43 protein-coding genes, 1 tRNA gene, 1 other RNA gene and 1 pseudogene (1 of these 46 cut by a window edge) are annotated in these 42,891 nt (G+C 68.7%); 28 read left to right on the top strand and 18 right to left on the bottom strand.

Annotated elements, in window-relative coordinates:
• The first annotated feature begins 237 nt into the window (after nucleotides 1–237).
• Complete coding sequence (locus ACFQI8_RS18675; RefSeq protein ID WP_390247489.1) at nucleotides 238–1,377, top strand: site-2 protease family protein; 1,140 nt, start codon at nucleotides 238–240, stop codon at nucleotides 1,375–1,377.
• Nucleotides 1,378–1,417: 40 nt separating this feature from the next.
• On the opposite strand, the gene thiL is transcribed toward ACFQI8_RS18675, so the two are convergent.
• The gene (thiL, locus tag ACFQI8_RS18670; protein WP_390247488.1) at nucleotides 1,418–2,311 is read right to left on the bottom strand and encodes a thiamine-phosphate kinase; all 894 of its coding nucleotides are present in this window, start codon (nucleotides 2,309–2,311) and stop codon (nucleotides 1,418–1,420) included.
• A 153-nt stretch (nucleotides 2,312–2,464) separates the two neighbouring features.
• Here thiL and ACFQI8_RS18665 point away from each other — a divergent pair, with 153 nt between their 5' ends.
• The 10 genes from ACFQI8_RS18665 to ACFQI8_RS18620 all read left to right on the top strand — a co-directional run bounded on the left by ACFQI8_RS18665 (nucleotide 2,465) and on the right by ACFQI8_RS18620 (nucleotide 10,222).
• Nucleotides 2,465–3,493 carry a lysylphosphatidylglycerol synthase transmembrane domain-containing protein gene (locus tag ACFQI8_RS18665; protein ID WP_390247486.1) on the top strand — a complete coding sequence of 343 codons (1,029 nt, stop codon included), beginning with the start codon at nucleotides 2,465–2,467 and terminating at the stop codon, nucleotides 3,491–3,493.
• Between the two features lie 114 nt (nucleotides 3,494–3,607).
• Complete coding sequence (locus ACFQI8_RS18660) at nucleotides 3,608–4,063, top strand: 30S ribosomal protein S19e (RefSeq protein ID WP_390247484.1); 456 nt, start codon at nucleotides 3,608–3,610, stop codon at nucleotides 4,061–4,063.
• A 104-nt stretch (nucleotides 4,064–4,167) separates the two neighbouring features.
• Complete coding sequence (locus tag ACFQI8_RS18655; RefSeq protein ID WP_390247482.1) at nucleotides 4,168–4,530, top strand: DNA-binding protein; 363 nt, start codon at nucleotides 4,168–4,170, stop codon at nucleotides 4,528–4,530.
• A gap of 3 nt (nucleotides 4,531–4,533) precedes the next feature.
• The gene (locus ACFQI8_RS18650; protein ID WP_390247480.1) at nucleotides 4,534–5,124 is read left to right on the top strand and encodes a DUF7411 family protein; all 591 of its coding nucleotides are present in this window, start codon (nucleotides 4,534–4,536) and stop codon (nucleotides 5,122–5,124) included.
• Between the two features lie 90 nt (nucleotides 5,125–5,214).
• Nucleotides 5,215–6,120 (top strand): EamA family transporter, encoded by a 906-nt coding sequence (locus tag ACFQI8_RS18645; protein WP_390247478.1) that lies wholly within the window; start codon nucleotides 5,215–5,217, stop codon nucleotides 6,118–6,120.
• 54 nt (nucleotides 6,121–6,174) lie between these two features.
• The gene (gene hisS / locus ACFQI8_RS18640) at nucleotides 6,175–7,470 is read left to right on the top strand and encodes a histidine--tRNA ligase (protein ID WP_390247476.1); all 1,296 of its coding nucleotides are present in this window, start codon (nucleotides 6,175–6,177) and stop codon (nucleotides 7,468–7,470) included.
• Between the two features lie 140 nt (nucleotides 7,471–7,610).
• Nucleotides 7,611–8,078 carry a universal stress protein gene (locus ACFQI8_RS18635; protein ID WP_390247474.1) on the top strand — a complete coding sequence of 156 codons (468 nt, stop codon included), beginning with the start codon at nucleotides 7,611–7,613 and terminating at the stop codon, nucleotides 8,076–8,078.
• Nucleotides 8,079–8,168: 90 nt separating this feature from the next.
• Complete coding sequence (gene truA, locus ACFQI8_RS18630; RefSeq protein ID WP_390247473.1) at nucleotides 8,169–9,041, top strand: tRNA pseudouridine(38-40) synthase TruA; 873 nt, start codon at nucleotides 8,169–8,171, stop codon at nucleotides 9,039–9,041.
• Between the two features lie 65 nt (nucleotides 9,042–9,106).
• Nucleotides 9,107–9,754 carry an HAD family hydrolase gene (locus tag ACFQI8_RS18625; protein ID WP_390247471.1) on the top strand — a complete coding sequence of 216 codons (648 nt, stop codon included), beginning with the start codon at nucleotides 9,107–9,109 and terminating at the stop codon, nucleotides 9,752–9,754.
• Nucleotides 9,755–9,838: 84 nt separating this feature from the next.
• Nucleotides 9,839–10,222: a hypothetical protein gene (locus ACFQI8_RS18620; RefSeq protein WP_390247469.1), complete on the top strand. Its 384-nt coding sequence runs from the start codon at nucleotides 9,839–9,841 to the stop codon at nucleotides 10,220–10,222.
• Nucleotides 10,223–10,228: 6 nt separating this feature from the next.
• Here the strand turns inward: ACFQI8_RS18620 and ACFQI8_RS18615 are convergent, their stop codons facing one another.
• Entirely contained in the window at nucleotides 10,229–11,566 is a 1,338-nt protein-coding gene (locus tag ACFQI8_RS18615) for a M28 family peptidase (protein ID WP_390247467.1), read from the bottom strand.
• 155 nt (nucleotides 11,567–11,721) lie between these two features.
• Here ACFQI8_RS18615 and ACFQI8_RS18610 point away from each other — a divergent pair, with 155 nt between their 5' ends.
• Together ACFQI8_RS18610 and pepF are read left to right on the top strand one after the other, a co-directional pair.
• Nucleotides 11,722–11,877 carry a DUF7563 family protein gene (locus tag ACFQI8_RS18610; protein ID WP_004967500.1) on the top strand — a complete coding sequence of 52 codons (156 nt, stop codon included), beginning with the start codon at nucleotides 11,722–11,724 and terminating at the stop codon, nucleotides 11,875–11,877.
• 84 nt (nucleotides 11,878–11,961) lie between these two features.
• Nucleotides 11,962–13,761, top strand: a complete 1,800-nt coding sequence (gene pepF / locus ACFQI8_RS18605) for an oligoendopeptidase F (RefSeq protein WP_390247465.1) — start codon at nucleotides 11,962–11,964, stop codon at nucleotides 13,759–13,761.
• Nucleotides 13,762–13,781: 20 nt separating this feature from the next.
• Here pepF and ACFQI8_RS18600 read toward each other — a convergent pair whose 3' ends face one another.
• Both ACFQI8_RS18600 and ACFQI8_RS18595 read right to left on the bottom strand, forming a co-directional pair.
• Nucleotides 13,782–14,393 carry a universal stress protein gene (locus tag ACFQI8_RS18600; protein ID WP_390247463.1) on the bottom strand — a complete coding sequence of 204 codons (612 nt, stop codon included), beginning with the start codon at nucleotides 14,391–14,393 and terminating at the stop codon, nucleotides 13,782–13,784.
• A 377-nt stretch (nucleotides 14,394–14,770) separates the two neighbouring features.
• Nucleotides 14,771–14,878, bottom strand: a tRNA-Lys gene (locus tag ACFQI8_RS18595).
• A gap of 86 nt (nucleotides 14,879–14,964) precedes the next feature.
• On the opposite strand from ACFQI8_RS18595, the gene ACFQI8_RS18590 reads away from it, so the two are divergent.
• Complete coding sequence (locus tag ACFQI8_RS18590; protein WP_390247461.1) at nucleotides 14,965–16,209, top strand: M20/M25/M40 family metallo-hydrolase; 1,245 nt, start codon at nucleotides 14,965–14,967, stop codon at nucleotides 16,207–16,209.
• Here the strand turns inward: ACFQI8_RS18590 and ACFQI8_RS18585 are convergent.
• Together ACFQI8_RS18585 and ACFQI8_RS18580 are read right to left on the bottom strand one after the other, a co-directional pair.
• On the bottom strand, nucleotides 16,197–16,871 hold the full coding sequence (locus tag ACFQI8_RS18585; protein ID WP_390247459.1) for a DUF7119 family protein: 675 nt from the start codon (nucleotides 16,869–16,871) through the stop codon (nucleotides 16,197–16,199). The genes ACFQI8_RS18590 and ACFQI8_RS18585 overlap by 13 nt on opposite strands.
• Nucleotides 16,872–16,999: 128 nt before the next feature.
• On the bottom strand, nucleotides 17,000–17,164 hold the full coding sequence (locus tag ACFQI8_RS18580) for a hypothetical protein (protein ID WP_390247457.1): 165 nt from the start codon (nucleotides 17,162–17,164) through the stop codon (nucleotides 17,000–17,002).
• A gap of 304 nt (nucleotides 17,165–17,468) precedes the next feature.
• Between ACFQI8_RS18580 and ACFQI8_RS18575 the strand changes: the two genes are divergently transcribed.
• The 4 genes from ACFQI8_RS18575 (at nucleotide 17,469) to ACFQI8_RS18560 (ending at nucleotide 21,311) form a co-directional block, all read left to right on the top strand.
• A complete protein-coding gene (locus tag ACFQI8_RS18575) occupies nucleotides 17,469–17,792 on the top strand; it encodes a DUF8134 family protein (protein ID WP_390247455.1) in 324 nt (107 codons plus the stop codon).
• Nucleotides 17,793–17,880: 88 nt separating this feature from the next.
• Nucleotides 17,881–19,659 (top strand): nitrite/sulfite reductase, encoded by a 1,779-nt coding sequence (locus ACFQI8_RS18570; RefSeq protein WP_390247453.1) that lies wholly within the window; start codon nucleotides 17,881–17,883, stop codon nucleotides 19,657–19,659.
• A gap of 128 nt (nucleotides 19,660–19,787) precedes the next feature.
• Nucleotides 19,788–20,072: a DUF6360 family protein gene (locus ACFQI8_RS18565; RefSeq protein WP_390247451.1), complete on the top strand. Its 285-nt coding sequence runs from the start codon at nucleotides 19,788–19,790 to the stop codon at nucleotides 20,070–20,072.
• Nucleotides 20,073–20,390: 318 nt separating this feature from the next.
• Complete coding sequence (locus ACFQI8_RS18560) at nucleotides 20,391–21,311, top strand: DMT family transporter (protein WP_390247449.1); 921 nt, start codon at nucleotides 20,391–20,393, stop codon at nucleotides 21,309–21,311.
• Nucleotides 21,312–21,350: 39 nt separating this feature from the next.
• Here the strand turns inward: ACFQI8_RS18560 and ACFQI8_RS18555 are convergent, their stop codons facing one another.
• Entirely contained in the window at nucleotides 21,351–22,298 is a 948-nt protein-coding gene (locus ACFQI8_RS18555; RefSeq protein WP_390247447.1) for a DMT family transporter, read from the bottom strand.
• Nucleotides 22,299–22,500: 202 nt separating this feature from the next.
• Here ACFQI8_RS18555 and ACFQI8_RS18550 point away from each other — a divergent pair, with 202 nt between their 5' ends.
• Together ACFQI8_RS18550 and ACFQI8_RS18545 are read left to right on the top strand one after the other, a co-directional pair.
• Nucleotides 22,501–22,989, top strand: a complete 489-nt coding sequence (locus ACFQI8_RS18550) for an Lrp/AsnC family transcriptional regulator (protein ID WP_390247445.1) — start codon at nucleotides 22,501–22,503, stop codon at nucleotides 22,987–22,989.
• 44 nt (nucleotides 22,990–23,033) lie between these two features.
• Nucleotides 23,034–23,309, top strand: a complete 276-nt coding sequence (locus tag ACFQI8_RS18545; protein ID WP_390247443.1) for a DUF7967 family protein — start codon at nucleotides 23,034–23,036, stop codon at nucleotides 23,307–23,309.
• A 14-nt stretch (nucleotides 23,310–23,323) separates the two neighbouring features.
• Here the strand turns inward: ACFQI8_RS18545 and ACFQI8_RS18540 are convergent, their stop codons facing one another.
• Nucleotides 23,324–25,432 (bottom strand): PAS domain-containing sensor histidine kinase, encoded by a 2,109-nt coding sequence (locus ACFQI8_RS18540; RefSeq protein WP_390247441.1) that lies wholly within the window; start codon nucleotides 25,430–25,432, stop codon nucleotides 23,324–23,326.
• Between the two features lie 239 nt (nucleotides 25,433–25,671).
• Between ACFQI8_RS18540 and ACFQI8_RS18535 the strand changes: the two genes are divergently transcribed.
• Complete coding sequence (locus tag ACFQI8_RS18535) at nucleotides 25,672–26,055, top strand: SHOCT domain-containing protein (protein WP_390247439.1); 384 nt, start codon at nucleotides 25,672–25,674, stop codon at nucleotides 26,053–26,055.
• Between the two features lie 133 nt (nucleotides 26,056–26,188).
• On the top strand, nucleotides 26,189–26,335 hold the full coding sequence (locus tag ACFQI8_RS18530) for a hypothetical protein (RefSeq protein ID WP_390247437.1): 147 nt from the start codon (nucleotides 26,189–26,191) through the stop codon (nucleotides 26,333–26,335).
• Nucleotides 26,336–26,396: 61 nt separating this feature from the next.
• Here the strand turns inward: ACFQI8_RS18530 and ACFQI8_RS18525 are convergent, their stop codons facing one another.
• Complete coding sequence (locus ACFQI8_RS18525) at nucleotides 26,397–27,629, bottom strand: MBL fold metallo-hydrolase (protein ID WP_390247435.1); 1,233 nt, start codon at nucleotides 27,627–27,629, stop codon at nucleotides 26,397–26,399.
• A gap of 107 nt (nucleotides 27,630–27,736) precedes the next feature.
• On the opposite strand from ACFQI8_RS18525, the gene ACFQI8_RS18520 reads away from it, so the two are divergent.
• The gene (locus tag ACFQI8_RS18520; protein WP_390247433.1) at nucleotides 27,737–28,108 is read left to right on the top strand and encodes a hypothetical protein; all 372 of its coding nucleotides are present in this window, start codon (nucleotides 27,737–27,739) and stop codon (nucleotides 28,106–28,108) included.
• An 82-nt stretch (nucleotides 28,109–28,190) separates the two neighbouring features.
• On the opposite strand, the gene ACFQI8_RS18515 is transcribed toward ACFQI8_RS18520, so the two are convergent.
• From ACFQI8_RS18515 to rnpB, 4 genes are all read right to left on the bottom strand, one after another.
• Entirely contained in the window at nucleotides 28,191–29,423 is a 1,233-nt protein-coding gene (locus ACFQI8_RS18515) for a digeranylgeranylglycerophospholipid reductase (protein ID WP_390247431.1), read from the bottom strand.
• Nucleotides 29,424–29,654: 231 nt separating this feature from the next.
• Nucleotides 29,655–29,966 carry a hypothetical protein gene (locus tag ACFQI8_RS18510; RefSeq protein WP_390247429.1) on the bottom strand — a complete coding sequence of 104 codons (312 nt, stop codon included), beginning with the start codon at nucleotides 29,964–29,966 and terminating at the stop codon, nucleotides 29,655–29,657.
• Nucleotides 29,967–30,071: 105 nt separating this feature from the next.
• Complete coding sequence (locus ACFQI8_RS18505) at nucleotides 30,072–31,235, bottom strand: zinc metalloprotease (RefSeq protein WP_390247427.1); 1,164 nt, start codon at nucleotides 31,233–31,235, stop codon at nucleotides 30,072–30,074.
• A gap of 83 nt (nucleotides 31,236–31,318) precedes the next feature.
• An RNA gene (rnpB, locus tag ACFQI8_RS18500) (RNase P RNA component) lies at nucleotides 31,319–31,749 on the bottom strand.
• A gap of 150 nt (nucleotides 31,750–31,899) precedes the next feature.
• On the opposite strand from rnpB, the gene ACFQI8_RS18495 reads away from it, so the two are divergent.
• Complete coding sequence (locus ACFQI8_RS18495) at nucleotides 31,900–32,502, top strand: TIGR00296 family protein (RefSeq protein ID WP_390247425.1); 603 nt, start codon at nucleotides 31,900–31,902, stop codon at nucleotides 32,500–32,502.
• 138 nt (nucleotides 32,503–32,640) lie between these two features.
• Here the strand turns inward: ACFQI8_RS18495 and ACFQI8_RS18490 are convergent, their stop codons facing one another.
• A complete protein-coding gene (locus ACFQI8_RS18490; protein ID WP_390247423.1) occupies nucleotides 32,641–33,798 on the bottom strand; it encodes a nicotinate phosphoribosyltransferase in 1,158 nt (385 codons plus the stop codon).
• A gap of 149 nt (nucleotides 33,799–33,947) precedes the next feature.
• Nucleotides 33,948–35,381 (bottom strand): Hvo_1808 family surface protein, encoded by a 1,434-nt coding sequence (locus ACFQI8_RS18485; protein ID WP_390247421.1) that lies wholly within the window; start codon nucleotides 35,379–35,381, stop codon nucleotides 33,948–33,950.
• A gap of 181 nt (nucleotides 35,382–35,562) precedes the next feature.
• On the opposite strand from ACFQI8_RS18485, the gene ACFQI8_RS18480 reads away from it, so the two are divergent.
• Nucleotides 35,563–36,135 carry a cysteine hydrolase family protein gene (locus ACFQI8_RS18480; protein ID WP_390247419.1) on the top strand — a complete coding sequence of 191 codons (573 nt, stop codon included), beginning with the start codon at nucleotides 35,563–35,565 and terminating at the stop codon, nucleotides 36,133–36,135.
• Nucleotides 36,136–36,195: 60 nt separating this feature from the next.
• Here the strand turns inward: ACFQI8_RS18480 and ACFQI8_RS18475 are convergent, their stop codons facing one another.
• A complete protein-coding gene (locus tag ACFQI8_RS18475; RefSeq protein WP_007275440.1) occupies nucleotides 36,196–36,681 on the bottom strand; it encodes a PaaI family thioesterase in 486 nt (161 codons plus the stop codon).
• Nucleotides 36,682–36,808: 127 nt separating this feature from the next.
• Between ACFQI8_RS18475 and ACFQI8_RS18470 the strand changes: the two genes are divergently transcribed.
• Together ACFQI8_RS18470 and ACFQI8_RS18465 are read left to right on the top strand one after the other, a co-directional pair.
• Nucleotides 36,809–39,388: a PAS domain S-box protein gene (locus ACFQI8_RS18470; protein WP_390247417.1), complete on the top strand. Its 2,580-nt coding sequence runs from the start codon at nucleotides 36,809–36,811 to the stop codon at nucleotides 39,386–39,388.
• A gap of 58 nt (nucleotides 39,389–39,446) precedes the next feature.
• Nucleotides 39,447–40,574, top strand: a pseudogene (locus tag ACFQI8_RS18465) (hypothetical protein).
• Between the two features lie 201 nt (nucleotides 40,575–40,775).
• Here ACFQI8_RS18465 and ACFQI8_RS18460 read toward each other — a convergent pair.
• Both ACFQI8_RS18460 and ACFQI8_RS18455 read right to left on the bottom strand, forming a co-directional pair.
• The gene (locus ACFQI8_RS18460) at nucleotides 40,776–41,459 is read right to left on the bottom strand and encodes a helix-turn-helix domain-containing protein (protein WP_390247415.1); all 684 of its coding nucleotides are present in this window, start codon (nucleotides 41,457–41,459) and stop codon (nucleotides 40,776–40,778) included.
• A 218-nt stretch (nucleotides 41,460–41,677) separates the two neighbouring features.
• Nucleotides 41,678–42,589: a DUF8155 domain-containing protein gene (locus ACFQI8_RS18455; protein ID WP_390247413.1), complete on the bottom strand. Its 912-nt coding sequence runs from the start codon at nucleotides 42,587–42,589 to the stop codon at nucleotides 41,678–41,680.
• 54 nt (nucleotides 42,590–42,643) lie between these two features.
• On the opposite strand from ACFQI8_RS18455, the gene ACFQI8_RS18450 reads away from it, so the two are divergent.
• Nucleotides 42,644–42,891, top strand: partial view of a lipoate--protein ligase family protein gene (locus ACFQI8_RS18450; RefSeq protein ID WP_390247411.1) — the beginning only. 439 nt of this gene lie beyond the right edge of the window; only the first 248 of its 687 coding nucleotides appear in the window; the start codon lies at nucleotides 42,644–42,646; its stop codon lies off the right edge, out of view.

Raw genomic sequence — 42,891 nt, 5'->3', positions numbered from 1 at the left:
TGGGCCTGCAACAGAACAGTGTACGAACAGATGATGACGGCGCTGTATCCCCGCCCTACTGCGCTACTCGGGCTACGCCCTGCGTTGCTCGTTGAGGACGGGGGCTTAGCGCCTGCATTCAGCTAAACGGCACGTGTGGTGACCTGACGCTGAGAGCTTGGAAGACTCACAGACGTCGAGAGTTGGATTTAAATCCCGTCACGGGATTTATGCACGTCGCCCGCCTACTCCACGGCGATGGAACAGTCCGAATCGGCGGACGGACCGCCGGTGGAGGCGCTTCGCGCCGTCTTCGACGTTCACGAGGTGCGGTCAGACGGTCGCCGTCGAATCTACTACGGCGAGTCGCTCGTCCCCGAGCAGATGCTCGTCCGCGAGGTCTGGTCGGCGTTCCGACAGGCCGGCTACGACGTGGAAGCACAGGTTTCTGGGCTCGGAGAGACCGACGTGGTCATCGTCGAACCGGCCTCGCAGGGCAGCGAGGGAATCCCCTGGAAGAACATCACGCTGTTCGCGCTGACGGTCTTCTCGACGCTCTTCGTCGGGGCGTACGCGTGGTACTACATCCCCTTGTCCGACATCGCCGCGAACCCGCTCGTGTTGCTTCGGGCGTGGCCCTTCACCGCCGCGGTCCTCGGCGTCCTCTCGGTCCACGAACTCGGGCACTACGCGGTCGGGCGATACCACGGCGTCAACGTCTCGCTTCCCTACCTCATCCCGTTTATTTTCCCGTTCGGCACGCTCGGTGCCATCATCCGCATGCGCGGCCAGATGCCCGACCGAAAGACGCTGTTCGACATCGGCGTCGCCGGCCCACTGGCCGGCCTCTTGGCGACGGTCGTCGTCACGGTCATCGGCCTCTCAATCGAACCGATGACCGTCCCGAGCGAAGTCCTCGCCCGGTCCGGGGACATGATCGTGTTCAACAACCCGCCGCTCCTCGACGCCATCGCGGCCGTGCTCGGCCGGCCGACGGAGTACGCCGACCCCCGGACCGTCGTCCACCCCGTCGTCATCGGCGGCTGGGTCGGGATGTTCTTCACCGTCCTCAACCTGCTTCCCGTCGGCCAACTCGACGGCGGTCACATGGTCCGGGCGATGCTCGGCGAGCGACAGGAGTCGCTCGCGGCGGCCGTCCCGCTCGTCCTGTTCGGCATCGCCGGCTACCTCCACTACGTCCGCGGCCTCGGCCTCAACCAGTCCGTCGGCCTGTGGTTCTTCTGGGGCCTGATGTCGACGTTCATCGCCTACAACGGCCCGGCCAAACCGATAGACGAGACGCCGCTCGGCTCGACGCGGATGGCCGTCGGCCTCGTCACGTTCGCCCTCGGCGCGGCGTGTTTCCTCCTCGTGCCGATTCAGGTCATTCCGGGGTAAGGCGGCAACTCGCGCACGACGACGCCGAAAAACAGGGACGCTACTCGTTGCGGCCGTGGGTGTAGCCGCGGTCGGGCACGGCCTCGCCGTCGGCGACGACGGCGGCTTCCGTGGCTTCCTCGACGGCTTTTCCGACCACCGTGAGCGGCACGTCGGTCGCGTCGCGGGCGGCGTCGAGCGCCGACTCGGGGAGCGCGAACACGAGTTCGAAGTCCTCGCCGAAGAACGCCGCGAGGTCGCGTCTGTCGTCGGAATCGGTCGCCACCTCGGCGACGGCGTCGTGGACCGGGAGCGCGTCGAAGTCGAGTTCGAAGCCGCAGTCGCTGGCCGCCGCGAGCTGGTGGACCGAGCGGGCGAGGCCGTCGCTGGAGTCCATCATCGCCGTGGCCGACCCGCGGAGGGCGACGCCGGCGGCGACGCGGGGCGTGAACCGAAACAGCTCGTTCGCACGGTCGGTCTCGCCCGCCTCGAACAGGCGGACGGCGGCGGCAGAGCGGCCGAGCTCGCCCGTGACGCAGAGCAGGTCGCCCGGGGCCGCGCCCGAGCGGCGAACCGGGTCGTCGGTGCGGCCGATGGCCGTCGTCGCCGTCGTGAACTCCCGGTGAGTGTCGAGGTCGCCGCCGACGTACGACGCGCCGACCGCCTCGCAGACGTCCCGCGCGCCCCGGACGAAGTCGCCGAGTTCCGTCTCGTCGAGTTCGACGGCGGCGTAGGCGGCGACGGCGCAGGTGGCGCTCGCGCCCATCGCGGCCACGTCCGACAGCGACGCGCCGACGGCCCGCCAACCGGCGGTGTAGCGGGTCGTCCCCGCGGGGAAGTCCGTCGTCTCGTGGAGCATGTCGGTCGTGACGACGAGGTCGTCGACCACGGCGGCGTCGTCGCCGGCACCGGGGAGGTCCGCGGCGAGCAGTCTGAGGGCGGCGCGCTCGTCCATGTCTCGGACGTGTCGGGCGACGCGGAAATGTCCACCTATCCGCCGTTGAGTGGCGTCACGGGTTCGGACGACGAGGTATGGGACGGTGACGGACCTGCTTCTCGGCCGTCGAATCCGGTGACTTAATGCCCGTCGTAGACGCATCCCCAGCAAATGGCCCGCGAGAACCTCCGCGCGACGGTGCTCGGTTTCGCAGCGGCGGTCGTCGTCTTCGCCGTCCTGTTCTACTTCGCGGGCGTGGACGAGCTCATCAACCGGGTGACGATGGCCGAGCCGACCTATCTGGTCGCCATCCTCGCCATCACGCTCGTCTGGCTCGTCGCGTGGGGGGCGTCGCTGAAGACCGTCCTCGGGGTGCTCGGCGTGGACGTCTCGCTCGTCCGCTCGTTTCTCATCTTCACGGGCGCGACGTTCTCGAACAACATCACCCCGTTCGGGCAGGCGGGCGGCGAGCCCGTGACCGCGCTTCTCATCTCGCGGAGCGCCGACACCGAGTACGAGACCGGGCTGGCCGCCATCGCCAGCGTCGACACCGTCAATTTCGTCCCCTCCATCACCATCGCGCTCATCGGCGCGGGCTACTACGCCACGGAGGTGACGCTCGGCCGCAACCTCGAAATCGCGCTCGTCGCCGTGGTCGGCCTCGCCGTCGGCGTGCCGGCGGCCGTCTACGTCGCGTGGAAGCGTCGCTACGACCTCGAACGCCGTCTCATCGGCGCTCTGACGCCGGTCATTCGAACCATCTCGCGGTACGTTCCGCGGGTGTCGGTGCCGTCGAACGACGGCGTCGAGCGCCGCATCAACGGGTTCTTCCGCTCTATCGAGCGCGTCGGGCGAAACCCGCGGGGACTGGCGGTCGCCCTCGGCCTGTCGGGGGCCGGGTGGTTCTGTCAGATGGTCGCACTCTGGGTGGCGTTCCACGCCATCGGCGCGCCCATCGCCTTCTCCATCGCGCTGTTCGTCGTCCCCATCGGGGCCATCGCCGGCGTGACGCCGCTTCCCGGCGGTGCGGGCGGCATCGAGTGGACGCTCGCCATCCTCGTCGCCACCGCGAGCTCCGCCGTCTCGTTCGACGTGGCGACCGCGGGCGTCGTCGTCTTCCGCGGGTTCATCTACTGGGTGCCCGTCGTCCTCGGCGGCCTCGTGATGGGCACAGAGAGCGCGCGCGGGTGGCGGTCCTGACGGCGCGATACGGGCTGTCACCCCGGCACACCCCGGGCGGGGCGCAGGAGCCTCCAACCGCCCGTATCGGGCGAATACGATGCCTTTAAACGCCGCGATTATGAACCAATAGCCATGGTAACCATCTATGACGTCCCGGCGGACGCCCTCATCGAGGAGGTCGCCGGACGACTCGAGGACCGTATCGAGCAACCCGACTGGATGGCCTTCGCGAAGAGCGGCCAGACCCGCGAGCTCCCGCCCCAGCAGGACGACTTCTGGTACGTCCGCGGCGCGAGCCTGCTCCGCAAGGTCGCCATGAACGGCCCCGTCGGCGTCGACCGCCTGTCGACCGAGTACGGCGGCCTCAAGCGCGGTTCCAACCGCTACAGCGTCTCCGGTGCGCACAGCGACGCCGGCAGTAAGAACATCATCCGCACGCTCCTCCAACAGCTCGAAGAGGAAGGCCTCGTCGAGACCGCAAAAGGCGAGGGTCGCCGCATCACCGCCGAGGGGACGAGCTTCCTCGACAACGCCGCGTCCGACGTGCTCGCCGACCTCGACCGCCCGGAACTCGAACGCTACGCGTAGAGCCGCCGATACACCGAGAGTTCTTCTTCGACGGACGATTCTCCCGAGAGCCGTCCGTTCACGGGTCCGTAATGGTTTTCAGACATCGGGCCGTGCGCTAGGGTATGAGTGGCAATCCCGACGATGAGCGACTGGAGGAGCTTCGAAAGAAGAAGATGCAGGAACTCCAGGAACAGCAGGGCGGTAGACAGGGCTCCGCGGAGCAACAGCAGGCCGAGGAGGCCGCCCAACAGCGCGCCGAACAGCAGAAACAGGCGCTTCTCAAACAGCACCTGACCGACGAGGCCCGCCAGCGCCTCAACGCGGTGCAGATGTCCAAGCCGGAGTTCGCAGAGCAGGCCGAGCGGCAAATCGTCGCCCTCGCCCAGAGCGGGCGCATTCAGGGCCGCATCGACGACGACAAGATGAAGGCGCTCCTGAAAGAGCTGCAGCCCGAGTCGAAGAGCTTCAACATCCGCCGCCGGTAACACGTGGAACTCGCGCTCCTCTACAGCGGCGGCAAGGACTCCTCGCTGGCCGCACTGCTTCTCGACGCCTTCTACGACGTAACGCTCGTGACCGTCCACTTCGGAGTCACGGAAGACTGGACGCACGCCCGCGACGCGGCGGCCGAACTCGGCTACCCCTTCGAGACGCTGGAACTCGACCGCGAGGTCGCGGCGGCGGCGACCGCCCGCATGGTCGAAGACGGCTACCCCCGCGGCGGCATCCAGCACGTCCACGAACACGCGCTCGAAGCGGTCTGCGGCCTCGACTTCGACGCCGTCGCCGACGGCACCCGCCGCGACGACCGCGTCCCCTCCATCTCGCGGGCGCAGGCCCAGAGCCTCGAAGACCGCCACGGCGTCGACTACCTCTCGCCGCTTTCGGGGTTCGGCCGCGGCGCGGTCGACCGCCTCGTGGCGTCGCATCTCGACGTGGAGACCGGCCCCTCCGAGGAAATTCCGAAGGCCGACTACGAGGGCGAACTCCGCCAACTCATCGCCGCCGAACACGGGCGGGCGGCGGTCGACGAGGTGTTCCCGGACCACGTCCAGAGCTACGTCCACGGCCGGCGCTGAGGCGGCCCCCGCTTGGACGTCGCCTGCCGGCCACTCGCCGCCGCGGCTCGTACCGCGTCGTTTTTCACGCCGCCGCGCGCCGAGTGAGTCATGGACCCCGGTATCGCCTACTCCGTTCTCGCCGCGTTCGTCTGGGGCGTCTACATCTTCGCCCTGAAGCGGTACTTCCCGGGCTACTCCGGAGCGGTTCTCACGGTCGTCGTCAACGCCTTCGCCGTCGTCCTGTACCTCCCGGTGACGGCGATAACCTACGACCCGAAGACCGTCCCCTCGCTCGCCGAGCTCGGCGCGACGGGCGTGGGAATCGTCGCCGGCACGGCCGCCCTCGTCGGCGTCGCGCTCATCCTGTTCGTCGACGCCCTCGACGCCGGCGACGTCTCCTACGTCGCGCCCATCAACAAGCTCGTCCCGGTGTTCGTCCTCCCCATCGAAATCCTGTTTCTGAACCAGTTCCTGACGGGGATTCAGGTCCTCGGCGTCGCGGTCGCCACCGTCGCCGTCTACGTCGCGAACTACGAGGGCGGGGCGTTCCTCGACCCGCTTCGGCGCGCGGTCCGGTCGCGGCCCGCCCAACTCGCGCTCGCCAGCGCGGCCTGTTACGCCGTCAGCGACGTGGGCAAACGCGTCGCACTGCAGGAACTCGGCATCCCGACGAGCGTGTTCGTCCCGGTGCTGTTCGTCGGCGCGGCGCTCGCCGTCCTCCCCGTCGCGGTCCGCGACTGGCCGGGCGTCCGCGGCGACCTCCCGAAGTTCGCCGCGGCGGGCGCGCTCGTCGCGCTCGGCGAACACGTCACGTCGACCGCCTTCGGACTGGTGCCGGCGAGCGTCGCCTCGCCCATCGTCAACACGCAGGCCATCGTCGCCGTCGTCCTCGGCGGGGTCGTCCTCCGCGAGGCCCGGTTCGGCACGCGCCTCGTCGCCGCCGTCCTCGCGGTCGTCGGCGTCTCGCTCATCGCGCTCGGCGACGCGGCGGCGCTCCGCGCCCTCGTCGGGTAGTCGCCCTCGCCCCGAACAACAGGTTTCAAGCGCGGCCTTCGCCAACCAACGCGCATGTACGACCGACTCAAGGGATTTCGTGACTTCTACCCCGGCGAGATGTCGGCCCGGCGCGAGGTCGTCGACGCCGTCGAGACCGCCGCCGCCCGCTACGGCTTCCGCGAAATCGGGACGCCCCACCTCGAACGGACCCAGATGTACGTCGACAAGTCCGGCGAGGAAATCGTCGAGGAGCTGTACGCCTTCGAGGACAAAGGCGGCCGGGAGGTCACCCTCGCGCCCGAACTGACGCCGACGGTCGCCCGGATGGTCGTCGCCAAGCAACAGGCGCTGTCGAAGCCGATTAAGTGGGTCTCGACCCGCCCGTTCTGGCGCTACGAGCAGGTCCAGCAGGGTCGCTTCCGCGAGTTCTACCAGACCAACGCCGACATCTTCGGCTCCTCGGAACCGGAGGCCGACGCCGAGATTCTGGCCTTTTGCGCCGACGCGCTGACCGACCTCGGTCTCACGGCCGACGACTTCGAGTTCCGCGTCTCCCACCGCGACATCCTCGGCGGCCTGCTCCGGTCGTTCGACGCCGACGTGGACGTTGCCGACGCGGTCCGCGCCGTCGACAAGTCCGAGAAGGTCGAGCGCGCGGAGTACCTCGGCCTGCTTTCGGACGCCGGTCTCTCGTACGACCAAGCCGGCGAGTTCGCCGACCTCATCGAGCGCGGCGACCTCGACGAAATCGCCGAGTTCGGCGGCGACGACGTCGCGGCCGCGGTCGAGAACCTCCGGAGCGTCCTCGCCGCCGCCGACGACTTCGGCGCGGGCGAGTTCTGCGAGGTGTCGCTTTCGACCGCCCGCGGGCTGGACTACTACACCGGCGTCGTCTTCGAGTGCTTCGACTCCACGGGCGACGTGTCGCGGGCGACGTTCGGCGGCGGCCGCTACGACGACCTCATCGAGTCGTTCGGCGGCCAGCCCACCCCCGCCGTCGGCGTCGGCATCGGCAACGCGACGCTCCAACTGCTCTGTCAGCGCGCCGGCGTCTGGCCCGAAGAAGAGCTGGCGACCGACTACTACCTCCTCACCGTCGGCGACACCCGCGCCGTCGCCTCAGATATCGCCCGCGACCTCCGCGCGGCGGGCAACGTCGTCGAGGTCGACGTGTCCGACCGGAGCTTCGGCGCGCAGATGTCCTACGCCGACTCGGTCAACGCCGACACGGTCGTCATCGTCGGCGAGCGTGACCTCGAAAACGACGAGGTGACCGTTAAGGACATGGCGAGCGGCGACCAGACCACCGTCCCCGTCGACGAGTTCCCCGGCGACCGCGACGCGCCGACCTACGAGGACTACGAGTAGGCCGCCCCGCGGGTCGCGGGGGCGAACCCGACCCCCGCGCCGGCCGACTCACTCTCGCGCCGGCCGACCCGCCCCGCGATTCCCGCGCCCCGATACCGGCGCGCGCCCTTTTGTTCCCGGCCGCCGTACAGACGAGTGACATGTACGACAGGATTCTCGTCCCGCTGGACGGCAGTGCCCCCGCCGACGAGGCGCTCGGCCGCGCCATCGACCTCGCCGCGACGACGGACGCGACGCTCTACGCCCTCTACGTCGTCGACGAGCGCGCCCTCCACGCGACCCAACTCGACGCCGGCGGCCTCGTCCGCGCCTACGAGGCGGAAGGCGAGCGCATCGTCTCCGAGGCCGTCGAGGCGGCCGAGGCGGACGGCGTCGAGGTCGTCACGGCCGTCGAACACGGCTCGCCTCACCGGGTGATTCCCCGGTACGCCGCGGAAGTCGACGCCGACCTCATCGTGATGGGCACCCACGGCCGCCGCGGCATCGAGCGCTACCTGCTCGGGAGCGTCACCGAGCGCGTGCTCCGACTGGCCGACGTGCCGGTGCTCTCGGTCCGAAGCGAGGACTCGCCGGTCGAAGACGAGCAGTCGCTGGACGCGGACGTGTAGTCGCGGGTCGACGGCGCGTGGTCGACAGGCCGACCGGCGCGGTCGGGCCGGGTGGCGTCGGTTAAGTAGTCCGCCGGTGAACCGCACGACATGCGCGCCTTCCGCGTCGCCTACGACGGACGCCCGTACCACGGGTTCCAGCGACAGCCGGACGTGCCGACCGTCGAGGACGCCCTCTTCGACGCCTGCCGCGCGCTCGGCGTCTGCGACGACGACGAGGAACCGACCGACTACGCCGCCGCCGGGCGGACCGACGCGGGCGTCTCCGCGCTCGCCCAGACCGTCGCTTTCGACTGTCCCGACTGGTGTACGCCGCGGGCGCTGAACTCGGAGCTTCCGGGCGCGGTGCGGGCGTGGGCCGCCGCCGACGCGCCCGACGACTTCCACGCCCGGCACCGGCCGACCCGCCGCGAGTACGTCTACGACCTCCACGCGCCGAGCGACGGCTTCGACGACGACCGGGCGAGACCCGCCTTCGACGCCTGCCGCGGCGAACACGACTTCCACAACCTCACGCCCGACGAGCGCGGGACCGTCCGAACCATCGACGGCGACCTGACCCGCGACGGCGACTTCCTCCTCGTCCGCGTCGCGGCCGGCGGCTTCGCCCGCGAACTCGTCCGCCGACTCGTCTCGCTCGTCCGCGCCGTCGGGTCGGGCGCGGCCCCGCCGTCGAAGGTCGACGACGTGCTCGGACCCGACCGCCTCGACGGTCCCGCGGGCGTCCCGCCCGCGCCGCCGACGCCCCTGCTCCTCACGGCGGTCGACTACCCGGGAGTCGAGTTCGCCGTGGACTCGATGGCCGCCGAGAGCGCCGCGACCGCCTTCGGCGAACGGGCGCTGGCGGACCGCATCGGCTGGCGCGTCGGCTCGCGCATCCGCGACGGCGTCCGGCGAGAAGCGGGCGACCCCACCGTCGGCGACGGCGAAGACCGCAGTGACGGACGGACGAGGAGTCAATAGCTCTCCGGAGCGGTCGGGGTCGCACATAGCAACGTTATCGTGACTCGGGCGCTGACCCCTCAACCATGTGCTACGACGCTGTCATCTTCGACAACGACGGCGTGCTGACGAAGCCGACGCTCCTCGAAGTCCAGCGGGAGGCGGTCAGACGGGCGTTCGCCGAGTTCGACGTGGAACCAACGACCGAGGCGGTCGACGGCGTCATCAACGGCGGCCTCACGCGCCTGCGCCGCATCTGTGCGGTCCACGACGTGCCGGTGGACGACTTCTGGTCGCGCCACGAGACCCACGCCGCGGCGACCCAGCGGGCGTGTCTCGAAGACGGGACGAAACCGCTGTACGACGACGTGGTCGCCCTCGACGACATCGACCACCCGCTGGCGGTCGTGAGCAACAACCAACACGCGACCATCGAGCACATCCTCGACGTGTTCGACATCGGCGACCGCTTCGAGGTGGCCTACGGCCGCGACCCCACGGTCGAGGGCGCGCGGGTGAAGAAGCCGGACCCCCACTACATCGAGCGGGCGATGGGCGAACTCGGCGTCGACTCGGCGCTCTACGTCGGCGACAGCAACGTCGACGTGGTCGCGGCCGACCGCGCCGGCCTCGACTCGGCGTTCATCCGCCGGCCCCACCGCGAGGGCTACCAGTTGGCCGCCGAACCGACCTACGAACTCGACTCGCTCGACGAACTGCTCGCGGTGTGCTGACGCGCGGGTGACTGGCTTCCCGCCGCGGCCCCGCGCCGCGTATCGACCAGTAGACACATCACGCGGCTCGCCGTCGGCTCACGCATGGACCGGTCCGCCGCGTGGGACGCCACCCTCCGCATCGTCTTCGGCCTGTTTATCATCGGCGTCGGCAACGCCGTCGGCGGCTTCCTCGCCAGCCTGACGGGTATCGCCGGCCTCGCGCTCTATCTCCTCGTCGCCGTGCCGACGTTCGTCTACGGGATGTTCTACGTCGTCATCGGGGCCGGGATGGTCGTCGAGGCCGCGACCGAACGCGCGCTCTCGAAGGCGGATCTGACGGTCGAAGTCGCCGAGGCTGACGGCGGCGACGAAGACGGCAACGAACACGGCGAGCACGGCGACGAGCACGGCGAACGCGACGAAAACGAAAACGAGTGCCGCGACTCGGACCGCGGCGACGGCTCCGAGCAGACCGAAGACGACTGACCGGCGCTACTCCCAACCGTCGGGCCAGATGCCCGCCGCCTTCATCCCCGTCTCGAAGTCGGCGTCGCGGAACGCCGCCGCGAGTTCGTTGTCGTCGAGCCGCGGAATCTCTCCGTCGGCGGCGGCCGCCGCGAGTTCGCGGACGATAAGTGCGGTCAACATCCCGTGTTCGCGGACGTTTCTGTCGTCGACCTTATCGCGGGTGTCGGCGTGGGTGTGGGTCCAGCCGCGGCCGCGCTCGCCGCTTTCGCTCCTGAGCTGGAGCGCCGGGACGCCGCCGCGGACGAACGGCCACTGGTCGCTGAACGGGTGCGGCTCGGGTTCGATGTCGACCGGGTGGCGCGTCTCGTCGCCGACTCGGGTCGCCACCGCGGCGGTCGCCTCCGAGGTGTGGCTGTGGGCGACGAGGTCGCGGAATCGCCCCGCGCCGTCGACGTTGACGACGGCGGCGACGCGGTCGAGGTCGAGGCGGCCGGCGAGGTGTTCGGAGCCGGTCAGACCCAGTTCCTCCGCGCCGACGCCGACGACGCGCACGCGGAGGTCGAGGTCCATCTCGGCGAGCAGTCGCGCCGCGGTGACGACGACCGCGATGCCACAGCCGTTGTCGAGCGCGCCTTCGGCGATGTCGTGGGCGTCGAAGTGGGCGCACAGGAGGAGTTCGCGGTCGGTGTCGGGGCCGACGCGACCCTCGACGTTCCGGCTCTCGCCGGGCGTCGTCTCGGCGTCGACCGCGAGGGTCGCCTCGCCGCCGCGGGCCGCGTAGTCGGTCAGCCACGACCCGGTTTCGGCGCTCACGCCGACCGCGGGGGCGGCGGCCTCCTCGTCGTAGCGGAGCGCCCCGGTCGGCGGGAGTTGGCCGGGGACGTGGTTGACGAAGACGAAGCCGACCGCGCCGGACTCGATAGCGTAGTTGAACTTCTCCATTCGGTGGACGAACCGGCCGCCGGTGGGGGTCGTCGCGCTGGCGACGGCCAGCGCGCCCTCCACGTCGGCCGCGTCGGTTTCGCTCGGCGTGCCGTAGCCGACGTCGACGAGCGGGCCGGAGACGGTCGCCCGCGGAGCGTACGGGAGCGCGACGGCTTCGAAGCGCCGCTGGTCGGGCGCGGTGAGGTCGAGCGACGTCTCGCCGCGACGCCAGCGGGCCATCTCGAAGGGGTCGAACTCGACGCGTCCGACGCCCGCGTCGGCGAGGGCGTCGGCGACGAGCGCGCTCGCGCGGCGGTCGCCCGACCCGCCGGCCATCCGGTCGCCGACGGCGGTCAAGTCGGTGAGGAACGCCCACGGGCGGTCGTCGACCCACGTCCGGGCGAACGCCTCGCGGACCGCGGGAGAGAGGTCGTCCATGGGGAATCCACACGCGCACCAGTCAAAGTGGTTTGCGCCGCCACGCGTCGCCGGCCGCGCCACGCGGCCGGAGTCAGGGGCGGGGTCGGGTCGGTGTCGGATGCCGAAAATCGCCCACAACATCTAACTCAGTTGACGTGGTACGAACGACCGCCATGCCGACATGTCAGAACTGTAATTCTTTCGTCACCGAAGGCTACGTCAGGGTGTTCGCCCCGGAGGGCATGGACGACCCCCGCGTCTGTCCGCACTGCGAGGACTTAGTCCGGGACGGCTCGCAGGTCCGAGAGGCGAGGGCGACCCGACACTAACCGCGTCGCGGCCGCCCGCTTCGACCCCGCACCGCCCCTCGATTGATAAGGCTTACCAGCCGCGCGCGCGTCGAAGTACCCGACATGAGTTCGGTTCCCGAGCGGAGCGACATCGACGAGGAGTACAAGTGGGACCTCGACAGCATCTACGCGTCTGACGACGAGTGGGAGGCGGCGTACGAGGACGTCGCAGAGCGCGTCCCCGAGCTGGCGAGCTACGAGGGTCACGCCACCGAGGACCCCGAGACGCTCCTCGAACTCTTCGAGACGATGGAGTCCGTGCTCCGCGAGGTGTCGATGGTCGTCTCCTACGCGAACCTCCGTAGCAGTCAGGACACCCGGAACCAGGAGTACCAAGCGCAGGCCGGCCGCGCGGAGGCGCTGGCGTCGAGGGCCCGGAGCGCGGTCAGCTATCTGGACCCCGAGCTACAGGACCTCGGCCGCGACGGCGTCGACGAGTTCGTCGAGGAAGAACCCGAACTCGACGCCTACGAGCACTACTTCGACGACGTGCTCCGAACGAAGGACCACACCCGCTCCGCGGAGGTCGAGGAAGTCCTCGCCGACCTCTCGGACGTGACCGGCGCGTCCAGCGACATCTACTCGATGCTCGCCAACGCCGACTTGGAGTTCCCGACCGTCGAAAAGCCCGACGGGACCGCGGTCGAAATCACGCAGGGCAACTTCACGAAGCTCCAGAAACACCCCGACCGGGAGTTCCGCCGGACCGTCCACGAGGAGTTCTACGACCGCTGGGCCGACGTGCGAAACGCCGTCGGCACCTCGCTGAAAAACAGTGTCAAGAAGGACGTGAAGACCGCGCGCATCCGCGACTACGACTCCGCTCGCGAGGCCGCCCTCGACGGCCCCAACGTCCCCGTCGAAGTGTACGACAACTTACTCGACACCGTCCGCGACAACCTCGGCCACCTCCACCGCCACGCCGAGTTGAAGCGGGAGGCCATCGCCGCGGACGAACTCCGGATGTGGGACCTGTACGTCTCTCTCACCGGCGGCCACGGCCCCGAGATTCCGTACGAACAGGCGAAGGAGTACATCGTCGAGGCCGTCGAACCGCTCGGCGAGGCCTATCAGGAGCGGATGGCCGAAGGGCTCGACGACCGCTGGGTCGACGTGTACGAGAACCGCGGCAAGCGCTCCGGAGCGTACTCCGCGGGCACCTACGACACCCAGCCGTTCATCATGATGAACTACCAGGACGACCCCGCGTCGATGTTCACGCTCGCCCACGAACTGGGTCACTCGATGCACTCCGAACTCGCCAACGACGCCCAGCCGTGGCACGACGCGAGCTACGACATCTTCACCGCCGAGGTCGCCTCCACGGTCAACGAGACGCTCCTGACGGAGTACCTCTTGGAGAACGTCGACGACGACGAACTCCGGATGCACGTCCTCGACGAGTACCTCGAACGGTTCCGCTCGACGCTGTTCCGCCAGACGATGTTCGCCGACTTCGAACTCCAGATTCACGAGGTCGTCGAGAACGACGGCGCGCTCACGCCCGACCGCTTCGACGAGCTGTACGGCGACCTGAAGGCGGCGTACTACGAGCCCGCGGCGACCGACGACCGCATCGCCCGCGAGTGGATGCGCATTCCGCACTTCTACTACAACTACTACGTCTACCAGTACGCGACGGGTATCTCCGCGGCGGCGGCCATCGTCGAGCGCATCCGCGAGGAGGGCGAGTCGGCCGCGGCGGACTACCGCGAGGCGCTGGCGCTCGGCGGCAGTGAGTACCCCCTCGACGTGCTCCGAACCGCCGGCGTCGACATGACCGAGCCCGAACCCATCGACGACGCGATGTCGGTGTACGCCGAGTTCCTCGACGAGGCCGCGACGCTTCTGGACCTCGAATAAGCGAAAAACGCGGTGCGGGCTCAGCCGACCTGCACGAGTTTGGCCTCCCCGGACGCGCTGTTGATGTGGACGTTGTACTCGCCGCGGTCGTCGGCGGCGTGGACGACCCACGCGGACCGCTGTTGAGACGGCGCTTCGATGACGGCGTCCTCGTGGCCGGCGTGGGCGAGTTTTTCGCGCGCGATGCGCCGGGCTTCGAGCGGCGACCGGACCGACCGCTCGCCGTCGCGGAGCCGAATCGTCGTCACCGGGACGCGGGCGAGTCGGCCGACCTGCTCGGCGACGCTCCCGTTCACCAGCCGGTCGACGCCCTCGCGGCCGTGGGTGCCCATCACGATGAGGTCGGCGCGGTGCCTGTTGGCGAAGTCGGCGATGGACTCCGCGGGGTCGCCGACGAGGATGCTCGTCTCGACGTCGATGCCGCGTTCTTCGGCGCGTTCGACCACGTCCGCGAAGGCGCGTTCGTTCCGCGACTTCGAGCGCTCGCCGTCGTCGTCGGTGTCCACGGGCGGTCGAGTGGCGTACAGCGCGTGAACGGACGCGCCGACCGCGTCCGCGAGGCGAATCGCGTGACTCGCCGCGTTCATTGACTCCGGACTGGTGTCGACTGGAACGACGATGTTGGTGTACATTTGTTGGCCCTTCTGAGTCAGAATACGGCGCGCCCGGGGTAATATCGGGTATTCGGTTCTTATTTTTCGAGAACGACCGGGTCGGTATGTCGCGCAGAGCGTGCTATCGAAGCCGAACTGCGGCGTCCGTTGAACGAACTCGGACAGAGCGACGATTGACCGCTCGTGTTCGCGAGAACGACGGCGTACGCTGTCGCTCACGCCGTTCGCTTCCGATGTAGCTCCTGTGGGGCCGTTTCACTCCGCACGGACTTCGTCGCAGAAACGGGCTGGGAGGGACTTGAACCGAGCCCAGACGTGCTCGCTTCGCTGTGCGCGACTGGTCGGGTTTAATCTCTCGAAGCCGTTTCACTCCTCACAGTTGTTCGGAGTAGAAACGGGCTGGGAGGGACTTGAACCCCCGACCGTCTGGTATCTTCCGAAACCACGCGACTCGCGTAGTCCCGCTAAAAGCCAGACGCTCTGCCTAACTGAGCTACCAGCCCTCAGCGATTTCTTAAGTGGGGATACTGATAAGCGTTTATTTTCGCCGTCCCCGCCTGCTTTGTACCCCGTTGCCGTCCACCACAACATGGACGTTCGCGACTTCGTGGACGCGCTCCTCCGGTTCGAGAGCGTCGCCCGCGCCGAGGCCCCGGCCCAACAGTGGGTTAAAAACCGACTGCACGACTTCGGGTTCGAAACCTACGAGTGGACCGCCGACCCGGAACGACTGGCCGAGCACTCGTCGTTCCCCGACGACCCCGACGACATCGACATCGCGAACCGCCCGAGCGTCGCCGGCGTGGTCGAGTTCGGCGACCCCGATGCGGGACAGACGCTCGTCCTCAACGGTCACGTGGACGTGGTGCCAGCCGACAGAGAGCTGTGGTCTCACGACCCGTTTTTACCCGACTGGGACGACGACGCGGGCACCGTCAGCGCCCGCGGCGCGGCCGATATGAAAGCGGGGCTCGCGGCGTGCGTCTTCGCCGCGCTCGACCTCCGCGACGCCGTCGAGGCGGGCGGTGTTGCGCTCGACGGGCGGGTCGTCGTCGAGAGCGTCGCGGGCGAGGAAGACGGCGGTGTCGGGGCCGCGGCGGCCGCGCTCGACAATACCTATCCGTTCGAGCGGGACGCCGCGCTCGTCGCCGAGCCAACGCGGCTCAAGCCGGTCGTCGCCACCGAGGGGTCGGTGATGAAGCGACTCCGACTGACCGGGCGCACGGCGCACGCGGCCTCGCGGTGGCGCGGCGTGGACGTCATCGAGATGTTCGAGGCGATTCGGGAGGCGTTTTTCGACCTCGAAGCGGAGCGGACCGACGCGGTCGCGCATCCGCTTTTCGACTACCCGATTCCGTGGCCCGTCTGTGTCGGCCGCGTCGAGGCGGGGTCGTGGGCGTCGAGCGTCGCGGGGACGCTCACCGCGGAGTGGCGACTCGGCGTCGCGCCGGGCGAGACGGTCGAGGAGGTCGAAGCCGCGTTCGACGAGCGACTGGCGCGCGTCGTCGCCGACGACGAGTGGCTCTCGGCGCACCCGCCGGTGTTCGAGCGGTTTTCGGTGCAGTTCGAACCGGCAGAAATCGACGCCGACGAGCCGGTCGTGGAGTCGTTGCGCGCGGCGCTCCGGGCCGACGGCCGCGACGACGAACCGGTCGGCGCGACCTACGGGGCCGACTCGCGGCACTACGTGGAGGCGGGCGTTCCGACGGTGCTGTTCGGCCCGGGCGACATCGACCAGGCGCACTTCCCGGACGAAACCGTCGAGTGGGCGGAAGTCGAGGTCGCGCGGGACGTGATTCGCGAGACGGCGGCGCGGTTCCTTCAGTCGAGGTAGTCCTCGAGGGCGTCTGCGACCACGTCGCCGGGGGGCGTGTCTTCGAGCGAGGCGCGGCGGCGGAGTTCGAGGTACACGTCGGCCGGGAGCGTCACGTCGAGCGTGCCGATGTCGACGCCGTGGTCGGCGAGTGCGTCCACGGCCGGCGTGCCGTCGTTGACCTCGCTGGCGAGTCGGCGGACCTCGCGGACGGTCAGTCCGGCGTCGAGCGTCGCCCACGCGAGGTGGAGTCTGGCGTCGCCGGAGACGCGGGCGATGTGCTTGGCGGCCGTGGGCGCGATGCGGCCGCGGGCGACGTGCCGGCGGACCGACTGCGGGAGGTCGTGGACGCGGGCCCACTTGCGGATGAAGGAGACGGACACGTCGCCGCCGGCGCGCTCGGCGGCGCGCTTGTAGGAGCCGACGCCGCGGACGAGCGCGGCGCAGGCGGCCGCGCCGCGGAGCATGAACACGTGGTCGTCGTCGCCGGCGGTGGACTCGGCGAACGAGCGAACCGTTCTGGCGGCCTCGGCGAGGCTGTCGGGGTCAGTGGGGTCGAAGCCGACGGCCTCGCGGGCGCGGTCGCCCGTGACGGCGGGGTCGCCGCGGACGACGGGTTCACCGACCGGTTCGCGTCGGTCGGCCGGAACCTCGGTCGTTCGTCGGCGTTCGTCGTTCGTCATCTACGAATCGATAGCGCGTTCGGGTTTAAAAACGTCCCCCCGAGAGGCGAGATTCGCGCGCGAGCGGCCGGCCGCCCGGGAACCGACCGCCGCGGACGGGCAGAGACTGCCGGCGGTCCACGGTCGGGTTACTCCTCGCGGGACTCAGAGAGGTGCGACCAGATTTCGGTACAGCCCGCGCCGTCTTCGAGGTCCTTGAGGTGGGCCGCGGGGTCTTCGCCTTCCGCCTCGGCGGACGGGTCGGCCTCGGCGTCGCGGTCGCGGTCGGGTTCGAGTTCTGCCTCGCCGGTCATGCGTCACCCTCCGTGGACTGCTCGAACAGCTCTGGGGCGACGTCGGCGGAGGCGTGTTGTCGGACGGCGGTGCGGTGGTCACTCATCACCACCACGTACCGGCCGGACCCGCATAAGGGAATCCGCACCTGTAATGTGTACCCCCACTCCCGGCTACCGGAACGGGTTGCCCCTACCTCTGACGGCCGGTTTCGGACACAATCGCACGACTACGGCCGAACTACCTCCGAAGCGAGCGTCGTGCTCCCCCGCGGGGATTGCGGGCGCCGTCCCGCATAGGTAGCCGGAGCCCGGAGGGTGAGGTATGAGCGTCTCCCTGCGCGTCCTCGACGACGGGGCGTGGGTCTCCGTGAACGACACCAGAGAAGTGAGCGTGAGCGAGCTCTGGCGGCTCGACGACCCGTCATTCTGTGGGTGCGAGCTTCCCGACTTCGTCGTCGAGAACGTCCTCGACGTCGGCGCGGACGGCAGAACCGTCTCCGCGAAAGTGTACGGCCAGTGCATCGCCTGCGGCCAGACGGGCGTGCCCGGTTGGGTTCCGGTCGGGAGGCTCCGCGAGGGCGAATTCGTCGATATCGACCGCGAGCGGGTCGTCCTCCCGGTTCGACGCGGCGACGACGATGAATAAGCAACATTCTCCGCTTTTGGGCAGCACCGGGAAGGGTTGACGGTACGCTCGGGGCCTTACGTGGGCACGTATATGGATATTCATACGAATGCCCACGGACGTCGAACGCTGGAAGTCGGAGGTCTACGGTAACGAGATACGAGAGCACTTGCTCGAATTCGCCGAGCAGGGCTGGGATTCCATCCCGGAAGACGAGCGAGACGCCTGGTTCGAGCGCTTCAAATGGTGGGGGCTGTACCACCAGCGCAACGGACAGGAGTCGTACTTCATGATGCGCATCGGGACGCCGAACGGCGTGCTGACGCCCGGCCAGACCGAAGTCGTCGCCGAGGTCGCCGACGAGTACGCCCGCGGCCCGGCCGAGAACCCAATCTTCGGCAACGGCTACGTCGACTGGACGACCCGCCAGTCGATTCAGCTCCACTGGATCAAACTGGAAGACATCCCGGAAATCTTCGATAAGCTCGAATCGGTCGGTCTGTCGACCCAGCAGGCCTGCGGTGACTCGTGGCGCAACATCGTCGGCTGTCCCGTCGCCGGCAAGGACAAACACGAGCACGTCGACGCGCTCCCCGTCGCGATGGAGCTCAACGAGACGTTCAAGGGCAACGACGACCACTCGAACCTCCCGCGCAAGTGGAAGGTCTCTATCACCGGGTGCCGCGAGGGCTGTGGGCAGGGCGACATCAACGACCTCGCGCTCGAACCCGCGACCAAGGAAATCGACGGCGAGGAGACGAGAGGCTTCAACATCCGCATCGGCGGCGGCCTCTCGCGGAACGAGCCGCGGTTCGCCCGCGACATCGACGTGTTCGTGACGCCCGAGCAGGCCGCCGAGGTGTCGGGAGCCATCTCCGCGCTGTTCCGCGACAACGGCGACCGCGACAACCGCTACAACGCCCGCATCAAGTTCCTGATGGACGAGTGGGGCGCAGAGAAGTTCCGCGACGTCCTCCAGGAGGAGTACGTCGACTTCGAACTGGAGACCGCCGGCGACGACCTGCGCTCGGAGTACTCCTACAACTCCGGCTACGCCGACGGCGGCCACTCCGACCACGTCGGCATTCACGAGCAGGCCGACGGCAACTACTACGTCGGACTCGACGTCCTCGTCGGTCGCATGGGCGTCGACGACACGAAGGAACTCGCCCGCGTCGCCGACGAATACGGCTCCGGCGAGATTCGCATCACCCAGCGTCAGAACGTCATCATCACCGACGTGCCCGAGGAGAAGCTCGACGCGTTGCAGGACGAGGAGCTCCTCGACCACTACTCGCCCGACCCCCACCCGTTCATGCGCGGCTCCATCGCCTGTACGGGCACCGAGTTCTGTTCGCTCTCCATCGTGGAGACGAAAAACCGGCAGGTCCGCTACGCCCGCTGGCTCAAGGAGAACGTCGAACTCCCCGCGGGCGTCGAGGACTTCCACATCCACCTCTCGGGCTGTACGGCCTCCTGCGCCCAGCCGCAGATTGCGGACATCAGCCTCCGCGGCATGAAGACCCGCAAGGACGGCGAGCCGGTCGAGGCGCTCGACATCGGCCTCGGCGGCGGCCTCGGCGAGAACCCGAACTTCGCCGAGTGGGTCACCCAGCGCGTCCCCGTCGACGAGGTTCCGGGTGCTATCAAGAACCTGCTCGCCAACTTCGAGGAGCGCCGCGAGGGCGACGAGACGTTCCGCGAGTTCGTCGCCCGGACGGACGAGGAGGACCTCGCCGAACTGGTCGAACCCGAAGAGACCAGCTACGAGGACCCGATGATGCACAACACGAAGCGCACGTGGTACCCGTACGCCGACGACGACAGCCTCGACGCGAGCCCCGCGCCGACCCGCGCCGACGGCACGCCCATCACGAGCGACGACTGAGCCGACCGTTCCCGGCCGGCGACCGACCAGAACCGCCGCGTTCGTCGCCGGGTTCCGACGCCGGTCCGCGTCGGTGACGGCTCACCGCCGCGCCACCTATGTACGACGACACCGATACCCACTCACAGATGCCAGACCGAATCCTGAAGGTCAACGCCTACACGACGCTGGACCTCGTCGACGCGTCGGCGACGGGCCAAGAGTTCGAGGAGTCGGCGTTCGCCGTGTGCAACGTCACCTCGCCGCGGAAGCACCCCGACGAGATTACCCTCGAACTCGAACTCGACTGGACGCAACTCGACGCGCTCGCGCCGCACGCGGACACGCTAACGCTGTCGCCCGAGGAGGCCCGAAAGCTCGCGGCCGACCTCGAAAAGCACGCCGACCGCGTCGAAGCCGAACAGCGCGACTGACCGCGGTCTCCTGATTTTCGACGACGGTTCGACGGCTCCGAGCGACGCGGCCGCCGGCTCGAACCCACCGAGAGCGACAACACCACCCATGGCAACGTCTGACCAAATTTAGTCAACGAATCGTGGTAAACCGTGACTCGAACTGCGTATTCGTACTACAACAAGACTAATCGTTAGACATATGGCTTCGGAAGTCGCAGAACGTGTTGTGATACAGACGACGCCTCTACGCCGTCCACGCACCGAGCGTCGACCGCACTCCACCTCCCGCGCTCGCCCGGCGAATCGAACGCCGGCCACAGCGCGGGGGGTGGTGGCGTGAGCCGTCACCGGAGCCTCGTCCTCTTCGTCGCGGCCGCGGTGCTGTTCGGCACCTCCTTCGTCGGCATCAAGGCCGCCATCGGCTCGGTCCCGCCGGTGCTGTTCGCCGCCTTCCGCGTCGACGTCGCCGCCGTCGTCCTCCTGACGCTCGTCGCCGTCCGCGGCGGCTACTGGCTCCCGCGGACCCGCGCCGACGCCCTCGGCATTCTGGCCAGCGCCGCGTTCGTCCTCGGGGCGAACAACGTGTTTCTCTTCGTCGGCCAACAGCACGCGACGACCGGCGCGGCCGCCGTGATGTACAGCATCATGCCCGTCGCCTCCCCGGTGTTCGCCGTGTTGCTCCTCGACGACGCGCGCATCTCGGCGGTCGACGCCGCCGGCATCCTGCTCGGACTCGTCGGCGTCGTCGTCATCGTCGGCCCCCAGAGCGTCCTCGGCGGCGGGAGCGTCGGACAGGCGCTCATCGCCTGTTCGGCGCTGTCGGTCGCGTTCGGAACCGTCCTGCTCAAGCGCGTCGGGCCCGCTATCGGGACGCTCCCGCAGACCGCGTGGGCGATGGCGGCCGCCGCCGTCGGCATCCACGCCGCGAGCCTCGGCCTCGGCGAGTCGGTCGCGCAGGTCGCGTGGTCGCCGGAACTCGTCGCCGCGATTCTCTACGTCGGCATGCCCGCGACCGCCGCGGCCTACCCGGTCTACTTCGCGCTCCTCGCGGAGGCCGGCCCCGTCCGTGGCAACCTCGTCGCCTACGCGATGCCGGTCGTCGCCACCGTCACCGGGTGGGCGTTCCTCGGCGAGACCGTCTCGCCGGCGACCGTCCTCGGCTTCGGGGTCATCCTCTCGGGGTTCGTCTTGGTCCAGCGCGAGAGCGTGGCCCGGGTGGTCGGCCTGCGGGGAAGCGTCCCCGCGGAAGCTGAGTGAGAAAACAGAGAAAACAGACCTCGAAACGCGGACCCGAACTCAGACCGCGACCCGCCGCCGGAGCGCGACGGCGACGGATACCAGCGTCTCCTTTTTCATCGCCGCGAAGCCGAAGAAGATGGCTCCGAAGCCGACGAGCGCCGTCGCGTCGATGACGTGTCCGAGAAGCGCCCAGCTCATGAGCGCCGCGACCACGGGCTCGACGTAGCCGATGAGGTTGAGTTCGGTCGGCCCGAGGCGGTCCAGAAGTTCGAAGTAGAGGAGGAACGCCACCGCGCCGGAGACGAGCGTCAGATAGAGGAACGACGCGAGGCCGGCGGGGGCGAGTTCGATGGCCGAAAGCGACTCGCCGTTGGCGAGCGCCCACGCGTGGAGCAGGACGCCGCCGCCGAGCATCGCCCACGCCTGCATCGACTGGACCGGGAGGTCGGTCCGGAGCGGGCGGGTGAGAACCGTACCGAGCGCGAACGACACCGCGGCGAGGAAGATGAGGACGATACCGAGCCCCTGCGTCGAACCGGCCGAACCGGAGAACGCAGAGACGGGGTCGGCGACGAGGACGACGCCGGCGAAGCCGGCGAGGAGTCCGACCGTGCCGGTCCTCCCCAGCGACCCCTCGGGGAGGACGAACGAGGCGAACACGGCGGTCAGGATGGGTGAGAGGCTGATGATGATAGAGGCCACCGCGCCGGGGACGTGTTCCTGTCCGAGGTAGAGCAGGCCGTGGTACGCGGCGATGATGAACACCGCGCCGATAGCGGTTGCGAGCAGTTCGTCTCTCGTCTCCGGCCGCCAGCGGTCGGTCGAGTAGCAGGCGTACGCCAGCATCACGAGGCCCGCGAGTTCGTAGCGGAGCGCGGCGAAAGAGAGCGTCGGGAAGAACTCCAAGCCGACCTCGATGGCGACGAACGAGGTGCCCCACATCGCCGCGAGCGCGACGAAAAGCAGGGGCGTCGTCGGAACGTTTCTCCAAGTGGTTCGCGTCATAGTCGAATCTGTTTCATCTCTCAGAGCCAGACAATGTTAAAGCCTTCTACAAGAGATTCAATTTGAGTTGGAGTTTAGAATATATTTTCTGTGTTTTCCTGTATCAAACGCTGTATAATTCGTTATAGTTCGATTGGGCTCGAGAGGTGGCGAAAACGGCGGACAGAACAAGGACTTACGTCACCGACCGCAACGGGGAGGTATGGACGAACGCGACGTGCGCCTGTTGAAGGCCATCGCGGACCTCGGGACGGGCAGTCCCGAGAAGCTACACGAAGCGACGGACATCCCCGTGTCGACCATCCACTACCGCCTGAACAACCTGAAAGACGACGGCGTCATCGAAAACGACCTCTACGACATCGATTTAGAGGCGTTCGGACTCGGCGTCACCGTGGTCGTGGAAGTGTTGGCGGACTACAGCGGGTCGTACGAGGGCGTCGGAAACAAACTGCTGGAGATAGAGGGCGTCACACAGCTCTACTTCACGATGGGTGAGACGGACTTCATCGTCGTCGCCCACCTCGCGGACTCCGACCGCGTGGAGCGACTCATCAGCGACTTCGAGGCGACGCCGGAGGTCGAGCGAACGAACTCGACGTTCGTCATCTCCTCGATGCGCGACAGCCACCGGGCGCTCCAGAGCTACACGCTGGAGACGCTCCTCGACGAGTTGGGTATCGAGGACTGAGAAGCGGCCGAGGGAGTATCACGGTTCGGGCCGTACCGTCGACCATGGCGAACGACGTGCGGACGTGGCTTGTCGAACGGACCTACTCGGACGACGAACAGAACATCATCATCCTCGTGTACGCGACAACCGACGGAACGCGCTACCACCGGAAGGAGCGCTCGCTGACGAGCTTCGAGTCCGACGTGCGCGACACCTACGCCGCCGTCGACGTGCCCGAGGACGAACTGGGGCGCGTTGCCGACGAGGAAACGAGAGAGTCGTACGCGGCCGCCGCGACCGAGATGGCCGAGTCCCACGAGCCGACCGACACGGTCTGAAACGGCCGGTCGACTCAGCCGACCGACGCCAGCGGGAAGGTGACGACGGCCACCGTCCCCGTCGGGTCGTTGTCCTCGAAGTGGACCTCGCCGCCGAACGAGTCGACCAGCTGGTGAACGAGGTAGAGCCCGAGGCCGGTGCCGGTGCTTTCGAGTCCCTTTTCGCCCTTACCGAAGACGACCGACTTCCGCGCGTCGGGGATGCCCGAACCGTCGTCGGCGATGCGGATGCGCGCCGTCTGGGCGTCGTCGTTCACGGTCGCCGAGACGGTGACGACGGTGTCGTCGGCGTTGTGCTGGACGGCGTTGTTGAGGAGGTTGCCGAGCACCGACGCGATGAGCGGGTTCGCGCGCACCGCCACGTCCGGAATCTCGCCGTCCACCTCGAACGTCGCGTGGGGGAACGCCTCGCGGCGGACCGCGAGTTCGCGCTCGACGGCGTTCGCGAGCGACATCGGGCGGGTCTCGACGCCGCCGCCGCTCATCGTCTCCATGAGGTCGCGGGCGACCTCGGTTATTTCGATGGTGTGGCGGCCCGTCGAGAGGATGCGCGAGAGGATGTCCGCGCCCTCCTCGTCGACGTGTTCTCGGAGGAGCTCCGCCCAGCCGACGACGACGGCCATGTCGTTTCGAATGTCGTGGCGGACGATTCGGTTCAGCGCCTCCAGTTCGGCGTTCATCCGTTCGAGTTCGTCCTCGCGGGTGCGGCGGGCGGTCACGTCCTGAATCGTCCCCCTGAGCGCCGCCACTCGGCCGTCGCGGATGACCGGCTCGCCGCGGGTGCGGACCCACAGCTCCGCTCCCTCGGCGGTGACCAGTCGGAACTCGTCTTCCCACGGCACGCCCTCGGACCGACAGCGGTCCAACAGCTCGCGGACCCGGTCTCGCTCCTCTGCGGCGTAGAACTCGACGGCGTCGTCGACCGTCGGCTCGTAGTCGAGCGGCACCGCGTGGATGCGCTTGGTCTGGTCGGTCCACGCCAGCGCGTCGGTCGTGAGGTCGACTTCCCAGCCGCCCACCTTCGAGATGCGCTGGGTGCGTTCGAGGAAGTCGCGGCTCCGTTCGAGCTCGTCCTCGCGGGCCTTCTGCTCGGAGAGGCTCTGGAAGACGACGACGTCCCGGTCGCCTTCGAGGGACGTGATGGAGAACCGAGCCGAGACGAGTTCGCCGTCGGGCCGGCGAATCGCCACCTCGCCTTGCCACTTCCCGTCGGCTTCGAGCGCCGGCGGCACCGTCTCCCGCAGGCGTTCGAGCTCCGCCTCGTCGTGGAGGTGGCTCCAGCCGGTCCCGAGCATCGACTCGGCGTCCGGGTAGCCGCAGATGTCGGCCGCGGCCTCGTTGACGTACACGTGCCGGTCGTTCTCCGTGATGGTGACCCCGGCGTCGACGGCGTCGACCGCCTCCTTGAACGCCGCGAGGTCGCGCTCGCGTTGGCACTCTCTCGTCACGTCTTCGACCGTCGAAATGAGTCGGTCCCGCCCCGAAATCTCGGCGACGGTGAGGCTCACGCGAATCCAGACGGTGTCGCCGGCGGCGTTCTCGATAGGCCACGTGAAGGTGTTATCGCCCTCCTCGCGGGCGGTCTCGACCTCGTCGAAGGCGTGCTCGGAATCGTAGCCGGAGATGTCCGGGGTCACGTCCGTCGGACTCGTGTCGAGGACTGACGCGCGGTCGATACCGAGGATGTCCAGATAGTGTTGGTTGATGTCGACGAGTTCGAGTGTTTCGAGGTTTCGAACCGCGAGTCCGACGTTGACGGCCTCGAAGAGTGCGCGGTGGTCGAGCGAGCCGACGGCGGTGCGACCGGCGTCGTAGACGGCGCGGCCGAGCGCGTCGAGGTCGCGGTCTGCGACGGTCGACCCCTCGTACGAGACGCGCGGAACGCCGTCGGTGCGGCGCTTCGAGACGGGCGATTGCCCCTCCGAGTCCGCGACCTCCGTCGAGACGACGAGACAGTCGATGCGGGCACGTTCGAGTTCCGCGTGGACCGCGTCGGGGCTGTCGGCGGTCGAGACGCGGACATCGGTCGTCGAGTCGCCGACGAAATCGGGAAGCTCGGTGGCGAGACGCTCGCGAACGGCGGGGTCCTCGTGGACGACGAGGACGTGCAACCGACCGGGCATACCGACGAGAGGAAAGCGAGGTTCAAGTATGAACCGACAGCTGTCGGCGAGAAATCACGACCGGCGCCCGAGCGAACGCCGTGCCCGACCGCGCCGAAGATTCTAACCTCCGGGCGGCGCAAAGCGGGGAAATCCAATCTCTGCCGGCGTCGGAGCCGTAGGTCCGAAGCGACAACCGACCTAAACGTGGAGCGCGTACTGTCTCCTGTGAGGCGGCACCCGCCGCCTCGGTGAACACCATGACGACGACAAACGACTCGACGCGACTCGCGGGCATCGTCCTGCTCGCGCTGGCCGCGCTGTTCGCGCTCCCCGCCCTCTTCGGGATGGCAGGTCTCGGCGGCGGCATGCCGATGGGATGGGGCGGCGGCTGGATGCACGACACGTGGATGCACGGCGGAACTCGCGGGACCGTCCCGTGGTGGATGTGGGGGATGGGAATCTTCGGCCAACTGCTCGTCCTCGCGGTCGTCGTCGCCGGCGGCGTCCTCCTGTTCCGCGCCCTGCGCGACGTGGGCGACGGAGGCGACGACGCGCTCGACGAACTCCGCCGGGCCTACGCCCGCGGCGACATCGACGACGAGGAGTTCGACCGCCGCCGCGAGCGACTCGAACGCGACTGACGCGTCGGAAATCGAGACAGTCGGGGGGGACAGGCGAAACCGGGGGGTTTCGACCGGGTGGCTCGCGGAAGTCCCCCGAGACCGGACACGCGCCGACCGCAACGACTATATTTATTTAGGCCAACCTAAAAATATGAGTTCAGATACGTCCGGTGGGAAGCTCCGCTCGTTCGTCGGCCGGTTCCGGTCACAGCGGACTCGGCTCCGCGTGTCCGCGTGCGTCGCCGCGAGTCGGTCGATAGCGGTGCCCGACGACGCCGACGCCGACGACCGCGTCTGAGCGCCGACGACCGGAGCGCCGTCAGCCGCCGGCTGGCGATTCGCCCCGACAGCCGCGCGGCTTAGACCTCGACCGTCGTCCCGATTTCGGGAGCCGCCGCCTCGTAGCCGTCGGCACGTAGCTCCTCGGCGAACGCCCCACAGCGGTCGCCGTGGTTGACGAACACCGGCGCGTCGCGGTAGTCGCCGAGGAACGACAGGAGCCCCCGTCGGTCGGCGTGGGCCGAGAAGTCGTACATCTCGGCGCGGGCGGCCACCGGGACGACGCCGCCGTTGAGTTCGCACCGGCCGCGTTCGACCAGTTCCCTGCCCGGCGTCCCCTCGACCTGATAGCCGGTGAGACAGATTTTGTTCGTCGGGTCGCCTCGAATCTCGGGGATGTACGTCATCGCGGGACCACCCGAGAGCATTCCGCTCGTCGTCACGATGACCGAGTTCTGTCGGGCGATGCGCTTTCGCTGGCCGTCCCGGCCCGAGACGATTCGGGCGTTCGACTTCGCCCGCTTGAGCGCCGCCGCGTCGCGGACGTAGTCGGGGTGGTTTCCGAGCATCTTCAGCACGCGCGTCCCCATGCCGTCGACGTAGCAGTCGATGTCGTGGGCGTCGAGCACCATGAGGAGTTCCTGCGTCCGGCCGATGGCGAACGCGGGCACGACGACGGTGCCACCCTCCCAGACGGTCGTCCGCACCGACTCGACGAAGCGCTCTTCGACGGTCGCGCGGTCGTCGTGTTCCACGTCGGAGTAGGTGGACTCACAGATGACCACGTCGGCGTCCGGGCGGTCGGTCGTCCCTGAGACCAACCGCTGGTCGTCGGTGTGGAAGTCGGCGGTGTACAGCAGGCGCGTCTCGCCGTCGTCGACGAGGACGTGGGCGCTCCCGGGGATGTGGCCCGCGTTGTAGAACGTGACCCCGTGGCCGGCGGCCTCGAACGGTTCGCCGTAGTCGTGGTGTGCCGACTGCTGGGTCATCCGCCGGACGTGCGTCTCGGTGAACGGGCAGTTGTAGCTCCCGCCGTGGAGTTTGAGCGTGTCGCGCGCGAGAGTTCGCGCGAGTTCGTCGGTCGGCGGCGTCCAGTGGACCGCCGGCCAGTCGTCGCCCGACAGGAGCGCGGGGACCGTCCCGACGTGGTCGAGGTGGCCGTGCGAGACGACGACGGCGTCGGGTTCGACGGAGCCGACGGGGAACTGCGGGGGATTCCCGGTCAGCATCCCGTAGTCGAGCAACAGCGAGTCGTTGACGAGAATCGCACTGCGCCCGACCTCCTCGGCCCCGCCGAGGAACTGGAGTTTCATTGCCGGCAGTACCGACCGGAGGGGCTTTTGCTCGTCGGTCCGGCGGACCGGCGGCCGACGGACTCGCGGGCTCGACGCTTTTCAGGCCGGCCGCCGTCTCCCGAGGCGTGACCGGCTCCGACCCTCCCTCCGACGGCGACCGCGACGCACTCGCCGAGTCCGACCGCGCCAACCTCGACCGACTGGTGACGACGCTTCACGACCGGCTCGCCGCGACGGCGACCCGGCCCGTCCGCGAGGACGCGAGCCGATGGCTCGGCGAGGCGGAGGCCGTCGCGGGCGACCTCGCGGTCGGTCCGCTCCCGGACGACGAGGTGGTTCGGACGCGACTCGGCCACGTCGAACGCCTGCTGTCGAGCGTCGGCGAAACCGAAGACGAGGCGGCCGACGAACACGTCGCGTCGGCGCGGGCGGCGCTGACCGACGCGTTGGCGACGCTCGGTGGCGGCGGAAGCGACGAGGGCGACGACACCGAGTGAGCGGCGCGGAAAGAGAGACCGAATCGCGAGCGAGAGACGAGAGTCGCGGGGACCGAAAGAGACGCCCGTTCCGGCCGGCGGCTCAGTTCGAGAACCAGTCCCGCGCGGTGGACGCGAGGATAGAGAGGTCTTCGAACTTGAGCATGCGGAACATGGCGAGCGGACTGCCGCCGTTGGCGGCGTCCAACTGCTCGTCGGGGAGGCGATGGAGGTCTTCGAGCAGTTTGTCGTAGCGCTCGTTGGAGGCGCGGTAGAGCATCTCCGTCATGAACAGCCGGTTTTTGACCTTCGGCGCGACGCGCTCGTTCCACAGCTGGTCGTAGACGGCGAGCTCGGAGGCCGAGGTGTCGCGGTCGGAGTTGATGAGCGCGCGGTCGGCGGTCGCGGCCGCGACCCGGCCCGAGCGCATGCACTTGTCGATGCCCTCGCCCCACAGCGGGTCGACGGTCGGGACCGTGTCGCCGATGGCCATGAAGCTGTCCGTGCTCATGCGGCCCGGCAGTTGGATGTGCGCGGAGCCGCGGTGCTGTTTGCCCGCGATGCGCTCCGCGTTCGCGAAGCGCGGGTCGGACTCGGTCCAGTACTGGAGGTAGTCGTCGATGGTGTAGCCCGACTTGGCGTTGTGGCGGTGGCCCTCGTTTTGGATGTAGCAGACGCCGACCTTCGCGGTGTCACCGCCGGTGTGGAATATCCACGAGTAGCCGCCGGGCGCGATGTCGTGGTCGAGACGGAGCATCATCGCGTCGGTGAGGTCGCCGTAGCCGTCGGGCGCGAGGTCCATGCCCTCGAACTCGTACTCGATGCCGATGGCCTGCTTCTCGCGGCGGAGGTCGCACACGTCGAGGGCCTTGGCGAGCGGCGCGCTCGGTCCGGTCGCGTCGATGACGATGTCGGCGTACACCTCCTCGTCGCCGTTGTATCGGACGCCGACGATTTCGCCGCCCTCCATGACGGGCTTGGAGACGCGCGCGTCGAATCGGTACTCCGCGCCGTCGGCTTCCGCCTCGTCGACGAGCCAGTTCTTGAAGTCGGCGAATTCGAGGACTGCACCGGGCTGGTGCCGGTGGTAGTGGTTGTTCGGAGACTCCAAGACGACGTCGTCGGTGAACTTCATCACGACCTCGTCGGGGATGTTGAACGAGGCCATCGTCGACGGGAACGTCCCGGCGGTCGATTTGTTACTCCTGGAGGGGAACTCGTCTTCGGACTCGGTTTCGAGGACGCACACGTCGTAGCCGCGGGCGGCGAGGTCTCGTGCCGCCTGTCCACCTGCGGGGCCCGCGCCCGCGATAATCACGTCGTAGTTGTCAGTCATTGTAGAGTAGGCATCACCGGTAGGGTTGGTCGTCCGCGTTACACACCTGTTCTGTAACAAGCGTGTAATCTGCTTTGGTTTTGACCGGGGGAAACGCGGGGGCGTTCGGCGGATTCCGTCCGCTCCGAAGCGACAGAAATCCGCGGGAGATGGCGGGCGAGCGGGGAGCGCGCCGCTGGAACGCGGCGAAGCGGCGACCGACAGGACCGCAAAACGGGCGAGAGGCGACGCTCAGGCCTTCGGGATGCGGCGGACTTGGAACTCGCGGTAGCCGCCGTAGGCGGCTTCGAGCGCCCCGAGCCACCAGTTCCAGCGCGTCGCGGGGCCGCCCTCGGACGCGTCGCGCATGTTCCGCACGATTTCGTCGCCCGTGAGCGGCGCGCCGCGGTCGGCCTCGGCCCGGCCCGAGTCGGCGAGGTCGCGGGCCTGTCGCGCGACGACCCGGCGCTCGGCGTCGGTGCCGCCGAACTCGGCGAGCGCGTCGCGGAACGACTCCTCGTCGAACGCGGGATGGGCGTCGCCGTGCCTGTCGGTGGGAATCACGACACCGTCTACGCGGGCCGTACCAAAGAAGGACTCGGCCGATTCGGGTGGGTCAACACCGGCGGTTTCGGAAGCGCGCGCCCGACGCGCGGCGCGGTGACCCCGCTACGTCCACCACTCGCTCCGGCGCTCTCCGTACGTCGCGTTCCGGAACGGTTCGGGTTTGTCGTCGTCGGCCTCCGCGCCGAGGTAGTAGGCGGTCCAGTAGCCGACGTGCCAGCCGACGGCCTCGGTGTCGAGGTCGACGAGGACGACCCGATACTCGCTGTACGTCTCTAGCGCGTCGTCGCCGTCCGGGTCGTAGCCGCCGCCGATGGCGCAGGAGGCCGCGCCCGCGGCGCACGGCGAGGTGTCCGCAAAGGAGATTCGCACCTCGGCGTCCGCCGGGTCGTCGACGTAGGTGTAGGTGAGGTTGTCGGGCATCCCCGGCGCGCCGTCTTCGAAGTAGTCGAGGGCGTGGCGAATCTGCTCGCGGGCGGCGTCGGGGTCCGAGGCGTTCGCGTCGTCCACGTAGACCGTGAAGTTCGGGTCGTCCCACGGGAACGCCTTGTCGGTCGCGTTCGTCCGCGGGAGCGTGTAGAGGATGCCAGTGGCGTTCATCAGCTCCGCGGGCTCGTCGCCGTGGGCGAGTCCGAGGGTGTGGCCGAGTTCGTGTTCGACGATGTCGACCGTCGAGTCGTCGCCGAAGCCGGTGCGGATGTAGACGGTTTCGGGGCGGTCTATCTGTCGCGCGTCGGTGAGATAGGGCGCACAGCCGACCGCGTCGTCCTGCCCGCCGCACTCGGGGACGGTGTCGATAAAGCGGACCACGATGTCCGGGTCGCGGGCGTCGGCGTCGACCTCGTAGTCGACTTCGTATCCGAGATAGCGCGAGTCGTTCGTCTCCCAGAACGCCGTCGCTTCGCTCACGAACGCGGCGTAGTCGCGGTCGTCATCGGGCGCTTCGACGGCGACGACGACTGGCTCAGAACCCCACGGGCCGTATCCGGATGCGGGGGTGAACGTCTCCGTCGGTTCGGGCGTCGGCGACGCGGTGGGCGTGGCAGTCGGTGTCGCGGTCGTCGCCGGTGTCGCGGTCGTCGTGGTCGCTGAGTCGGCGGTTGCCGTGGTCGTCGGTGTCGCGGACGCCGTAGTCGCTGAGTCGGCGGTCGGTGGCGAAGCCGCAGACGTGGCAGTTGTCGCCGTCGTCGCGTCGGTTCCCGGCGACATCGGCGCGGCACAGCCGGCGAGGACGACGAGCGCCGCGACGAGGAGAGTCGAACCGCGCATACCGAGACTGCGGCGGCGAACGGGCAAGAGCGTTTCCCGGCGCAGTCACCGACCGGCAAAGCGGTCGCTCGGGGTTCGAAAGCGGCTGAGAGGAGTAAGCCCCCTTCTGTTCGTCCCAGCATTCGGCTCAGCGTCCGCGTCCTTCTCGGGGCGAGCCCCGAGGGCGCGACGGGCGAACCCGACGCGCCGTCCGAACTACCTTCGCGGCGCGGACTTGCACCGGTGAGGATTCGCCGTTCCACCCGTTCTCGACCGTCGGAGATGGCGACGCCATCTCGCTCCCTCTGCGGGTTAACTCCCTTCCCTTACGGGTCGGTTCGCTCGCGGACGGAGAGCCGTCCGCGCCGGCGACGGCGTGGCCGTCGCGCGCGCATCATCGGTCGGGTCGAGCGGTCTCGTTTCTGTTCCAGCGCCAGCCGTCTCCGACTCCGGGCTTGCGCCCGGTCACCTGTTCAGACGGTGGGGGGACTTTCCTCATGCCCGTCTCGGGCACGGGAACTGGGCTCTCTCTGCCGACCTACCCTAGTCCAGTCGGTCGGATAAGCGGTTCGATTAACGGGGTCCTACCTGGGTTTAGCCACACGTTATATCGCAACGAAACTACATAACAACTGGATAACATCCGAGGGAAGCGTTGAAGTCACCACAGAACTTGAATGGTAATATGTCCGAGGCGCAGACCGTACACCTCACCTACGATGATGGGGCGCGGGCGGTCGAACTAGCGCGGGAATCGGTCGAATCGTACGTTCTTCACGGACAGAGAGAACAACCGGGTAGCATGCGCGACGCGTTTTACGCCCGAACCGGGGCGTTCGTCCGCATCAAGTCGACACGCGGGCGCGGTCGACTGCGGGGCTGTGCGGGCGCGTATCGGGGGAAAGACCAGCTCGGTCACGCCATCGTCGACGCGGCAATCAAGGCCGCCTCGGGCGACTCGTGTCAGACCGAAATCGAAGCACCCGAACTCCCGAACCTGAACATCTCTGTTTGCATCGTCAACAACTACACGCTGACTAACGACCCAGTCGCAGATATCGAACTCGGCACTCACGGAGTCGCCATCGATGCCGGCGGCACCCACGGCTGGATGTATCCGACGCTCCCCATCGAACTCGGCTGGTCGAAAGAGGAGTTCCTCACGAACGCCTGTCGCAAAGCCGGCCTGTCGCCGCTGGCGTGGCAGGACGAGGACACGATGATTACCCTGTTCGAAGGGCAGGTCTTCCGCGAGCGCGACGACGGCGGGAGCGTCGAAGCGCTGTAAGCCGTCGCGGCGACGACTCGACTCCTTAGGAGAGAGACACAACCCGGCGAGCGACCGTTCCGAGCGTCGCCTATCGTCCGCCGTCTGTCGTCTGTCGCCTGTCGTCCGTCGTCGCAGACCGAAACCGGGGTCGGTCGCCTACTCGTCACCGAAGCCGACGCGCTCGGCGTCTTCGCTGGCCCGCGTCGCGGCCGCGTCGATGTCGAAGCCGAACTCCGAGACGACCTCGCCGTCGCGGATGAGGGGTTCGAGGAGCGACTCGCCGTCGGTCGGGCCGGGCCGCCCGCGGAGGCCGACGTGGTGGCCGCCGTCGGCCGTGCGGTAGACCTCTTTGACGCCGGAGAGCTTGCCCCGCTTAGCCGCGGGTTCGCCGTCGACTTCGACGATGTCGAGCGCGAAGTCCACGGGGTCGGCGTTCGAGATGTAGCCGCCGACGCCGAAGCCCTCGACCACGTCGCGGAGGTGGCGGAGTTCGACCGGGCCGAGACCGCCGCTCACGAAGATGCCGACGTCCTCGTGGCCGCGGGCGTCGAGCTCCCAGCGGACCTCGCGGACGATGTGGCGGAAGTCGCCGCGGCGCGAGGAGGTGGTGTCGAGGCGGACGCTGTCGAGGTCGTCACCGAGCGTCTCGACGGCCTGCAGGACCTCCTCGACCTCGTCGCCGTAGGTGTCACAGAGGGCGACCCGCGGCACGTCCTCGGGGACGGCCTCGTCGAAGGCGCGGAACGCCTCGGCCTGATGGCCGCGCCCGAAGGCGATAAGCAGTGCGTGGGGCATCGTCCCCGACGCCTCCTTCCCGAGAATCTCGCCGGCGGCGACGTGCGAAAAGCCGTCGAGGCCGGCGACGAGGGCGCTCCGCTCGACCATCGCGGCGATGGCGGGGTGGACGTGTCGTGCGCCGAACGACAGCACCGTCGAGTCGGGGGCCGCCGCGCGGGCTTCGAGGGCGGCCGTCGCACAGCCCGACGCGTGCGAGAGGAAGCCCAGAAGCGAGGTTTCGAGCCGAGCGAACTCCAGGTAGTCGCCCTCGATTCGCATCACTGGGCCGCCGTCGAACAGCGTGCCCTCGGGCACGGCGTCGACGTCGATATCGCGGCCGGAGAGCAGTTCCGCGGCGTCTGTCACGCCGGCGAACAGCTCGAAATCGCCGTCGGGGAACTGGTCGGCCGTCACCTCGGCGACGACGCGGGGGTTCTTCCCCGCGTGTCGGAGGGTCGCCTCGGTCCGCTCGAAGTAGGCGTCGGTCGCGACGCCGTCGCGGATTGCCTCGGGACCGACGATATCGAAGTCACTCATTGCCGCGGATTCCACCCGGCCGATGAAAAAGGTGTATAATCGGTCACGTACGTCGAAGATGAACTCGCTTCACCGGGTCAGCAGACGGCGACGGCCGCAAAAGAGCGAGTCCGCGGGCGGGGAGAGGAAAAAGCGTCCCGGCGCGGGGGTTACGACGCGAGCCCCGGCCGAATCTCGTCCACGTCGGCGGGCGTCGGTCCGTTGACGATGACGACGCGGTCGCCCGTGCGGACGACCCGGAAGGCGTCGTTGAACGGGCCGTCCTCGACGACGTAGATGCCGTCGTCGCGCTGGGCGGCGTCGTGGGCGCTGAGGACGTTCAGGTAGGCGTCGCGGAACTCCCGCGCGTCGCCGTCGGTGTCCCACTCGGTCACCCAGACGTAGCCGTAGTCGGCCTCCGCGCCGGCCGCGTTGCGGTAGGGGAACAGGCGGTCGTTCGCCCAGCCGTTCGACGGCTCGGCGTCGTAGTTGTACGTGTCGTACCGCGAGTTCGTGTCAGCGATGGACTGGACGCGAACCGTCTCCGCGCCTGACGTGCGGGCCTGATACCAGAACATCGCGAACATCGACGCCTCGCCGACCGTGTCGGAGCCCTCGACGCCCTGGTCGGGGAAGGTGGTCCAGCCGTTCGTCCCCTCGTCGGCGAAGGAGATGGGACGGGGCGACTCGTCGGTCACGTGGATGGTCTGTTCGGTGGACGCCGGCGGGTTGCGAAGCGCGTCGTTGACGGCCTCCCAGCCGCCGCGCTCGTAGAGGTCGTGGACGTAGACCGGGCCGTCGGAGTACGGCTGGTAGATGGTAATCAGGACGCCGAGGTTCGGGTTGCCGCCGCGGCTGTTTTCGGTGTCGGGCGTGGCGACGCAGTCCCACGTCCCGGCCGCGCACCGCTCGCTGTACTGTCGTTCGACGTAGCTGGCGTCGCCCTCGATGACGCCGTCGGTGGCGAGGTCGCCGTCCTGCGTCTCGCTTCGGAAGCGGGCGTCGGTCAGGTCGAACCGCTGGTCCTGAACGGCGTGGACCAGTTCGTGAATGAGCGTGGCATTGTCGATGGTCGGCTCGCCCGGGGAGTCGGTGACGATTTTGATCTCGCCGTCGGACGGCGAATAGAAACCGAGGACCGAACTCCCGGTCGTCGCCGAGATGGCGCTCGCGCTCCCGGTCGACTCACCGGCGATGAAAAGCGCCTCCCACACTTGGTCGTTCCAGCGGTTGAACTCGGAGTCGGACGAGCCGGAGCCGCCGGCGTTGGCGCTCCGGTAGTCGTCGCGGGAGATGACGCTGACGGGGACGCGCTCGTCGAACTCCAGCTCTCGGATGTGCTCGACGCGGGCCATCCCGCGGGCGACGAACGCCTCCATCTCGGAGTCGTTCAGCCCGTCGGACTGGTCGACCGCGATGGGCTCGTCGTACCAGTAGCCGTTCTCCCAGCCGAGCACGTCCTGGGCGGGGTCGTCGAAGCCGTTTCTGTCCGGGTCGGGGGTCGCGGGCGACACGTCGCCGCCGGGCGCGGCCGTGGGGGCGGCACAGCCGGCGAGAACCAAGAGTACGGCGGCGAAAACGGCGCGGAGACCGGTGGTTCGCATATCGTACCCTTAGACTCCGGAGTGAAGTACCTTGTCGGGTTCGGGCGTCGAAACGGCGGGCCGCGAGTTGGTTCTGGTCGGGTCAGTCGGGTCGAATCGGCTGAGTCGGGTTGGGGCGGGTCGGTCGAGTCGAAAACCGGACCGGCGTACTGTTTTGGTCGTTCCGGCTCAACCAACCCGCATGGCACTCGACCCGAACCGGACCGCGGTGGTCGTCGTCGATATGCAGAACGGCTTTTGTCACCCCGACGGGAGCCTGTTCGCGCCGGGGAGCGAATCCGCAATCGAGCCGGTTACGAAGCTCGTCGCCGCCGCCCGCGACGCCGGCGCGCGCGTCGTCTACACCCGCGACGTCCACCCGCCGGAGCAGTTCGACGACAACCACTACTACGACGAGTTCGAGCGCTGGGGCGAACACGTCGTCGAGGGGACGTGGGACGCCGCCCTCCACGGCGACCTCGACGTGCGCGACGACGACCTCGTCGTCGAGAAGCACACCTACGACGCGTTCTACCGGACGCAACTCGAGGGCTGGCTCGACAGCCACGGCGTGGACGACCTGCTCGTCTGCGGGACGCTGGCGAACGTCTGCGTCCTCCACACCGCCGGGAGCGCCGGCCTGCGCGACTACCGACCGATTCTCGTCACCGACGCGCTCGGCTACATCGAAGAAGGGCACAAGGCGTACGCCGTCGACCACGCCGACTGGCTGTTCGGCGAGACGAGGACGCTCGCGGACGTGGCGTTCGAGTAGCCGGTCGGTCCCGCCGGACGCGGCCGGTGTCCCGGGGACGGCGTCGGTCACGACCGCAGTTCAGTCCCGGAAGAGCCGATACGCGCCCTGTCCGGTGGCGACGGCGTCGTCCCAGTCGCTCGACGGCGACTGTCGGGCGGCCACGTCGGCGTCTCCCTCGGGGTCGGTGCTGACGACGGTGATGGTGCTCACGCCGACCGACCCGCCCGCGCGGACCACCTCCGCGACCGCCGTCAGGTCGCCCGACGCTCGCCGCAGGTAGTTCACGTTGAGGTTGATGGTGGCGACGCCGCCGGCGACCGGGTCGTCGAGCATCGTCCGGAGGGCGATGCCGCCCGCGGTGTCGATGAGCGTCGCCGCGATGCCGCCGTGGATGGTGGGCGGCGACACGGTGTTGGTGAGCTTCTCGTCGTACGGAATCGACATCACGATGCGGCCGCGCTCGATGGCGTCGACGCTGGTGTCGAGCCACGACAGGTAGCCGTGTTCGTCCTCGATGTGTCGCTGGACGATGGCCGCGGCCTCGGCGGGAAAGTCGTCGGTCATATCACGAACGAGTATGTCAAATAGTATGTAACCGACGGTCGGGGCCGGCGGGGCGAACGGAGTCGATCGGAACGTCGTTAGGTCGGAATCACGTGAAATATATACACGTTCACGGAGTGGTACGGGTATGAGCGACTCCCGCGTCGTGCTGGTCGACGAGTGCCCCGAGGGGCTCGTCGAGGCCATCGAGCGACGCGGCTTTACGACCGAGACGTACGCGGACCGCGACGCCGTGTTCGGCGCGCTCGACGACGGGATGGGCGTCGTCATCGTCCGCGGCGCTGTCGACACCGAGTTCGTCTCCCGCGTCCGCGCCCGAATCGGCGTGGTTCCGATGTTTTTTCTGACCGCGAGCGCCGGTGAATCGGCCTCCGGCGGCGGTGCCATCGCCGTCGACAACCCGGAGACGCCGGCGGCGACCGAGGCGGTCGCCGCGCGGGTCGAACGGACCATCGAGTTCTCACGGTGGGCGTCGGCGGGGCGGAACTCGGACTCGCTGTATCGCACCGTCGTCGAACAGAGCCACGACGCCATCTTCGTCACGCAGGACGGCGAGTTCCGCTTTTGGAACCGCCGGCTGACCGAGCTCACCGGCCTGAGCGACGGCGAACTCGCCGAGACGACGGTGTTGAGCGTCGTCCACCCCGACGACCGCGAGCGGGCCGCCGACATCGCCGCGACCCGGCGGCGGGGCGACGACGCACCCGTGAACTACGAGGTGCGCATCGTCGACGCCGACGGCGATACCCGCGAGTGTTCGGTGAACCTCGAGGAAATCGAGTATCACGGCTCGTACGGCGTTCTCGTCTCGGTGCACGACGTGACCGAACAGCGCGCCACGGAGGCGCAGTTCCGCGGGCTCGTGGAGCTGGCGCGCGACCTCGTGACTCTCGTCGGGACCGACGAGCGAATCAGGTACCAGAGCCCCTCGGTCACCGACGTGCTCGGCTTCGACCCCGGCGAACTGGTCGGGAGGTCCGCCTCCGACCTGATTCACCCCGACGACTGGGAGCGCGTCGCCGCCGTCTTCGACCACGCGCTCGAGACGGACGCCGACGGAACCGACCCCGTCCGGTACCGCCACCGGAACGCCGAGGGGTCGTGGACGTGGCTCGAATCCGTGGGGAGCAATCAGGCCGACACCTCGGTCGACGGCTTCGTCGTCACCTCGCGGAACGTGACCGAACAGCGGAGCTACGAACAGCGACTCAAGCGCTACGAGACCATCGTCGAGAGCATCGGGCAGGGCGCGTACGTGGTCGACGAGGCGGGGGTCGTCCAGTTCATCAACGAGACCGCGCTGTCGCGGACGAGCATCCCGATGTCGACGTTCGTCGGCCGGCACGTCTCGGCGCTCCGCGACGCCGGCTATCTCGCCGCCGACCAGTACGAACGCGTCCGGTCCGCGCTCGACGCCGCCCTCGGTGGCGAGAGCGAACGCGAGCGGTTCGAAATCGAACTGTCGCTTCCCGAAAAGGAGTACGTGGTCGAGTTCACGGTCTCGCCCATCGTCGGCGACGACGGCGAGGCCGTGGGCGCGGTCGGCGTCTCGACGGACGTCACGGACCGGAAGCGGTACGAACAGCGGCTCAACGCGCTCCACGCGTCGACCCGGCGACTGACGGGAGCGACCAGCCGCGATGAGGTCGCCGACATCGCCCGCGAGGCCGCCACCGAGGTCCTCGACTACGCGATTAGCGGCGTCCTCCTGTACGACGAATCGCTGGACGCGCTCGTCCCGGCGGCGCTCACCGACGAGGCGCGGGCGGTGTTCGGCGACGTGCCGCCGATTCCCCGGGGGTCCGGCCTGACGTGGGAGGTGTTCGAGCGCGGCGAGCACAACCTCTATCGGGACGTGGACTCGAACCCGCGTCGGTTCGTCCTCGACGCCGGGGTCAAAGAGGAGCTCATCGTCCCGATTCCCGACCACGGCGTGTTCTTCGTCGCCTCGCTCGACGAGGGGGCGCTGGCCGACCAGCGCGTCGCGTTGGCGAAGGTGCTGGCCGCGAACACCCGTGCCGTCTTGGACCGGGTCGAACGCGAGCGGCTCCTGCGGAGGCGCGAGCGCGAACTCGCCAGCCAGAACGAACAGCTCGAATCGTTCGCGTCGGTCGTCTCCCACGACCTCAAGAACCCGCTCAACGCGGCGATGGGCTACCTCGACCTCGCCCGCGAGCAGTACGACGGCGACGAGTTGGACCGCGTGGCCGACGCCCACGAGCGGATGGCCGGCATCGTCGAGGACGTGCTCGCGCTCGCGCGAAACGGGCAGACGGTCGAAGAGGCCGAGCGGCTGTCGCTCCGTTCCGTCGCCAAGGCGGCGTGGACGACCGCCGCGAGCGGCGCGCCGAACGCGACGCTCGCTATCGACGGCGACGTCGCGGTCGACGCCCACCGCGGGCGGCTCAGACAGCTCCTCGAAAACCTCTTTTCGAACGCGATTCGACACGGCGGCGACGACGTGACCGTCCGTGTCGGCCCCCTCGGCGACCGAGCCGGGTTCTACGTCGAAGACGACGGCCCGGGGATTCCGCCGGACGAGCGCCCCCGCATCTTCGAGGCGGGCTACACCACGAGCACCGAGGGGACCGGCTTCGGCCTCAGCGTCGTCATGAGCGTCGTGAACGCCCACGGCTGGAGCGTCTGGTTCGTCGAGAGCGACGAGGGCGGCGCGCGGTTCGAAATCACGACGGAGAGCGGCCGCTGACGGCTCGGAGCGCGCCACCGGCGGCAACACTAACTGCCGGTCGTCCGAACCGAACGCCATGGAGACGCCAGACGAGGCGACGGTCCGCGCGGTCGAGTCGTGCCGGGAGTCGCTCCCGACGACCGCCGACGGCGGACGGGTGCTGTTCGGGTTCGACGGCTAGGTCGACCGCGTTCGGGAGTTGGTCTCCGAGCGGCAGTCGGCCGACGCCTACGAGCGGGTGCCGACCCTCGAAGCGTTCGCCGACCGCGTGAACGACTCGGTCGACGCCGAGAGTTCGCTCACCTTCGAGTGGATTCAAGCCGGCGTCCGCACCGGCGGCCACGTGAGCCACCTCGCGCGCGCCTTCGACCGACTGGGGTTCGAACCCGGGGTCGTCGGCTGTCTCGGCGACCCGGTCGAAGACCCGTTCGCCGAGGAGTTCGGCCACCTCCCACTGGAGACGCTCGGGTCGCCGGGGTACACCGACGCCGTCGAGTTCGGCGACGGGAAGCTGATGCTCACCGAAATCGGGGGGCTGATGACGCTCGACTGGGCCGGTATCGAGTCGCGGGTCGGCCTCGACCGACTGGCCGAGCTGGTCGACGGGACCGAACTGGTCGGGATGGGCTACTGGTCGGAGATGCCCGAGCTCCCGGACGTGGCCCGCGGCCTCCGCGAGGAGTTGTGGCCGACGCTCTCGGAGCCGCCGGAGACGCTCTTGTTGGACCTCGGCGACCTCAGAAAACGGGAGCCCGAGGTGGTCGCCGCGGGCGTCGAGCAGGTGTCGGCGCTGGACGACGCGGTGCGCGTCGTCGTCTCGGCGAACCGCTACGAGACGCGTTACCTCGCGCGGCTGGCGGGCGTCGAGAGCGACGACTTCGGCCGCGAGTCGCAGGCGGCGTTCGACCACCTCGGCGTCACCCGGTTCGCGGGCCACGGCGTCGAGGCGGCACACCTCGTCGACGACGGGGGGACCGCGACCGTCGGCGTCCCCCGGACGGACGACCCGGTGTTGACGACGAGTTCGGGCGACCACTTCAACGCGGGACTGGCGCTCGCGCATATCCTCGGCCTCGGTCGCGCGGAGTCGCTCGTCGTCGGCAACGCCGTCGCGGGCCACTTCGTCAGAAACGGGTCGCCGCCGACGTACGACGAAGTCCGGGCGTTCGCCTCGGCGTATCTCGATTACTTCGACGCAGGATAAATACCGATTGTCCACACAAGAGTTAGATATATTACTAGAATCGGCGTACCGATATGCGTCGGTGGTACCCCCCACGCGGGCGCACCGCCGGAGGAGCCGTGAGTCGCTCCGTTCCGGTGGCGAAATCGACTCCCATCGTGGCATCTCGCGCCCGGTTGCCACGTCCCCACCACGGTCCCGTTCTGACGCGTCGTCGGCTCTTCACTCGGACCGTGAGTCGCGTTCGAGGTCGTCTATCGCCGACCCGACGAGGTGTCTGAGCGCTCGCCGGAGCCGCTGTGAGAGCGCCTGTTCGGTGATGTCCAACTGGCTCGCGATGTTGTCGAGGCCGGTCTCTTTCGGCGTCTCGAAGTAGCCCCGTTCGAAGGCGAGCCGAAGCGCCGTCAGCTGTTTCTCCGAGAGGGCGATGTCCGGTGGGTGGCGGTCGTCGAGACGGGCCGGTTCGACGCGGCGCACGTCGATGTCGATATCGCGGGAGAGACACGCGTCGTGGAACCGGGTGGTCAGCTCGTTCGACGGGAAGTACACCGACAGCGACCAGCCGTATCTCGTGCCGACCATCCGCCGGACGATGCCGTCGCACTCGCGAATCGCCGAGATGATATCGCCGTCGCGGGTCGCCCACTCGCAACGGTAGAGCCGTCCCTCGGGGCCGTCGGAGACCGGCTCGAAGCGCTCGATGTTCGCGTGGTCGTCGAGGAAGTCGTCGAGCCGCTCGCGGTCTCTCCCGCGGGCAACGAAGTAGGGAACGGGCTCGCCGGAGACGGGAACACCGCCGACGAACGTGAGTTCGAACTGGGGGTCTTCGAGCGTCGCGTCGGGGGACACGCCGACCAGCGGGTGGCCGAGTTCGACCTCGTACCCGGTGTCGTGGTCGTCGGTCATCGCGGCGCGGGGACGGCGGCGTCGAAGACCGAAACGACGGCACGCGTTCGTCTGTCGAGTCTCACAAACGGAGAAAAATACGGGTGAACGAAAGATATTTTTTGCGGAGCCTCGGCCTTTCATAGTAAAGGTACTTAAAAAGGACCCTCAAAATGGAGAATCCGTTCAGTCGCCTCCCACCGGCACATTCGTATCAATTGTAAATTGTTTCTGCGGAGTCAGTCGAGTCTAATCGGGTCGGAGCCGGGGCGAATCGCGACCGACACCTCGTCGCCGACGGCGAAGTCGTGGCCGGGGCAGACGATTTTGGTCCCGAAGCCGACGCGGGACGCGAACAGCGACAATCCGGTGACTCGAGCGCCGTCGACGAGTACGTCGAAGTCGGCCCACGGAACGTCGCGGCCGGCGGTCCGACCGACCCGCTCGCCGAGGAGCGACAGCGATTGTCCGTCTTCGACGGGCGAGAGCGTGCCCCCGAACCCGTAGTGAGCGAGACCGCCGTCGAGGACGACGCCCTCGTCGCTGGCGAGGCCGACGAACTCGCCGGGTCCGACCCCCGCGTCGGCGCGGGCCGGGGCGTCGAGGACGACGAACGTCCCGGCCGTCTCGACGACGGTCCCCGTCCCGTCCCAGTCGAGCGGCGAGACCGTCACGTCGGGCGAGACCGGGAGCGACCCGCGGGCGCGGTGCTGATTCGCGTCCGCGGACCGGAAGCCGAGGTGGACGTGGTTCGAGACCCACGGGGCGAAGAAGCCGGAGCGGACGAGTCGCCCGAGCGAGTCGCCGACGGCGAGTTCGTCGCCCGCGTCGACGCCGGGGTCGACGTGGAGGATTCGCGCGACCAGTCCGTCGCGGGGGTCGTCGCCGGGGTCGCCGAGCCAGTCCAGCCCAGTGGCGTCGGCGTCGACGTCGACGAGCACGAGGAACTCGTCGTCGTGGGCGTAGGGCTTGTCGGGCGCGCGAACGGTCCGCGTCTCGCGGACGACTCCCGCGACGGGCGAGCGGGCCACCGGGTCGTCGGCGGCGACGTAGAGGTCGATTGCACAGCCGCTGTCGTGGGCGGGGTACGGCGAGTTGTACAGCGAAAAGCGCTCGAAGCGCGAGAGCACCGACCGCGGCAGTCGCAACATGGTCGTCGGGACGGGACGGGTGCGCTTAGGTACGTCGGGGTGTTTCTCTCGGGCATGCGCGTCATCCGCGGCCGCGGGCCCGACCGGGACGCAGACCGGGCGGTCACCGCGGCCATGCTCCGCGAGGCGGGCGAGACGGGCGAATCCGCCGTCCGCGCGTGGACGCCGCACCGACAGCTCGCGTTCGGCAGGCGCGACACCCGCGCCCCGCGGTACGACGAGGCCGTCGCCGCCGCCGAGGAACGCGGGTTTCCCGCCGTCGAGCGCTCGGTCGGCGGTCGGGCCGTGGCCTACACGGGAAC

The sequence above is a fragment of the Haloferax chudinovii genome (assembly GCF_042663345.1).
Taxonomy (GTDB): Archaea; Halobacteriota; Halobacteria; order Halobacteriales; family Haloferacaceae; genus Haloferax; species Haloferax chudinovii.
Note: the sequence above shows the minus strand (reverse complement) of the source record. Positions and strands in the feature narration are given on the sequence as shown.

What these genes read in the sequence shown, in the direction of transcription:
- ACFQI8_RS18675 (WP_390247489.1), top strand. Translation starts at nt 238, where the DNA reads ATGGAACAGTCCGAATCGGCGGACGGACCGCCGGTGGAGGCGCTTCGC.
- thiL (WP_390247488.1), bottom strand. Translation starts at nt 2,311, where the DNA reads ATGGACGAGCGCGCCGCCCTCAGACTGCTCGCCGCGGACCTCCCCGGT.
- ACFQI8_RS18665 (WP_390247486.1), top strand. Translation starts at nt 2,465, where the DNA reads ATGGCCCGCGAGAACCTCCGCGCGACGGTGCTCGGTTTCGCAGCGGCG.
- ACFQI8_RS18660 (WP_390247484.1), top strand. Translation starts at nt 3,608, where the DNA reads ATGGTAACCATCTATGACGTCCCGGCGGACGCCCTCATCGAGGAGGTC.
- ACFQI8_RS18655 (WP_390247482.1), top strand. Translation starts at nt 4,168, where the DNA reads ATGAGTGGCAATCCCGACGATGAGCGACTGGAGGAGCTTCGAAAGAAG.
- ACFQI8_RS18645 (WP_390247478.1), top strand. Translation starts at nt 5,215, where the DNA reads ATGGACCCCGGTATCGCCTACTCCGTTCTCGCCGCGTTCGTCTGGGGC.
- hisS (WP_390247476.1), top strand. Translation starts at nt 6,175, where the DNA reads ATGTACGACCGACTCAAGGGATTTCGTGACTTCTACCCCGGCGAGATG.
- ACFQI8_RS18635 (WP_390247474.1), top strand. Translation starts at nt 7,611, where the DNA reads ATGTACGACAGGATTCTCGTCCCGCTGGACGGCAGTGCCCCCGCCGAC.
- truA (WP_390247473.1), top strand. Translation starts at nt 8,169, where the DNA reads ATGCGCGCCTTCCGCGTCGCCTACGACGGACGCCCGTACCACGGGTTC.
- ACFQI8_RS18625 (WP_390247471.1), top strand. Translation starts at nt 9,107, where the DNA reads ATGTGCTACGACGCTGTCATCTTCGACAACGACGGCGTGCTGACGAAG.
- ACFQI8_RS18620 (WP_390247469.1), top strand. Translation starts at nt 9,839, where the DNA reads ATGGACCGGTCCGCCGCGTGGGACGCCACCCTCCGCATCGTCTTCGGC.
- ACFQI8_RS18615 (WP_390247467.1), bottom strand. Translation starts at nt 11,566, where the DNA reads ATGGACGACCTCTCTCCCGCGGTCCGCGAGGCGTTCGCCCGGACGTGG.
- ACFQI8_RS18610 (WP_004967500.1), top strand. Translation starts at nt 11,722, where the DNA reads ATGCCGACATGTCAGAACTGTAATTCTTTCGTCACCGAAGGCTACGTC.
- pepF (WP_390247465.1), top strand. Translation starts at nt 11,962, where the DNA reads ATGAGTTCGGTTCCCGAGCGGAGCGACATCGACGAGGAGTACAAGTGG.
- ACFQI8_RS18600 (WP_390247463.1), bottom strand. Translation starts at nt 14,393, where the DNA reads ATGTACACCAACATCGTCGTTCCAGTCGACACCAGTCCGGAGTCAATG.
- ACFQI8_RS18590 (WP_390247461.1), top strand. Translation starts at nt 14,965, where the DNA reads ATGGACGTTCGCGACTTCGTGGACGCGCTCCTCCGGTTCGAGAGCGTC.
- ACFQI8_RS18585 (WP_390247459.1), bottom strand. Translation starts at nt 16,871, where the DNA reads ATGACGAACGACGAACGCCGACGAACGACCGAGGTTCCGGCCGACCGA.
- ACFQI8_RS18580 (WP_390247457.1), bottom strand. Translation starts at nt 17,164, where the DNA reads ATGACCGGCGAGGCAGAACTCGAACCCGACCGCGACCGCGACGCCGAG.
- ACFQI8_RS18575 (WP_390247455.1), top strand. Translation starts at nt 17,469, where the DNA reads ATGAGCGTCTCCCTGCGCGTCCTCGACGACGGGGCGTGGGTCTCCGTG.
- ACFQI8_RS18570 (WP_390247453.1), top strand. Translation starts at nt 17,881, where the DNA reads ATGCCCACGGACGTCGAACGCTGGAAGTCGGAGGTCTACGGTAACGAG.
- ACFQI8_RS18565 (WP_390247451.1), top strand. Translation starts at nt 19,788, where the DNA reads ATGCCAGACCGAATCCTGAAGGTCAACGCCTACACGACGCTGGACCTC.
- ACFQI8_RS18555 (WP_390247447.1), bottom strand. Translation starts at nt 22,298, where the DNA reads ATGACGCGAACCACTTGGAGAAACGTTCCGACGACGCCCCTGCTTTTC.
- ACFQI8_RS18550 (WP_390247445.1), top strand. Translation starts at nt 22,501, where the DNA reads ATGGACGAACGCGACGTGCGCCTGTTGAAGGCCATCGCGGACCTCGGG.
- ACFQI8_RS18545 (WP_390247443.1), top strand. Translation starts at nt 23,034, where the DNA reads ATGGCGAACGACGTGCGGACGTGGCTTGTCGAACGGACCTACTCGGAC.
- ACFQI8_RS18540 (WP_390247441.1), bottom strand. Translation starts at nt 25,432, where the DNA reads ATGCCCGGTCGGTTGCACGTCCTCGTCGTCCACGAGGACCCCGCCGTT.
- ACFQI8_RS18535 (WP_390247439.1), top strand. Translation starts at nt 25,672, where the DNA reads ATGACGACGACAAACGACTCGACGCGACTCGCGGGCATCGTCCTGCTC.
- ACFQI8_RS18530 (WP_390247437.1), top strand. Translation starts at nt 26,189, where the DNA reads ATGAGTTCAGATACGTCCGGTGGGAAGCTCCGCTCGTTCGTCGGCCGG.
- ACFQI8_RS18525 (WP_390247435.1), bottom strand. Translation starts at nt 27,629, where the DNA reads ATGAAACTCCAGTTCCTCGGCGGGGCCGAGGAGGTCGGGCGCAGTGCG.
- ACFQI8_RS18515 (WP_390247431.1), bottom strand. Translation starts at nt 29,423, where the DNA reads ATGACTGACAACTACGACGTGATTATCGCGGGCGCGGGCCCCGCAGGT.
- ACFQI8_RS18505 (WP_390247427.1), bottom strand. Translation starts at nt 31,235, where the DNA reads ATGCGCGGTTCGACTCTCCTCGTCGCGGCGCTCGTCGTCCTCGCCGGC.
- ACFQI8_RS18495 (WP_390247425.1), top strand. Translation starts at nt 31,900, where the DNA reads ATGTCCGAGGCGCAGACCGTACACCTCACCTACGATGATGGGGCGCGG.
- ACFQI8_RS18490 (WP_390247423.1), bottom strand. Translation starts at nt 33,798, where the DNA reads ATGAGTGACTTCGATATCGTCGGTCCCGAGGCAATCCGCGACGGCGTC.
- ACFQI8_RS18485 (WP_390247421.1), bottom strand. Translation starts at nt 35,381, where the DNA reads ATGCGAACCACCGGTCTCCGCGCCGTTTTCGCCGCCGTACTCTTGGTT.
- ACFQI8_RS18480 (WP_390247419.1), top strand. Translation starts at nt 35,563, where the DNA reads ATGGCACTCGACCCGAACCGGACCGCGGTGGTCGTCGTCGATATGCAG.
- ACFQI8_RS18475 (WP_007275440.1), bottom strand. Translation starts at nt 36,681, where the DNA reads ATGACCGACGACTTTCCCGCCGAGGCCGCGGCCATCGTCCAGCGACAC.
- ACFQI8_RS18470 (WP_390247417.1), top strand. Translation starts at nt 36,809, where the DNA reads ATGAGCGACTCCCGCGTCGTGCTGGTCGACGAGTGCCCCGAGGGGCTC.
- ACFQI8_RS18460 (WP_390247415.1), bottom strand. Translation starts at nt 41,459, where the DNA reads ATGACCGACGACCACGACACCGGGTACGAGGTCGAACTCGGCCACCCG.
- ACFQI8_RS18455 (WP_390247413.1), bottom strand. Translation starts at nt 42,589, where the DNA reads ATGTTGCGACTGCCGCGGTCGGTGCTCTCGCGCTTCGAGCGCTTTTCG.